46 protein-coding genes (1 of these 46 only partly in view) are annotated in these 51,871 nt (G+C 69.1%); 25 read left to right on the top strand and 21 right to left on the bottom strand.

Annotated features, from left to right (window positions below):
- The first annotated feature begins 604 nt into the window (after positions 1 to 604).
- From rpmH to MAA44156_RS23150, 9 genes are all read left to right on the top strand, one after another.
- Positions 605 to 748, top strand: a complete 144-nt coding sequence (rpmH, locus tag MAA44156_RS23190) for a 50S ribosomal protein L34 (RefSeq protein WP_003874369.1) — start codon at positions 605 to 607, stop codon at positions 746 to 748.
- 21 nt (positions 749 to 769) lie between these two features.
- Complete coding sequence (gene rnpA / locus MAA44156_RS23185; RefSeq protein ID WP_009979989.1) at positions 770 to 1,129, top strand: ribonuclease P protein component; 360 nt, start codon at positions 770 to 772, stop codon at positions 1,127 to 1,129.
- Complete coding sequence (gene yidD, locus MAA44156_RS23180; protein ID WP_009979988.1) at positions 1,126 to 1,473, top strand: membrane protein insertion efficiency factor YidD; 348 nt, start codon at positions 1,126 to 1,128, stop codon at positions 1,471 to 1,473. The genes rnpA and yidD overlap by 4 nt, the downstream gene beginning before the upstream one ends.
- Positions 1,457 to 2,518, top strand: coding sequence for a membrane protein insertase YidC (yidC, locus tag MAA44156_RS23175; protein ID WP_009979987.1), 1,062 nt, complete (start codon positions 1,457 to 1,459; stop codon positions 2,516 to 2,518). Before yidD ends, yidC begins: the two co-directional genes overlap by 17 nt.
- Before the next feature lie 81 nt (positions 2,519 to 2,599).
- Positions 2,600 to 3,151, top strand: coding sequence for a Jag family protein (locus MAA44156_RS23170; RefSeq protein ID WP_003876775.1), 552 nt, complete (start codon positions 2,600 to 2,602; stop codon positions 3,149 to 3,151).
- Between the two features lie 79 nt (positions 3,152 to 3,230).
- Complete coding sequence (gene rsmG / locus MAA44156_RS23165; protein ID WP_009979985.1) at positions 3,231 to 3,977, top strand: 16S rRNA (guanine(527)-N(7))-methyltransferase RsmG; 747 nt, start codon at positions 3,231 to 3,233, stop codon at positions 3,975 to 3,977.
- The gene (locus MAA44156_RS23160) at positions 3,974 to 5,131 is read left to right on the top strand and encodes a ParA family protein (RefSeq protein WP_085988281.1); all 1,158 of its coding nucleotides are present in this window, start codon (positions 3,974 to 3,976) and stop codon (positions 5,129 to 5,131) included. Before rsmG ends, MAA44156_RS23160 begins: the two co-directional genes overlap by 4 nt.
- A gap of 35 nt (positions 5,132 to 5,166) precedes the next feature.
- Positions 5,167 to 6,153, top strand: a complete 987-nt coding sequence (locus tag MAA44156_RS23155; RefSeq protein WP_003874362.1) for a ParB/RepB/Spo0J family partition protein — start codon at positions 5,167 to 5,169, stop codon at positions 6,151 to 6,153.
- Between the two features lie 265 nt (positions 6,154 to 6,418).
- Positions 6,419 to 7,171, top strand: coding sequence for a hypothetical protein (locus MAA44156_RS23150; protein WP_003874361.1), 753 nt, complete (start codon positions 6,419 to 6,421; stop codon positions 7,169 to 7,171).
- A gap of 13 nt (positions 7,172 to 7,184) precedes the next feature.
- Here MAA44156_RS23150 and MAA44156_RS23145 read toward each other — a convergent pair whose 3' ends face one another.
- From MAA44156_RS23145 to MAA44156_RS23095, 11 genes are all read right to left on the bottom strand, one after another.
- Positions 7,185 to 8,405 (bottom strand): N-acetylmuramoyl-L-alanine amidase, encoded by a 1,221-nt coding sequence (locus MAA44156_RS23145; RefSeq protein WP_009979980.1) that lies wholly within the window; start codon positions 8,403 to 8,405, stop codon positions 7,185 to 7,187.
- A gap of 133 nt (positions 8,406 to 8,538) precedes the next feature.
- Positions 8,539 to 8,892: a thioredoxin gene (gene trxA / locus MAA44156_RS23140; RefSeq protein WP_003874359.1), complete on the bottom strand. Its 354-nt coding sequence runs from the start codon at positions 8,890 to 8,892 to the stop codon at positions 8,539 to 8,541.
- Positions 8,889 to 9,899, bottom strand: coding sequence for a thioredoxin-disulfide reductase (trxB, locus tag MAA44156_RS23135; RefSeq protein WP_003874358.1), 1,011 nt, complete (start codon positions 9,897 to 9,899; stop codon positions 8,889 to 8,891). Before trxB ends, trxA begins: the two co-directional genes overlap by 4 nt.
- Positions 9,900 to 10,002: 103 nt before the next feature.
- Positions 10,003 to 10,767 (bottom strand): RsmA family anti-sigma factor, encoded by a 765-nt coding sequence (locus MAA44156_RS23130; protein WP_009979976.1) that lies wholly within the window; start codon positions 10,765 to 10,767, stop codon positions 10,003 to 10,005.
- A gap of 60 nt (positions 10,768 to 10,827) precedes the next feature.
- Positions 10,828 to 11,415 carry an RNA polymerase sigma factor SigM gene (sigM, locus tag MAA44156_RS23125; RefSeq protein ID WP_009979975.1) on the bottom strand — a complete coding sequence of 196 codons (588 nt, stop codon included), beginning with the start codon at positions 11,413 to 11,415 and terminating at the stop codon, positions 10,828 to 10,830.
- 79 nt (positions 11,416 to 11,494) lie between these two features.
- Complete coding sequence (locus MAA44156_RS23120; RefSeq protein WP_033716647.1) at positions 11,495 to 15,103, bottom strand: lipid II flippase MurJ; 3,609 nt, start codon at positions 15,101 to 15,103, stop codon at positions 11,495 to 11,497.
- 65 nt (positions 15,104 to 15,168) lie between these two features.
- Positions 15,169 to 17,571, bottom strand: a complete 2,403-nt coding sequence (locus MAA44156_RS23115) for a hypothetical protein (RefSeq protein ID WP_009979973.1) — start codon at positions 17,569 to 17,571, stop codon at positions 15,169 to 15,171.
- Positions 17,568 to 18,317 carry an NUDIX hydrolase gene (locus MAA44156_RS23110; RefSeq protein ID WP_003878297.1) on the bottom strand — a complete coding sequence of 250 codons (750 nt, stop codon included), beginning with the start codon at positions 18,315 to 18,317 and terminating at the stop codon, positions 17,568 to 17,570. The genes MAA44156_RS23115 and MAA44156_RS23110 overlap by 4 nt, the downstream gene beginning before the upstream one ends.
- A gap of 86 nt (positions 18,318 to 18,403) precedes the next feature.
- The gene (locus tag MAA44156_RS23105) at positions 18,404 to 18,712 is read right to left on the bottom strand and encodes a hypothetical protein (protein WP_050427695.1); all 309 of its coding nucleotides are present in this window, start codon (positions 18,710 to 18,712) and stop codon (positions 18,404 to 18,406) included.
- 7 nt (positions 18,713 to 18,719) lie between these two features.
- On the bottom strand, positions 18,720 to 18,968 hold the full coding sequence (locus MAA44156_RS23100; RefSeq protein ID WP_224111707.1) for a hypothetical protein: 249 nt from the start codon (positions 18,966 to 18,968) through the stop codon (positions 18,720 to 18,722).
- Between the two features lie 110 nt (positions 18,969 to 19,078).
- Positions 19,079 to 20,596, bottom strand: coding sequence for a putative alpha/beta hydrolase (locus MAA44156_RS23095; RefSeq protein ID WP_169312324.1), 1,518 nt, complete (start codon positions 20,594 to 20,596; stop codon positions 19,079 to 19,081).
- Between the two features lie 134 nt (positions 20,597 to 20,730).
- Here MAA44156_RS23095 and MAA44156_RS23085 point away from each other — a divergent pair, with 134 nt between their 5' ends.
- From MAA44156_RS23085 to MAA44156_RS23760, 6 genes are all read left to right on the top strand, one after another.
- Complete coding sequence (locus MAA44156_RS23085) at positions 20,731 to 22,173, top strand: CCA tRNA nucleotidyltransferase (protein ID WP_009979968.1); 1,443 nt, start codon at positions 20,731 to 20,733, stop codon at positions 22,171 to 22,173.
- 24 nt (positions 22,174 to 22,197) lie between these two features.
- Positions 22,198 to 22,707, top strand: coding sequence for a hypothetical protein (locus tag MAA44156_RS23080; RefSeq protein ID WP_009979967.1), 510 nt, complete (start codon positions 22,198 to 22,200; stop codon positions 22,705 to 22,707).
- Between the two features lie 46 nt (positions 22,708 to 22,753).
- Complete coding sequence (locus MAA44156_RS23075; RefSeq protein ID WP_009979966.1) at positions 22,754 to 24,721, top strand: putative alpha/beta hydrolase; 1,968 nt, start codon at positions 22,754 to 22,756, stop codon at positions 24,719 to 24,721.
- Between the two features lie 128 nt (positions 24,722 to 24,849).
- Positions 24,850 to 25,179: a DUF2563 family protein gene (locus MAA44156_RS23070; protein WP_033716208.1), complete on the top strand. Its 330-nt coding sequence runs from the start codon at positions 24,850 to 24,852 to the stop codon at positions 25,177 to 25,179.
- Between the two features lie 213 nt (positions 25,180 to 25,392).
- Positions 25,393 to 26,049: a hypothetical protein gene (locus MAA44156_RS23065; RefSeq protein WP_029248669.1), complete on the top strand. Its 657-nt coding sequence runs from the start codon at positions 25,393 to 25,395 to the stop codon at positions 26,047 to 26,049.
- Between the two features lie 249 nt (positions 26,050 to 26,298).
- Positions 26,299 to 26,844, top strand: a complete 546-nt coding sequence (locus MAA44156_RS23760) for a hypothetical protein (protein WP_023880700.1) — start codon at positions 26,299 to 26,301, stop codon at positions 26,842 to 26,844.
- Positions 26,845 to 27,220: 376 nt separating this feature from the next.
- Here MAA44156_RS23760 and MAA44156_RS23755 read toward each other — a convergent pair whose 3' ends face one another.
- The gene (locus tag MAA44156_RS23755) at positions 27,221 to 27,427 is read right to left on the bottom strand and encodes a hypothetical protein (protein ID WP_023880699.1); all 207 of its coding nucleotides are present in this window, start codon (positions 27,425 to 27,427) and stop codon (positions 27,221 to 27,223) included.
- 48 nt (positions 27,428 to 27,475) lie between these two features.
- Between MAA44156_RS23755 and MAA44156_RS23385 the strand changes: the two genes are divergently transcribed.
- From MAA44156_RS23385 to MAA44156_RS23030, 5 genes are all read left to right on the top strand, one after another.
- The gene (locus tag MAA44156_RS23385; protein WP_332909157.1) at positions 27,476 to 28,996 is read left to right on the top strand and encodes a DUF5631 domain-containing protein; all 1,521 of its coding nucleotides are present in this window, start codon (positions 27,476 to 27,478) and stop codon (positions 28,994 to 28,996) included.
- A 244-nt stretch (positions 28,997 to 29,240) separates the two neighbouring features.
- Positions 29,241 to 30,026, top strand: coding sequence for a hypothetical protein (locus MAA44156_RS23045; protein WP_033721319.1), 786 nt, complete (start codon positions 29,241 to 29,243; stop codon positions 30,024 to 30,026).
- Positions 30,027 to 30,306: 280 nt separating this feature from the next.
- Positions 30,307 to 31,143: a transglycosylase SLT domain-containing protein gene (locus MAA44156_RS23040; RefSeq protein WP_009979958.1), complete on the top strand. Its 837-nt coding sequence runs from the start codon at positions 30,307 to 30,309 to the stop codon at positions 31,141 to 31,143.
- 2 nt (positions 31,144 to 31,145) lie between these two features.
- Positions 31,146 to 32,633 carry a type VII secretion protein EccB gene (gene eccB, locus MAA44156_RS23035; RefSeq protein ID WP_009979957.1) on the top strand — a complete coding sequence of 496 codons (1,488 nt, stop codon included), beginning with the start codon at positions 31,146 to 31,148 and terminating at the stop codon, positions 32,631 to 32,633.
- Between the two features lie 3 nt (positions 32,634 to 32,636).
- Entirely contained in the window at positions 32,637 to 36,848 is a 4,212-nt protein-coding gene (locus MAA44156_RS23030; RefSeq protein ID WP_009979956.1) for a type VII secretion protein EccC, read from the top strand.
- On the opposite strand, the gene MAA44156_RS23025 is transcribed toward MAA44156_RS23030, so the two are convergent.
- Both MAA44156_RS23025 and MAA44156_RS23020 read right to left on the bottom strand, forming a co-directional pair.
- A complete protein-coding gene (locus MAA44156_RS23025; RefSeq protein WP_009979955.1) occupies positions 36,835 to 39,693 on the bottom strand; it encodes an MMPL/RND family transporter in 2,859 nt (952 codons plus the stop codon). The two genes, MAA44156_RS23030 and MAA44156_RS23025, sit on opposite strands and share 14 nt — an antisense overlap.
- The gene (locus MAA44156_RS23020) at positions 39,686 to 40,066 is read right to left on the bottom strand and encodes a hypothetical protein (RefSeq protein ID WP_009979954.1); all 381 of its coding nucleotides are present in this window, start codon (positions 40,064 to 40,066) and stop codon (positions 39,686 to 39,688) included. Before MAA44156_RS23020 ends, MAA44156_RS23025 begins: the two co-directional genes overlap by 8 nt.
- A gap of 132 nt (positions 40,067 to 40,198) precedes the next feature.
- Between MAA44156_RS23020 and MAA44156_RS23015 the strand changes: the two genes are divergently transcribed.
- Together MAA44156_RS23015 and MAA44156_RS23010 are read left to right on the top strand one after the other, a co-directional pair.
- Positions 40,199 to 41,419: a sensor histidine kinase gene (locus MAA44156_RS23015; RefSeq protein ID WP_009979953.1), complete on the top strand. Its 1,221-nt coding sequence runs from the start codon at positions 40,199 to 40,201 to the stop codon at positions 41,417 to 41,419.
- A complete protein-coding gene (locus tag MAA44156_RS23010; protein WP_009979951.1) occupies positions 41,416 to 42,072 on the top strand; it encodes a response regulator transcription factor in 657 nt (218 codons plus the stop codon). Before MAA44156_RS23015 ends, MAA44156_RS23010 begins: the two co-directional genes overlap by 4 nt.
- A 15-nt stretch (positions 42,073 to 42,087) precedes the next feature.
- Here the strand turns inward: MAA44156_RS23010 and MAA44156_RS23005 are convergent, their stop codons facing one another.
- From MAA44156_RS23005 to MAA44156_RS22985, 5 genes are all read right to left on the bottom strand, one after another.
- A complete protein-coding gene (locus MAA44156_RS23005) occupies positions 42,088 to 42,348 on the bottom strand; it encodes a hypothetical protein (protein WP_003878281.1) in 261 nt (86 codons plus the stop codon).
- Between the two features lie 184 nt (positions 42,349 to 42,532).
- Positions 42,533 to 43,879 carry an aromatic ring-hydroxylating oxygenase subunit alpha gene (locus tag MAA44156_RS23000; RefSeq protein ID WP_009979950.1) on the bottom strand — a complete coding sequence of 449 codons (1,347 nt, stop codon included), beginning with the start codon at positions 43,877 to 43,879 and terminating at the stop codon, positions 42,533 to 42,535.
- Positions 43,880 to 43,893: 14 nt separating this feature from the next.
- Entirely contained in the window at positions 43,894 to 45,660 is a 1,767-nt protein-coding gene (locus tag MAA44156_RS22995) for an N-acyl-D-amino-acid deacylase family protein (protein ID WP_009979949.1), read from the bottom strand.
- A gap of 146 nt (positions 45,661 to 45,806) precedes the next feature.
- On the bottom strand, positions 45,807 to 46,943 hold the full coding sequence (locus MAA44156_RS22990) for a phosphotransferase (protein ID WP_023880690.1): 1,137 nt from the start codon (positions 46,941 to 46,943) through the stop codon (positions 45,807 to 45,809).
- A gap of 102 nt (positions 46,944 to 47,045) precedes the next feature.
- Positions 47,046 to 47,666: a TetR/AcrR family transcriptional regulator gene (locus tag MAA44156_RS22985; RefSeq protein ID WP_009979947.1), complete on the bottom strand. Its 621-nt coding sequence runs from the start codon at positions 47,664 to 47,666 to the stop codon at positions 47,046 to 47,048.
- Between the two features lie 125 nt (positions 47,667 to 47,791).
- On the opposite strand from MAA44156_RS22985, the gene MAA44156_RS22980 reads away from it, so the two are divergent.
- On the top strand, positions 47,792 to 48,928 hold the full coding sequence (locus MAA44156_RS22980) for an Rv3169 family protein (protein ID WP_009979946.1): 1,137 nt from the start codon (positions 47,792 to 47,794) through the stop codon (positions 48,926 to 48,928).
- On the top strand, positions 48,925 to 50,010 hold the full coding sequence (locus MAA44156_RS22975; RefSeq protein WP_009979944.1) for a phosphotransferase family protein: 1,086 nt from the start codon (positions 48,925 to 48,927) through the stop codon (positions 50,008 to 50,010). The genes MAA44156_RS22980 and MAA44156_RS22975 overlap by 4 nt, the downstream gene beginning before the upstream one ends.
- Positions 50,011 to 50,066: 56 nt before the next feature.
- Here MAA44156_RS22975 and MAA44156_RS22970 read toward each other — a convergent pair whose 3' ends face one another.
- Positions 50,067 to 50,444: an STAS domain-containing protein gene (locus MAA44156_RS22970; protein ID WP_003874328.1), complete on the bottom strand. Its 378-nt coding sequence runs from the start codon at positions 50,442 to 50,444 to the stop codon at positions 50,067 to 50,069.
- A gap of 447 nt (positions 50,445 to 50,891) precedes the next feature.
- On the opposite strand from MAA44156_RS22970, the gene MAA44156_RS22965 reads away from it, so the two are divergent.
- A complete protein-coding gene (locus tag MAA44156_RS22965) occupies positions 50,892 to 51,785 on the top strand; it encodes a fructose bisphosphate aldolase (RefSeq protein ID WP_009979942.1) in 894 nt (297 codons plus the stop codon).
- A 1-nt stretch (position 51,786) separates the two neighbouring features.
- Here the strand turns inward: MAA44156_RS22965 and MAA44156_RS22960 are convergent, their stop codons facing one another.
- Positions 51,787 to 51,871, bottom strand: partial view of a DUF190 domain-containing protein gene (locus MAA44156_RS22960; protein WP_009979941.1) — the 3' portion only. It continues 983 nt past the right edge of the window; only the last 85 of its 1,068 coding nucleotides appear in the window; its start codon lies beyond the right edge, outside the window; the stop codon is at positions 51,787 to 51,789.

Genomic DNA, 51,871 nt, shown 5'->3' with positions numbered 1-51,871 from the left:
CGACGCATCTCCCTGGTTCTCGAACGTCCCGGGTCGAAGTACAACTCACGCTTGGCGACAAAACAACTGTCCACATAGTTATACACAGGTGTGGACAGGATGATCGTATGCGAGCCACAACCTACCGGCGACGGCCCGCGATCTCCGCGCTGGAAGAAAACCCGAAAAAGGTTGTCTAGGCAGCTAGTTGATCTACCATCCTCGCTTCGTTGTCGAGCGCTGTTCGTAGTCTAAACGACTTGGCAGAAGCTAACAGTTTTCCGTGCGGCTGCCAACCGTTCCGCTGTACTCCAATCCGGTCGTTTAGGGTGACTGGGGCTTGCTTCGGCTCGGTAGGTTAGTTGACCCGAGTGGCCGGCGGGAGCGGAATGCAAAATCTCGGTACCGGCCGGGCGCGGCTGCGTTGCGGCAGGCCAGGTTTGACCAGGCGAAGGCTCGTCAGTACCCTCAAACAGTCGCCCGAAAGTCGGCGATACGGCTGCGACCCAGCACCACTTGGGGACCGCGCCGGCCAGGAGCAGCAAGACCACCCTCCGGTCGAACCGCAGACGAGCCCGAAGCGAACCGTCTGAGCGGCCGGACGGCAAACAACGAGGAGAACGTCGTGGCCAAGGGCAAGCGGACCTTCCAGCCGAATAACCGGCGCCGAGCCCGCGTGCATGGCTTCCGGTTGCGGATGCGCACGCGCGCCGGGCGCGCGATCGTGTCCGGTCGGCGCCGCAAGGGTCGCCGCGCGCTCTCTGCCTGATCGCACGTCAGGTCTTTCGCGGTGCTTCCCGCACGCAACCGCATGACGCGGTCAACCGAGTTTGACGCGACGGTGAAGCACGGAACCCGCATGGCGCAGCCCGACATCGTCGTCCACCTCCGGCGCGACTCCGAACCCGACGACGAATCCGCGGGCCCACGGGTCGGGCTGGTCGTCGGGAAGGCCGTCGGGACGGCGGTGCAACGACACCGCGTGGCCCGCCGGCTGCGTCACGTGGCCCGGGCCCTGCTCGGCGAACTCGAACCATCCGACCGGCTGGTGATTCGCGCGCTGCCCGGAAGCCGGACCGCGTCGTCGGCGCGCCTGGCGCAGGAACTGCAGCGGTGCCTGCGGCGCATGCCGGCGGGAACCGGGCCGTGACCGGACCGGCGCGGTCGGGCGCGGCCATTCGCGGCGCCGGCCGAACCGTCGCCCGCGGACTGATTTTCCTGATTCAGCTCTACCGGCATATGGTGTCGCCGCTACGTCCGGCGACCTGTCGCTTCGTTCCGACCTGCAGCCAGTATGCGGTGGACGCGCTGGACGAGTACGGCCTGATCCGGGGGAGCTGGCTGGCCGCGGCCAGACTTACCAAGTGCGGACCATGGCACCAGGGCGGCTGGGACCCGATCCCCGAGCGCCCCGGATGCCGGGTGAATTGCCAAGATGCCAGCGACGCTTGGGCGGTCCGAGCGACGCGAGGGGAGAGTGGATCTCTTGTTTGATTTCTTCAGCCTCGACTTCGTCTACTACCCGGTGTCGTGGATCATGTGGGTCTGGTACAAGTTGTTCGCCGCCATGCTCGGGCCGTCGAACTTCTTCGCCTGGGCGCTGTCGGTGATGTTCTTGGTGTTCACCCTGCGGGCGCTGCTGTACAAGCCGTTCGTGCGGCAGATCCGCACCACCCGGCAGATGCAGGAGCTGCAACCGCAGATCAAGGCGCTGCAGAAGAAGTACGGCAAGGACCGGCAGCGCATGGCGTTGGAGATGCAGAAGCTGCAGCGCGAGCACGGGTTCAATCCGATCCTGGGCTGCCTGCCGATGCTGGCCCAGATCCCGGTGTTCCTCGGTCTGTATCACGTGCTGCGGTCGTTCAACCGAACCACCGGCGGGTTCGGGCAACCGCACCTGTCGGTGGTGCAGAACCGGCTGACCGGAAACTACGTCTTCACCCCGACCGATGTGGGGCACTTCCTGGACGCCAATTTGTTCGGCGCACCGATCGGCGCGTTCATGACCCAGCGCACCGGGCTGGACGCGTTCACGTATTTCAGCCGCCCGGCGGTGATCGCGGTCGGCCTGCCGGTGATGATCCTGGCTGGCGTCGCAACGTACTTCAACAGCCGGGCGTCGGTGGCACGCCAAAGCCCGGAGGCCGCCGCCAACCCGCAGACGGCGATGATGAACAAGCTTGCGCTGTACGTGTTTCCGCTCGGCGTGGTGGTCGGTGGGCCGTTCCTGCCGCTGGCCATCATCCTGTACTGGTTCGCCAACAACATCTGGACGTTCGGCCAGCAGCACTACGTGTTCGGCATGATCGAAAAGGAAGACGAAGCCAAGAAGCAGGAAGCGATTCAGCGCCGCGCGGCCAATGCCCCGGCGCCGGGCGCCAAGCCGAAGCGGAACCTGAAGGCGGGCGCGGGCAACGGTGTGGATGCAGACGCGGCACAGTCGGACGCCGGCGCCACCGAGGGCCAAGCCGGCGGGGGCAGCGACGCGCCGAGCCGCACCCCGCGTCCCGGGGCGCGACCGAAGAAGCGCAAACGCTGATCGGGGCGGACAAGCTATCGGGGCCGCCCCGGCAGGGCGACCCTAACTGGGCTGCGGCCCATGGATGAGGGAGATAAAGACATGGCAGACGCCGACACCACCGAACGCGAGCTCGACACCGCAGCGCCCGCCGAGCCGGAACCGGCCGACGGCGACGAGGCCGACGACCTGGAGGAGCGGTTGGTCGCCGAGGGCGAGATCGCCGGCGACTACCTCGAGGAGCTGCTGGACCTGTTGGACTTCGACGGCGACATCGACTTGGACGTCGAGGGCAGCCGGGCTGTGGTGAGCATCGACGGCAGCGACGACCTGAACAAGTTGGTGGGCCGCGGCGGCGAGGTTCTCGATGCGCTGCAGGAGCTCACCCGGCTCGCCGTGCACCAGAAGACCGGAGTGCGGAGCCGGCTGATGCTCGACATCGCGAGCTGGCGTCGGCGGCGCCGGGAGGAACTGGCGGCGCTGGGCGACAAGGTGGCGCGGCGGGTGCTCGAATCGGGGCAACGCGAAGAGCTCGCGCCGATGACCCCGTTCGAGCGCAAGATCGTGCACGACGCGGTCGCGGCGGTGCCCGGGGTGCACAGCGAAAGCGAGGGCGTCGAGCCGTCGCGACGCGTGGTCGTCCTGCACGACTGACGGCCCGAAGTTACAACAGTGTAGTTCGCTGCCGTGGGGCGGCCGTCCGAACGTTGAAGGTGCACGCGCCAACTAGGGGATGTTTCACGTGAAACATGTCGGTCCGGTCGAGCCGGCTGCGGGCGGTCCGGAGGTGCCACCCGTCGCGGCGCTCGGTGCCGCACCCGAGTCCGCCGCGGCGCTGTTCGGCCCCCGCCTCGCGAGCGCGCAGCGGTACGCGGAAGTCCTCGGCACCGCGGGTGTCGAGCGGGGCCTGCTCGGCCCGCGGGAAGTCGACCGCATCTGGGACCGCCACATCCTCAACAGCGCGGCGGTCGCCGAACTCCTGGGCCGCGGTGATCGGATCATCGACATCGGCAGCGGGGCGGGGCTGCCCGGCATCCCGTTGGCCATCGCGCGACCCGATCTCGAGGTGGTATTGCTGGAGCCGCTCTTGCGGCGCAGCGAGTTTCTCACCGAGGTGGTGGACGAACTAGGGTTAGCCGTCGAGGTGGTCCGCGGGCGCGCGGAGGAGCGGCCCGTGCGGGACCGGTTCGGGGAGAGGGACGCGGCGGTGTCGCGAGCGGTTGCAGCGTTGGACAAGCTGACGAAGTGGAGTATGCCGTTGCTACGCCACGACGGCCGGATGCTCGCCATCAAGGGGGAGCGGGCGGCGGAGGAAGTTGACCGATACCGGCGTGTGATGACAGCATCGGGCGCCGCTGATGTCAGGGTGGTGACATGTGGCGCGAACTATTTGCGTCCCCCCGCAACCGTAGTTTCAGCGCGACGCGCAAAGCCGCCGCACTCCAAGTCGGCACGGACCGGGAAGGCCGGAACCCGATGACTTCTTCAGGAGATTGGCCGGTGGCTTCTTCGGAGGCGCGGGAGGGCGCGGCGACGCCCGCGCCGGACGAATCGGGCGCGACGCACACCCCGGCGGCACCCATTGGGCCGGGGGTCCTGTCGGGCACGCCGGGGGCGTCGGCGGTTGGATCCCCGGCCTCGCCGCCGACCGCGGCCACGGCGTCGCCGTCATCCGCCGCCGCGTCGACCTCGCCTCCGTCATCCGCCGCGGCGCCGAACCCGTCATCGGCCGCCGCGCCCGCCCCTCCGCCGGCCAATGTTTCACGTGAAACAGCGGACGAATTCGATACCCCGATCGGCGCGGCGGCCGAGCGCGCGATGCGGATCCTCCACACCACCTATCCGCCGCTGCGCCGGCCCAAGCATCGCCGCGTCTTCACCGTGGCGAACCAGAAGGGCGGCGTGGGGAAGACGACGACCGCCGTCAACCTCGCCGCCGCGCTCGCCCTGCAGGGACTCAAAACCCTCGTCATCGACCTCGACCCGCAGGCCAACGCCAGCACCGCGCTCGGGATCACGGATCGGCAGTCGGGTACGCCGTCGTCCTACGAGGTCCTGCTCGGCGAGGTGTCGGTGCACGACGCGTTGCGGCAGAGCCCGCACAACGAGCGACTGTTCTGCATCCCGGCGACCATCGACCTGGCCGGCGCCGAGATCGAGTTGGTGAGCATGGTGGCGCGGGAGAACCGGCTGCGGACCGCGCTGGCCGATCTGGACAAGCTCGACTTCGACTGCGTCTTCATCGACTGCCCACCGTCGCTCGGGTTGCTGACCATCAACGCGCTCGTCGCCGCCCCGGAGGTGATGATCCCGATCCAGTGCGAGTACTACGCCCTCGAGGGCGTGTCGCAGCTGATGCGCAACATCGAGATGGTGAAGGCGCACCTCAACCCGCAGCTCGAAGTGAGCACCGTGGTGCTGACCATGTACGACGGCCGCACCAAGCTCGCGGACCAGGTGGCCGAAGAGGTGCGCCGCTACTTCGGCAGCAAGGTACTGCGGACGGTGATCCCGCGCAGCGTCAAGGTGTCCGAGGCGCCCGGCTACAGCATGACCATCATCGACTACGACCCCGGGTCGCGCGGGGCGATGAGCTATCTCGATGCGAGCCGCGAACTCGCCGAGCGTGATTGACCACCACCCGTGAAGGCATCCGTGAAGGGACGACCATGACGCAGCCGTTACGTAAGAAGGGCGGCCTCGGCCGGGGCCTGGCTTCGCTGATTCCCACCGGCCCCGCCGAGGGCGACGCCGGCCCGGCGACGCTGGGTCCGCGGATGGGCGACGCCGCCGCGGACGTCTTGATCGGGGGACCGGCGCCGCAGGAGGCGTCGCCCGTGGGTGCGGTCTACCGCGAGATCTCGCCGGCCGACATCGAACGCAACCCCCGACAGCCGCGGCAGGTCTTCGACGAGGAGGCACTCGCCGAACTGGTGCACTCCATCCGCGAGTTCGGCCTTTTGCAGCCGATCGTGGTGCGGGCGATCAAGGAGTCGGCGAGCGGCGCCCGCTACCAGATCGTGATGGGGGAGCGGCGCTGGCGTGCGGCCCAGGAGGCCGGGCTGGCCACCATTCCCGCCATCGTGCGCGAGACGGGTGACGACAACCTGCTGCGCGACGCGTTGTTGGAGAACATCCACCGGGTGCAGTTGAACCCCTTGGAAGAGGCGGCCGCCTACCAACAGCTGCTCGACGAATTCGGCGTCACCCACGACGAACTCGCCGCCCGCATCGGCCGGTCCCGGCCGCTGATCACCAACATGATCCGGTTGCTCAAGCTGCCGATCGCGGTGCAGCGGCGGGTGGCCGCCGGGGTGCTGTCCGCCGGTCACGCCCGGGCGCTGCTGTCGCTGGAAGCCGGCCCCGAGGCGCAGGAGGAGCTCGCCACCCGGATCGTCGCCGAGGGTCTGTCGGTGCGCGCCACCGAGGAGGCGGTCACCCTGGCCAACCGGGCCGGCACGACGACGCCGACGCCGCCGCGGCGCAAGCCGATCCAGATGCCCGGCCTGCAAGACGTTGCTGACCGGCTCTCCACGGCCTTCGACACGCGGGTCACGGTCAGTCTGGGCAAACGCAAGGGCAAGATCGTGGTCGAGTTCGGGTCGGTGGACGATCTACAGCGAATCATCGACGTGATGGCCCCGCCGAAGCCGTGACCTAGGACCCGATGTAATTACGTCACTGTGACGCCGCGACCGGTGCGGGCCCGAATCCGCCCGGACGGAACCCGGTGGCTCGGCGAAATTGCATGTGCACCAACAAATTTCGAAATCCGATAGGGGCTGATCCGTCCCGGCCGGCGGTCCGCCGGCGCCGGGCCGGGCGGCCGGGCCAAAGCTAGCCCGATCATCGCCACCTCTCCTATCCTGGAGGGGTTGCCGGTGCAGATCGCTGCAGTACCGCACAGGAGCCAGGAGGCTAGTGTCCGCCCGAATCACGCCGCTGCGGCTCGAGGCCTTCGAGCAGCTTCCCAAACACGCCCGCCGGTGCGTCTTCTGGGAGGTCGATCCCGCCGTCCTCGGTAACCACGACCACCTCGCCGACGCCGAGTTCGAAAAGGAAGCGTGGCTGTCGATGGTGATGCTGGAGTGGGGGTGCTGCGGTCAGGTGGCGACGGCGATCCCCGACGAGCGAAGCCAGGCCGAGCCGCCGTGTCTGGGCTATGTGTTCTATGCCCCGCCGCGAGCGGTGCCGCGGGCCCAACGTTTTCCGACCGGACCGGTGTCCGCGGACGCGGTGCTGTTGACGTCCATGGGAATCGAACCCGGGCCGGCCGCCGACGACCTGCCGCACGCCTTGCTCGCCCGGGTGATCGACGAACTGGTCCGTCGCGGGGTGCGCGCCCTCGAGGCGTTCGGCCGCACCCCGGCCGCGTCGGAGCTACAGGATCCGCGCCTGGTGGGTCCCGATCTGCGTCCGGTGTTGGAGGCCGTCGGTGATTGCTCGGTGGACCACTGCGTGATGGACGCGGAGTTCCTCAAAGACGCGGGATTCGTTGTGGTAGCGCCACATACGTACTTCCCGCGGTTACGGCTCGAGCTCGACAAGGGTCTCGGGTGGAAGGCCGAAGTCGAGGCGGCGCTGGAGCGTCTGCTGGAGAGCGCCCGCCTCGAGCAGCCGGTCGGGGCCGCGTCCACGCCGGCGAACGCATTGAAAACCGCCCCGCCCGACTAGCGGCCGGTGCGGTTCAGGAACCGCCCATCTGGCTGGTGCGCTCCACCGACAATTCGTGGGCCAGTAACTCGGCGAAAGTGAATGTGCCTGTGGGACGGTCGTTTTTGCCCAACAGGTAGAGCCGCTTGACCGCGGCGAGGATTCCCCCGGCGATCGCATCGCGGGTCTGGGTGGACACCAGCATCGCGCGGTCGTGCGGGTTGGTGACGTAGCCGACGTCGACCTGAACCGTGGGCATGCGGGTCAGCCGCAGCAGATCCCACGTCCGGCCGTGCGTTCGGCAGTCCCGTAAACCGGTGCGGGCCACCACTTCTCGTTGGATGAAGTCGGCGAGGTTGCGCCCGATGGTGGATACCGAGCCGTGCGAGTTGCCGAAGTGAAAGGATGCCACCCCGTTGGCGGCGGGGCTTTTTTGAGCTTCGCAGCGCAGGCTGATCATCAGGTCGGCGCCGACATTGTTGGCGGTGGCCGCGCGTTCGGCATCCAGCGGGCTGCGGTTGACCGGCCGCGACAGGAAGGTCTCCATGCCGATCGCGGTCATCCGGCCCTCGAGCCGGCTTGCCAAGTCCCACAACACATCTGCTTCGCTGATCGGGCCGGACGGACCCTGCATGATCATGCCGTGGTCGGCGCCGCCGCGGCCCGGGTCGATGATGATTCGCTTGCCGGACAGTTTGGGGCCCGATCGGCGGACCAGCTCCTCCTCGCGCAGCGCGTGCGGCGATCCGCCGGTGACCCGCGAACTCAGAAAATACAACGAGCGCAACGTTTCCGGGCCGCAGATGCCGTCGGCGGACAACCCGTACTCGCGCTGATACGACATCAAAGCGTTGTGGGTCTGCAACCCGAAGTAGCCGTCGACCAGGCCGGTGTAGAAACCGAGATCCTGCAGCCGGGCCTGCAGCGTCGCGACGTCGTCGCCGTAAAGTGGCGCGCCGAATTGGTGATACAGCGTGCGGGCGCCGAGCCGGTAGGACGCCTCCTTGAGCGCCCGGTAGGTCGCTTCCCCGACGATGCCGTCCACCAGCAGGCCGCGATGCTGTTGAAAGGCGCGGACGGCCTGGTCGAGCTCGGCGTCGAAGAGTTCCAGGGCCACGTGCCGGCCGGTGCTGAGATCCTCATCGGCGCTGGCCAGCAGCCCTAACGAGGCGAGCGTGGCCCGGATCTCGGTCACAGCAGCGCTGCGGTCACCACAGCGCAGCGCGTCGCCGTATTCGCGGCGCGGACTCGACATACCAAGGGCCCTCCGGGACAAACTGACTGGCTCGCATAGCGGCAACAGCTAACCGTATTGTCGCAGACGCTTCGTGAATTCGGGAAAACCCCAGGCCATCCGCGGGGCGTGGTGCGACGAAATGAAAAGAAGATCAGCCGAGGTTGGGAACCGCGTCGGAAAGCTCACGCAGCAGCGCCGCCTTGCCCTTGGCGCCGACGATCCGCTTCACGGGCTGGCCGTCCTTGAACAGGATCAGGGTGGGAATGGAGACCACCTGGAAGTTTTGGGCGGTTTCCGGGTTGGCGTCGACGTCGAGCTTGGCGACGGTGAGGTGATCGCCGCGCTCGCTGGCGATTTCCTCGAGCACCGGCGCAACCATCTTGCAAGGACCACACCATGTCGCCCAAAAGTCAACCAGCACAGGCTTATTGCTGGCCAACACATCGGTGGAAAACGATGCGTCGGAGACTTCTATTGTGGCGCTGGCCTTTTCGGCGTCGGTCATTGCGGTGCTCCAATCAATGTGTCGGTACTGCCCGGGAATTCGGTGGCATCGCCTTGCGCGGCCGCACTGGACTCGGCATGTTCGGCGAGCCAGCGTTCGGCGTCGATGGCCGCCGCGCAACCGCTGCCGGCGGCGGTGACGGCCTGACGGTAGGTGCGGTCCACCAGGTCCCCGGCGGCGAACACCCCCGGAATCGAGGTGGCCGTGGTGCGGCCCTGCACCAACACATAGCCGTCGGGGTCGGTGTCCAGCACGTCGCGCACCAGCTCCGAACGCGGGTCGTGACCGATCGCCACGAACACCCCGGTGACCGCCAAAGTCGACGTCTCGCCGGTGACCGTGTCGCGCAACCGCAAACCCGTCACCGTCTCCGAGCCCTCTACCGCCTCGACCGCCTTGTTGGTCACGATGGTGATCTTGTCGTTGGCGCGGGCCCGCTCCAGCATGATCCGCGACGCCCGGAACTCCTCGCGGCGGTGCACCAGCGTGACGCTACGGGCGAACCGCGTCAAGAACGTGGCCTCCTCCATCGCCGAATCCCCGCCCCCGATGACCGCGATGTCCTGGTCCTTGAAGAAGAACCCGTCGCACGTCGCACACGAACTGACACCGCGCCCCAGCAGATCCTGCTCGCCGGGCACACCGAGATACCGCGCGGCGGCGCCCATGGCCAGGATCACCGCCCGCGCCCGCACCGTCTCACCCTCGGCCGTCGTCACCGACTTGACCGGACCGGCCAGCGACACCGACTCGACGTCTTCCATCCGCAGATCGGCGCCGAACCGCAGCGCCTGCTCACGCATCTGATCCATCAACTCCGGGCCCGTGATCCCGTCGCGGAAACCGGGGTAGTTCTCCACTTCGGTGGTGGTCATCAACGCCCCACCGAACGAGGTCCCCTCGAACACCACCGGCGCCAGCTGCGCCCGCGCGGTGTACAACGCGGCGGTGTAGCCCGCGGGACCCGAACCAATGATGATCACGTCGTGGACAGTGTCGGCGGTCATGAAAACCTTTCGAGCGATGGTCTCTGGATCGGTATAAACGCCAGGGTAGGGATTGCTGTTCCCCGCTGTCGCGAACAACACGGCCGGCACCCCTTGCACCACATTAGGGGCGGGGCACTTCGGTGTTGGCCAACAGCCCGGTGTCGGCGGCGCTGCAGTTCGCCGAGACCGCGTAGACGGTCAGGACGTGCGGGCTGTCGCCGGGGATCACCAGGACCACGCCGGGGCGGGCGTTGATGGCGACCGGACGCGCCCCCAGCACCGGCGTGGACGCCGGGTAGCCCAGGCCGGTCAGGCACGACGCGCGCCGGGCCGGGTCGCTGAGCGGCCCGAAGTCGGGACCGCGGTCGAGCAGGCCGAGGATCTCGGCGCGCGAGAGCGGGATCTGCATCGGCGGCGTCGACACCGTGATGTGCTCGATGTCGGTAGGGGTGCTGGGGGCGGGTGCCGGCGTGCGCAGCAACGCCACGGTGCCGACGCCGATCGCGGCCAGCGCCGCGCCCAACCCGGCGACCGCGGCGATGGCGCGGGCCGGGCGCAGCGGCGGGCGGGCCGAATGAGCGGCCCGCGGGGTGGCCCCGACGGGTTCGGCGGAGCGCAGCGCCTCGGCGACGCGGGCGGTGACCTGCGGGGGAGGGTCGGGTGGCGAGGCCGGATCGGCGCCGAGGGCGGCGACCTCGCGGCGAACCCGGTTCAACGCGTCGAGCACGTCGGCGGCGTGCGGGTCGGCGCGGACTCGTCGGCGGACCCGGGCGGCGGCCGCGTCGTCGAGCACGCCGGCCTGCAGGTCGGCCAGAAGCTCGGCGGTCAGCGGAGGGTCGGATTCCGCGTTGCGGTGATCCGCCGCGTCGTTGCCCGCTGTAGCCATCGGACCCAGTGTCCGTCATGGCCGCAGCGATCGCCACGGACGGTCAGTGCGGGGCCGCCGTCAGGCCTGGCCGGCGGCGCCCTCGGCAGCGGCGTGGGCCCCGGCATCGAGATAGCCCAGCAGTTCGGCGAGCCGCACCCGGGCGCGGGCGCACCGGCTCTTGACGGTGCCCTCGGCAACACCGAGCAGCCGCGCGGTGTCGGCCACCGAATAGCCCTGCATGTCGACGGCGACGATCGCCGCGCGTTGTTCGACCGGCAGCCGCATCAGGGCGCGCTGTACCGCCAGCGTCGTCTCCACCTGGGCCGTGCGATCCGCGACCGGATAGATGTCTTCCAGCGGGACCGTCGGGTGGGCCTTGGTGCGGCGCAGCCGGTCCAGGCAGGCGTTCACCACGATGCGGTGCAGCCAGCTGCCGACGGCCGCGTCATGCCGGAACGCGCCCGCGCCGCGGTGTGCCGAGAGCATGGCGTCCTGCAGCGCGTCCTCGGCGTCCTCGGGGCTGCGCGTCGTGAGCCGGGCCAGCCGGTGCAGGTGGCGCTGATGCCGGACGAACAGCTCGCCGAAGGCGTACCGGTCGCCGGCCACGTGGGCTGCCAGCAGCTCGGCGTCGCTGCGGTCACCGTTGCCGTCTCTTCCGAAGCCCACGGCCGGACAGTAACCAATCGGGTATCCCGCGGCACTTCACTCGCCGGCGCTCATGTGAGTGCTTGCGACGCGCCGGGATTCAGGACGCGGCCTGGACCGTGATCTCGGAAAATCCGGCCTGGCTCTTGCCGTTGGTGGTGCCCAGCGTCGAGATCCACACCAGCAGATTCGACGTCGGCGAACCGGCCCGCACCGGGATGACGTTGTGGCCCGGCTTGAGGGTGAAGGCCGGGGCCAGCACGGTCGTGTCGTTGAGGCCGGCCGGTGTCGGGGACGACGCGGCCCGGATCTCCACCTTGGTCCCGGTGCTGGGGGTGTCGATGCTGACCTGGCCGATCACGGTCGGGCTGGGCAGCTGCAGGATCAGGCCCTCGCCCTGTTTGAAACTGGGGAACGGCACGGCGTCGGTGTAGACCTCGGTCGCCCAGGCGGTGGAGGGATCGCCGTCGATCGCCTGGCCGGCGGTGCCGGGGTTGTCGGCGTCGCCGTCGGGGGAGAAGACGCTGGCCCGGGTGGGTTTGACGACGCTGCCGGCGGCCGTGGACGTGGTGGTCTGCGGCGCCGACGTGGACGACGAGGGCCCATTGAGGCCCAGCTCGTTCTTGTTGAGGCCGCCGCCGACGTTGCCGAAGATCTTGCTCACGATCGACGCCAGCACCAGCAGCGCCGCGACCAGGACGGCCAGGCCGGCGCCCACCCCGATGAGCACGTTGCGCCGCCGCCGCGCGAAGGTCGCCGGATCGTTCCCGGGCGAGATGAGCGCCGTCGACGGCGAGGGCGAATCGTCGATCGGCCCGAGCACCTCGGTGCGGTCGGCGACCGCGGTGGCCTGCTGAAGCAGGTTCAAAAGCGTTGAGGCACTGCGGATTCCGCCGTCATCCTGGACCGCCCGGACGGCGACCGCGGAGATCTGGAAGGGAATGTCGCGGTCGATGGCCATCGGTTCGACGGGGTTGCCCGAGGAGTCGCGTTCGGCCGGTGCGAGCCCGCTGCGCACCCCGCTCTCGGCCAGCGGCCACCGATTGACGAGCAGCGCATACAGCGCGGCCCCGATGCCGCGGATGTCGTCCTGCGGGTTGGCGTCGGGCATGGTCGCCGGGTAGGCCAGCACCACGTCGCCTTCGATGCTGACCCGCACCCGGCTCGGGTGATCGATCGACAGGGCGACGCCGGCGCGGTGCGCCGCGTCGGCGGCGGCGGCCAGCGACTGCATGGCCCGCACCGCGCCCACCGGTGACGGCGCGGTGTCGGCGACCTCCTGCAGCGATCCGCCGCGGATCCACTCGGAGACCACCAGGCCGCCGGAGCCGGTGTGCACCACGTCGAGCACCCGGGCGATGCCGGGCTTGTCGATGCGGCTGAGCCGCAGCGTGCGGGACAGGATCTCCTGCAGCACCTCGTCGGGCAGGGCGCGGTCGGGATCGACGAAGGTCAGCGCCACCTGCCGGTCCAGGGCGGTGTCGAGGGCCTGCCAGAACTGCAGCGGCGGGGCGCCGCCGTGGAACACCAGCAACCGGTACCGGCCGCCGGCGATGCGGGCGCCGGGGACCAGGTGGACGTCGTCGGTCGACGAGTCGGCGGTGCGCTCGCGGGGCACGTCGAACGGGCCGCGGCGGGTCCCGGCGTCGCCGTTTTTCTGGTCGGCGGGCCGCGGGTCGGCCTTGCGGGGGCGGTCGGGCTGGTCGGCGGGAATGTCGGGCTGGTCGGCGGGAATGTCGGGCTGGTCGGCGGGAATGTCGGGCTGGAAGTCGTCGGCGACCGGCCGCGGAGCACCCGACCCTGTGCCGGGCCCGGCGCTGGATGCGGCGCTCTCCATCGGGCGGTCGGTCACCTCCGGTCCTTTCACTAGCCGGGCTCGGTTTGCCCGCTCCGGAGGCCTGCGCCGGATCGGCTCCTGGACCGCATTTACCCCAGGCGGGGACGAATTCCTCTGCTCAGGGTACGTGACCGGGCGCCGGTGAGACGATTGATCCGGCGCAGCGGGTTTGCGGGGCCGCGGTCCCCGGCCCGTGATGCGGAAGCGGACGGCGTCCAGGGCGGCCCGGGCTTCGGGAACCTGCGCGCGCAGCATCACCGCGGCCGTGATCGGCACCATGATGAGCGCCAGCACCAGCAGGCGCAGCAGCGAGCTGGCGCCGCCGCCGTGCGCCGTCAGCGCGCCCAGCCCCAGCAGCCGGTCGGCCACGTGCGCGACCAGTCCGGCCAGCATGGCGGCGGTCAGCGTGACCAGGATGGTGCGCACCTCGCCGACCCCGATCAGGTGGCCGCCGCCCGGCAGCAGCGTGCGGCGCAGCAGGACGTAGCCGATGACCGCGCCGGCCAGGAAGCCGACGCCGTTGGCCAGACTGAGCAAGCCGGCCACCAGCTTGGGGTCGCCGGTGAGGTGCGGCGCCAGCACCGAACCGAGGATCTTGACCGCCGTGATGACCAGGATGATCATGATCGGGGTCCAGGGCTGTTCGCGGGCGTAGAACACCCGCAGCTGCAGCAGCACCAGGCCGTAGGGGATCAGGGTGAACGCGGATAGGGCGATCGCGGCGCCCAGGTAGCCGGCGTCGACGTCGCCGAAGTGGCCGTAGGCGAACAGCGCGCTGCCCATCGCGGGGCCGCCGACGGTCATGAACGCCACGATCGGGATCAGCGTGATCAGGGTCAGCCGGGTGGCCAGCGACAGGTCGGCCAGCACGGCCCGGGTGTCGTCGGCGGCGGCGTTGCGGCTCAGCCGCGGCATCACCACGGTCAGCACCGTCACGCCGATCATGCCGAACGGCAGCATCAGCACCAGCCAGGTGTAGTTGTAGATCGCCGGGCCGGAAGCGGCTGCGGTGCTGGCGATCTGGTTTCCGACCACCAGGCCAAGCTGGCTGATCAGCACGTAGAGCACCATGGCGGCGGCCATGGTGCCGAATCGCTTGAGCCGCTGGTCGATTCCCCACAGCGGACGCAGGTCCACGTGCTGGCGGCGCAGCGCCACCAGCAGCACCCCGGTCTGGGCGAACACGCCCAGCGTGGTGCCGACGGCCAGCACCAGCAGCTTGGCGTTGCCCATCCGCACCGGATCCACCGACAGCTCGCCGGGCACCAGCGCGTACACCGCCAGGGTGGCGAGGGCGACGACGTTGTTGACCACCGGCGCCCACGCTGTCGGCCCAAACACGTTGCGGGTGTTCAGGATTGCCATGAACACCGAAGTGAGCCCGTAGGCCAGCACCTGGGGCAGCAGCAGGTAGGCGAAGGCGACGGTGAGCGGCTCGTTGACCTGCGGGGTGCGGCCCAGCATCAGCCGTACCAGCAGCGGGGCGGCCGCCACCGACAGCGCCGTCGCGCCGATCAGCAGCGCGGTCGTCAGCGTGACCAGGCGCCGCACGAACGCCGCGCCGCCGTCGGGGTCGCTCTGCTCGGCGCGGGCCAGCACCGGCACGAAGATCGCGGTGAACGTCGCCTCCAACACCAGGGCCGCCACCAGGTTGGGCAGCTGATTGGCCACCGAGAACGCGCTGGACAGCGCCGCGCCCAGGATCGCGGCCAGCAGCACCACCCGGGCGAAGCCGGTAAGACGGCTGACCAACGTCGCGAACGCCATCGCCCACGACCGCGACACCAGCGCCGAGTCCGACAGCTCCGGGCGGCGCCGGTCGATTCCGGCGGGGACGGGCGGCAGCGGCCCGGTCGGCGGGGAGCCCGGCATGCGGGGACGCCGCGGCGGCTCGGGCAGGCGGCGGTGGTGCGGTGCGGCCTGCCGGTAGGCGGGGTTCATACGCGGTGCTCTTGTTCGACGCGCGGGTCGGCGAGGTCGGGCTGGGCGGCGTGCCGGGCATCGGGGGGATCGGGGCGGTCCAGGTCGGCGCGATCGGGCTGGCCGCGGAAGCGGTGCCACAGCCGCCGGCCCGCCAGCAGCACCAGCACCGCCGCGGCGGACAGGGTGATGGCGAACAGCACCTTGCCGTAGGCGTTGGAGTGCACCGACAACCGCACCGGCTCGCCCAGCCGCATCCCGTCGGCGGTCCGCAAGGTCACGTCGACCGCGACCCGCTGGGTGAAGTTCACCTCGATAGGGATCCGCAGCGGCAGGTACCCCGGCGGCAGCTCGATCACCCCGACGTCGGTGACGTTCATGCCGGGCGGGGCGTCCACGTGCACCCGCACCCGGATCGGCACGGCCAGGCCGTTGTGCAGCGCCAGCGGCAGCGGACTGTGCTCGGTGGCCAGGGTGTAGGAGCCGCCCGGGTTGACGATCGTCACGGCGTCGAACAGGTCGTTGATCGTCTTGCCGACCACCGCCAGCCGCTGCTGGGCCAGCCCGTTGCGGCTGTCCGGCGGTTCGGATTGGCTCAGCGCACGCAGCATGTCCTCGCGCAGCGGCGCGGTGTACTGCACGCCGGTCAGCCCGGTGCGGTCGTCGGTCATCAACGCCGACGTCAGCCCCCACAGCCGGCCGACCTGACCTGTGATCGCGCCGGTGACGTCGTCGTTGAACTGCCCGCGGGCCGAGCCGTCCGCGCTGACCTGGTCCGCCGGTGGGGCGCCGGTTTGTGCGGCCTGGGTGGCTTCGCCGATCACCGCCGGCAGCGGGCGCGGCACCGCCAGACCGGAGCGGATGCTGGTGGTCAGCGCGGTCAAGATCACCTGCGCATCGTCGGCCTGCAGATTCCAGGTCGCCGGGGGGACCAGGAGCTGGGTGCGGGGGGTGTCGTCGTGGCGCAGCGCGTGCCAGAACATGGAGCCCAGCGCGTCCTGGCGGCGGGCGGTCACCGAATCGTGAGCCAGCCGAACGGTCAGCGACGAGTCGAGGTAGGTCGGCACTTCGGGGTTGACGCCGGCGCCGGCCAGCGCGGCCCCGACGGCCGGGTCGAACGGCGCCGCCACGACCTGCGGGAACACCCGCCGCGGCGCGGTGTCGACGCTGGTCTCCGAGGAGCCCTGGGCGTCGCCGGCCGACAGGTCGGCGGCGGTGACCGCGACGGTGGTCTGGTTGGCGCCGAGCAGTTTGACCGCCCGGCCGGTCAGCCGCCCGTCGGGCATCAGCGTGGCGCCGCGGGTGGAGGGGACGTCCAGGATCTTGTCGACGATGCTGTTGACGCTGGTGAGGGCGGTGTTGCTGAGGCCCGGGTCATTGACGCGCTGCAGGGCATCGAGGTCGGCCTGCGCGTAGGGCAGCGGGGCCACGCAGGTGCGGTGCGCCAGCGCCCGCAGCCGGTTGAGCCATTCGGTCGCGGTGGCCTGCCCGGTGCCCGGGTGGGTGGGGGTGCCGGGCAGTTGGGCCGGCCCGTCGGGGGAGTCGGAGACGACGTAGCCCGCGGTCATGGCGTTGACGGTGACCAGCAGATCCGGGTCGACCGCCAGGCACAGCGCGCGGCCGACGGCGCCGTCGGGGTCGACGTCGTGGCTGGTGGCGACCTCGGCCGCGGCCAGCAGGATGTCGAGCCGGCCACCGCTGGCCAGCGAGGTGGCCAGGTCGTCGTCGACCAGGCGGACGGGGATGGTGCCGCCCGGCACGCCGGGCGCCAGCCGGGGCCGGTCGGCCAGTGGCCACAGCATGGTGATCCCCACCGGTTTGGAGGTGTCGGGTGCGACGGCCGAGCCGAGGTCGTCGGCGCGGTCCGGCGGCACCCCCACCACGGGCAGCAGGAAGCGCGCGTTGTCCAGCCGCGCGGGCGCGCCGTAGTCGGGCGTGCCGTTGACGTTGACCAGGACGGGATAGATGCCGGGCTTCTCGACGCCCAGCGACTGCTTGGTCAGCGCGCGCAGCGGCGCGGACAGGGTGAAGCCGACCTCCTGCCCGCGCTGCAGTTCGGGTGCGACGGTGAGAAAGTCGGCGGCGGCCTGGTACTGGTCGGTGTCGCCGTCCAGACTGGTGCGCAAACCCGCCGACGCGGTGACCGGGCTGGCGTGCTCGAGGCGGACCATGACGTCGCGGACGGGCCGGTCGCCGATGTTGGTCACCATGCCGCTGACCGTGACGACGGGCGGGCTGGTGGTGGTGACGACGTCGGGGGTGACCTGGTCGATGCGCACTCGGACGAACGGCGTCACACCCGGCTCGCCGGCGACCGCGCGCGGTGTCACCGGCCCGGTGAGCACCGCTAGCCCGGCCAGGACGCCGAGCACGGCGGCAATGCGCAACCCGCCGGCCCAACACAAACGCGGCGCCGTCACGGCCCCGGTCCGTGGCCGTTCTTCCGGCCGGTGGCCGGTTTGTCCGAATGCCGCGTCTCCGAATGCCGCGTCCGGGAATGCGTCTGTGGGCGGCGGCGCGGGGAGCTGGGCGGCAGCGGCGGAAGCGCGGCCGGGCCGTCGCTTTGCAGCTTGTCGATCAGCTCGTCGGCGACCCGGGCCAGCCGGCGTTCGTCGGCGTAGGCCAGCCGGGATGGCAGCTCGCGCATCGGCACCCAGGCGACCTCGGCGACCTCGAGGTCCTCGTCGGAGAGTTCCCCGCCGGAGAAGCGCATTAGATAGTGGTGCACGGTCTTGTGCACGCGCCGGCCGTCGGTGACGAACCAGTAGTCGATGCGGCCCAGCGCGGCCAGCACGCTGCCCCGGATGCCGGTCTCTTCGGCTACTTCTCTGATCGCGGTCTGTTCGGCGGTCTCACCGAGCTCGATGTGCCCTTTGGGCAGCGACCACAGCATGCGGCCGCGCCGGTCGATGCGCCCGATCAGGGCGGCGACCTGCGATTCTCGGGGTCCGTCCAGGCCGTCGATGACCAGGCCGCCGGCGGAGGTTTCGTGCACGGTGCGCAGCCGATCCGGGGCGCGGCGCGCGGCACGGGATCGGCGGGGCTTGGTGGCGGTCGAGTCGCCGGTCAGTTGACCGTTGGTCTGTTTCTCCGACGACGTTGCAGCACCACGACCGCGGCGCCGCCCCCGGCGCCGACGTGGTTTGCCTTGTTCGCCGTCCGACACCCAAGCGATAGTAGCTGGCACGGCATGTTCTCCTGGACATACTCGCCGCTGGGTGGGCGTGGGAGGACCCGGCGGAAGGCGTCTCGTCAGATCGGGCCGATCGCTTGGGCAATGAGCCAGACGGGAACGAAGATTAATACCGACAACGGCGCCGAGACGCTACCCCAAAGCATCCCGCGGCCGATCTGGCCGGTCTTGCCGCGGCCCCGCGCAACGAAGGCACCAATTACCGCATACGCAAGCAATACAGGTACCGCAAGAAGAACCAAGATCAGCCAGGGCATGAAAAGCCAAGTTGCAAAGTCAATCACAAGGATATGCGCAAGGGCGACGAGAAAACTGAGCGGCCCGTAACGGCCATTCAATTGGGCAGAAGGCGCTCCATCCACCGGCATACCCCTTTCATCGCATGGTCAGGTAGGCGTAAAGGACGCCGCCGACGAGTACAAGAGCGGAACAGCCGGCGAGGCTGAGCGAGATACCGCGACGTCGTGAGGACGGCGTCCACGCCAGTGGGACGCTGATCGACAAAGACACCGCCGAGGCGATCAACGACGCAGTCACCATCCAGGCGCGTTCGCCCGCGTACGCACTATGCGTCTTGAACGGCCCCTCACCCAACAGCCATAAGGTGAGCATCAGCAACGCCAAGACACCTTGCACGACAAATGGTGCAGATACGGTCGCTATACGCCACGCCTCAGCATCGAAGAATGGCTCGCGAGCCGAAGACCGCATAACTAGTCGTCCTCACTTCGTGATCAAGCGGGAACTGCACTGCCTGTGGGCAGAGGGGGCACAGCAGGGATATCGGTGACTGGTCCAAAGTCGGTGGCAGGTAGGGGAGTCGGCACATCGTACTTTGGATTCCATCGGCCGGTGTCGAACGGCGCGAATGCCTTACCGCCGAGCGGACCTACGTCGTGGTGCCGGGGCAAATTCAACAGGGGTCCGTCTGAGCTGCCGGATCGCGCCGGGTCGGTAAGCACCGTGTGCGTCGTGCCGCCTAGCCGATCTTGATACACCTCCAAGGAGGGGTAATTGCTGCGCGTGCCATCCACCTGCACACCTTCCGGCCCCGGGGTGAAGACCAGGTCACCGTTGACCGTCACCGTGTGGTCCATAAGGGGTCCCTTGGGATCGGCGGAGATGCCTGGCGCGAAAGGATTGCCGGCGTCGTACTTAATCCGGACCGATCCATCGGGGAGCTGCGTCACGCTGCCTTTCGGAATGCCGACCTTCACGGGGCCTGGCCCGCCTGTCGAATTCTCTTCGACGGAAGGATTCTGCCTCAAGACAACGATGCCATTTTCGTAGTCGATGTATGTGGTTACCTTGGTGTCCTCTGGGTCGAAATTGGGATTGGCCCCGCGGTTGTTCCCAAGATCTCGCTTCCAAGGCGGAAAGCTTCTTACATCGCGTTGTTCGATCCACTGCGAGACACGGACCACCCCCTGCCCGGGTACCGGGCGGATCCTGACCACCCGGATCTCCGATTTGGCGCCGTTGAACTTGGAGTCATAGGTCTGCGAATCCAGCGCGGCAGCGGTCTCCCAGTCTGCGGCCGAAGATGGTTCACGGCCAAAGACCTGTTTGAAGGCCTCGATCTGGTTGTGACGACGTTGGTCCTGCGAGGGCGATTCCGGAACGCCGCCGTCAAATGCCTGGATTGGCGGGTCGTAGCCGTCCTGCTCACGCAGGTTGGCCATAGAAGTGTGCAGCTGCTGAGAATATTGATCGCGGATTCGCGTCAGATTGGCTACTGATGCCTTGGTGTCATCGATCGCATGCTTCTCGAGTCCGTCGATGTAGTGATCCAGCAACTGCCTCTCCGAAGCCGTCAACTGACGGTTCTTCTCCAGCTCGACCGCCTCACCGACTTGATCGTCGAGATCTTGCAGCGCGCCTTCGAGCGAGGAAATCTCGCCCCTTCCCGACCGTTGGGCCTCGGCCAGTGCGGCCGCGACCTTCTCCAGATCGGCTCCGATTTTCGGTAATTGAGCTGCTTGTACCCCGAGTGAGGTCGTGGTCCGTTGAACCTCGGCCGAGCCGTTGATCGGATTCTCGCCGTTCTCGTGTGTCCAAGCCTGCTCGAAGCGACCCCGCGCCAGGTTGAACGCGGCTTCGGCTTCTCCCGTGGATCGTCCGGCGTCATGAAACGCTTTTGCAAGGTTTGAGATCTGGGCCGGCCGGCCGCTCTGCAGTGTGGCGTTGATCTTCCACGGGTCTCCGCCCGCGAACATAATCAGTGCGGCCTTGCTTATGTATCGGAGATGCACCGCACCGTCCCGCCGTTCACCCTTCTCGCTGCGCGTAAGGCTACTGACGCTCCGCGCCGGGTCAATTCACCTTTGATCCCGTGCGAGGCTCCTCACACCGGCTTTTGGTGCAGGTCCGACTAGGCTGATCGAACGTGCCTGACGCCGCCCAGGATGCCGAGCTGCTGACCGCCGCCGCGGTCGCGCTCAACAAGCATGCGCCGATGCTGCGCGAGCTGGGTTCTGCGTTCGACGCCGCGGGCCACCAGCTCTACCTCGTCGGCGGTTCGGTGCGCGATGCCCTGCTGGGCCGGTTGAGCCCCGACCTGGACTTCACCACCGACGCGCGCCCCGAGCAGGTGCAGCAAATCCTGCGGCGGTGGGCCGACAACCTGTGGGACACCGGAATCGAGTTCGGCACCGTCGGCGTCGGCAAGGGCGACCGCCGCCTGGAGATCACCACGTTTCGCGCCGACACCTACGACCAGGTGTCCCGAAATCCCCAGGTGCGCTTCGGCAATCGCCTCGAGGACGACCTGGTGCGCCGCGATTTCACGGCCAACGCCATGGCGGTGCGGATCACGCCCGACGGACCGGGCGAATTCCTGGACCCCCTGGGCGGATTGGCGGCGCTGCGCCAGCGGGTGCTGGACACCCCGGCCACACCGGAGGAGTCGTTCGGCGACGATCCGTTGCGGATGCTGCGCGCGGCCCGGTTCGTGTCGCAACTCGGCTTCACCGTCGCGCCGCGGGTGCGTGAAGCGATCGAGCGGATGGCCCCGCAGCTGGCCCGGATCAGCGCGGAGCGGGTGGCCGCCGAGCTGGACAAGCTGGTGCTCGGCGACGATCCGGTGGCCGGGATCGATCTGCTGGTGCACAGCGGAATGGGTGAGGTGGTGCTGCCCGAGATCGGCGGCATGCAGATGGCCATCGACGAACACCACCAGCACAAGGACGTCTACCAGCACTCGCTGACCGTGTTGCGTCAGGCGATCGCCCTCGAAGACGACGGCCCGGATCTGGTGCTGCGCTGGGCCGCGCTGCTGCACGACATCGGCAAGCCCGCCACCCGACGCCACGAGCCCAACGGCGGCGTGAGTTTTCACCACCACGAGGTGGTCGGCGCCAAGATGGTCCGAAAACGGTTGCGCGCCTTGAGGTATTCGAAGCAGATGGTCGACGACGTCTCGCAGCTGGTGTACCTGCATCTGCGGTTCCACGGCTACGGCGACGGCAAGTGGACCGATTCGGCGGTGCGCCGCTACGTCACCGATGCCGGGCCGCTGCTGCCGCGGCTGCACAAACTCGTGCGCGCCGACTGCACCACCCGCAACAAGCGCCGGGCCGCCCGGCTGCAGGCAGCCTATGACCGGCTCGAGGCGCGCATCGCCGAGCTGGCCGCCCAAGAAGACTTGGCGCGGGTGCGCCCCGATTTGGACGGCAACCAGATCATGGAGATCTTGGGCATCCCGGCCGGCCCGCAGGTCGGGGAGGCGTGGCGGTTCCTGAAGGAGCTGCGGCTGGAGCGGGGACCGTTGGATCCCGACGAGGCGACCGCAGAACTGCTGTCCTGGTGGCGATCTCGCGGGAACGGGTAGCCGCGGCCGCGCGTCCGACAATTTGTGGACTATTGCTTGGCAGGCGACGGCGGCGCGGCCGCGATCTGGCACGGTCAACCCGACCTCGATCTTGACGGCGATGGCCGTTTCGAATCGATCGGGCTGGACTTCGACCACGACGGGCTGCGCGACGATGCACTGGCGGATCTGGACGGGGACGGCCTCGTCGATCACGCCGTGCTGGATCTCGACAACGACGGCACGCCCGAGGCCTATTTCACCGACGACGGTTCGGGAACGTGGGCGGTGGCCGTGGACCGCACCGGGCAGCTGCGTTGGTTCGGCCTCGACGGCGTCGAGCACACCGGCGGGCCCATGGTCGACTTCGACGGCCACGGCCGCCCCGACGCCCGCCTCATCGATACCGACGGCAACGGGCTGGCCGACCGGGTGCTGCGCACCGACGAGACCGGTGTGACCGGATACGTCGACACCGACGGTGACGGCAAGTGGAACGTCCGGCTGACCGATACCGACGGTGACGGTCTCGCCGACGGCGCCAGCGCGCTGTGAGTACGGGGTGGTGATCTGACGCGGCGTCGCGCCGGGGGTACGGCCGATGCAGCTGCGCCACTTGAGCATTCCGTTTCTGGTCGCCGAGGCCGGCGGTGATCCGTGGTCGATCGACTCGGGCCTGCAGGCTGGCCGTCCGGCGCAGATCGCCTCCCTGGCCCGGGCGTTTCATGACGCGGGGATGAGCACCGCGGAGGCCGACGTCGCGTTTGCGGCGGCCCGAGGTCGGTTCGAGGCGTCGTGGAATCACCGAAACGGCGCGCTGCCGATCAACGACTCCGCCGAGGTGCAGCGCGTCACCCGGGCGTTAGCAGTGGAGGGCCGGCAATTGCCGCGGATTGCAACCGATTTGGAGACCATCGCCGCGGTGCTGGCCGAATCGCAACGCACGTCCACGTGGTACATCGAAGCGCTGGAGTATGACCTCACGGCCATCGACGACGAGATCGGCCAGGCCCTCGAGGAGGCCGATCACTGCGCGGCCGAGGAGCTGCGCTACAGCGCCGTCACCGAAGCCAAGGCAATCACGTTGGTGCTCAAGCAGGTTCGGGAGAGTTATTCGCGGCTACTGCACAGCGCGTTGGCACGCCTGCAGGGCGATGGTGTCGACCCGGCGGACGTCAGGGGCGTCGACGAGTTGTCGATCCCGCCCGCCGACACCAGCCCTGAGCAGGTCAAGTGGTGGTGGGATTCGCTGAGTGACGCTCAGCAGCGTTTGTTGATCGATCAGCATCCGCAGGAGTTGGGCAATCTCAACGGTATTCCCGCCGAGGCGCGTGACTCGGTCAATCGGGCGACGATGACTGACGACCTGAGCAAGGTCGAAGCCGTCGCCCGGGTGCGGGGCGTATCGGTTGAGGCGCTGCGCGACAACGCGCTCCACAACCGGGATATCGACATGTTCAGCGACCCGGCGTCCTACGGGCTGTGCGCCACCGACATCGTCCGGTACCAGAACGCGGTGAAGACCAACGACTGCCTCAACAAAGCGTGCGACCCAGGGCTTCCGCTGATGCTGTGGGCCTACGACCCGCTGGCGTTCGCCGGCAAGGGCAGGGCGGGCATCGCCATCGGCAACCCGGACAAGTCCCGCAACACCGCGGTCGTCGTGCCGGGCACCAATAGCAGCGTGCGCGGCGGCTGGATGTCCGACGGAGCCGACGACGCCATCAACCTCTACACGCAAGCGCAGCGGGCCGACCCCCACCACGCCACCGCGGTGCTGGCCTGGATGGGTTATGACGCACCGGAATTCGACGATTCCCACTGGGAGCAGGCCGTGACCGACCCAGCGAAACTGGAACAGGTCGGCACGCCCTGGAGGGCGCGGCAGGCAGGTGTGCTGTTGGCCGGCGACGTCAATGGGCTGGCCGCCACACACGACGCGGGAAGCCGGGCTCATGTGACGGTCATCGGCCATTCCTACGGGTCGACGACGGTGGCCGACGCGTTCGCCAACAGCGGTATGCGCGCCAACGACGCGGTGCTAACCGGGTGCCCGGGCACGGATTTGGCGCACCGCGCCGCAGACTTTCACCTCGACGGCGGCAGGCTGTATGTGGGTGCGGCGTCAACCGATGCGATTAGCTGGATCGGCGAGTCGGGTAGCGGGCTGCCCAATGGGCTCAACGAGACGCTGGGCGGTCCGCTGGGTCCGCTGGCAGGGCTGGGCACCGACCCGGCGCATGCAGGTTTCGGGGCGGTGCGGTTCCGCGCCGAAGTTGCCGGTTCGCACAGCGTCATGCCGTGGTTCACGGACCACTCGCACTACTACGACGTGGGCAGCGAGGCGCTGCACAACATGACCGAGATCGTCACCGGCCGCGGCAACGAGTTGGCGGCCGAAGGCATGCTGGCGCCCGACCGAGACGCGGCGCGGGTGTCCATTCTCGGCTGGGTGCACACTCCGTTGGGGACGCTGTCGCTGCCGCGGGTGGAGATCCGGATGCCGGTGGTGGTCGATCCGGAATGGGAGCGGCCGGCACGCTCGGTCACCAATGGGCACGGGTTCTAGCGGCCGTTGGCCGTTGGGCGGGGTGTCTGGGCAGCGGCCGGCATTGGGGTGAATTGACCGCCCGCTGCGCCGCGTTTAGCCTGATCACAAGGCTTAATGCAAAGGTTCGACGCAGGGAAGGAGTGCTGATGTTCGTCGACACCGACCTTTTGCACTCCGGAGGAAACCAGTCCCATCGCGCGGGCGGTCACGCCCGGGATGGGGCCGATCAACTGGCGGGCGGGACCGTAGCGTCCGGGATGTTCGGTGACTTTGCCGCCGCCGACCCATTCCATAGCGCCGTCGCGGTCGCGCACGAACAACACGTCAACAACCTGCAGGCACACAGCGAGACGCTGACCGGTGTTGGCACCAAGGCGCACCACGCGGCCAACAGTTTCACCAACATGGATGAGCAGAACGCGACCGAAATGCGCGCGCTGCGACCCAGTTCCAGCCCGTCGCCATCGAACGCTTGAAAGTTGGTATGGAGGCCGATCCTTTATCGGATCGGCTCGACCATTGTGTCCCTGAGGCACTAAAAGCCTTATAACGCTTGCCTGTTCGTCGCACGTGCCATCCGGATCGGTGGGGCCCCATGCACCGTCAACCACTGACTGCGTTCTCGCCGCGAATCGGCGGCAGCGACGCTTTCGCGGCTGGTAGTTCGCCACCACCGGGAGTCGCGGTGATTGCTCGTTACGCCGTTAGCTGTTCAACTATTGGAGCCGAGTATTCGGGATACGGTCTCGAAGGGCGATTGCAGACACTTAGGAGGAAGCATGGTGGGGGATTTGCCGCCGGCCCCTGGGCAGGGGCCAATGACGGGGCCGCCGAATCCAACGCAGTGGGCGCCAGCTTTTCCTCCGCAGCCGCCGCGTTCGAGGACATGGCCGGCGGTCGCCTTGGCCGCGGTAGCTGTTCTGCTGGGCGGTGCGGCTCTGGTGGTCGCGTTGACACGGCCTACCGGTGGTTCGTCAACGGTTTCCTCGACCACCTCAACGACGCCCTCGTACACGGCAGAGCAGACGGCGGCTGCGCATCAGAAGTTGTGCGACACGTACAGATTGGCCGCTCGCGCCGTGCAAATTGAAACGAATGGCAAAAATTCGGACCGCGCGAACCTGGCGACGGTAAACGGAGCCGTGATGCTGGAAGAAGCAGTAAACGCAAATCCGGCAATTGCCCCCGGTGATCGCGCTGCTGCGCTTGCCCTGGCTGAGTCGTATAGCAATGTGGCAGCAACATCCAGCGTGGCGACGGGTAGCGATGATCCCGCCTGGCAATCTGCGCTGGACAATGCCAATAACAAGAACGCTGCAATGAAGACGGTCTGCGGAGGCAGCTGAGCAACCTTATAGGTAAACCCGCACGGCAGGTGTCCCAGCCCTTCGGAGATACGCCTTGGGCGCATATGAGCCACCCGCTGCTGCGAGGAACGCTTGACTGGCAGAGTGCGCAGGGTGGGGATATGGGTGGGAGTTGGGCTAGCACGGCACAGTACCGCACGGTGAATTGCTGTCGTCCCGCCGCCTGCCTCACTATTGAGAGGTAGCGGTGATGGCACGTCAGGCGCGTTCTGACTAGTAGGAGGGCACATGGTAGGCGACCTACCTGCTGGCGTTGGTGAGGGGCCAAGCGTCCATCCGCCCGTGGGTAGTCGGCCACCGTCCTATCCTTGGCAGCCGGCGCGACGCGCGCGGCCATGGCTGGCGATTGCCCTAGCCGTGACGGCCGCAGTCGCCGCTGGCGCACCGGCAATCGCTCTTATTCGCCCCGCCACAAGATTGGCCGTGGCGACCACATTGCCGAAATACACCCTCAGCGAAACTGCAGCTGCGCAAAAGCACCTATGCGACACCTATAGGTTAGTGGCGCAGGCAGTAGCGACCGACACTAATGCCAACGATCGTGCGCTAGCGCGGATCGCCGATACTAACGGGGCACTCCTGCTCAACATGCCTGCTGACAACTTGGCACTTGATGCCGATCGTCGCGATGCCGCGAAAGCATGGGCGGCAGCGTATGGAGCGGTCACTGCAAACAACAACAGTGCAGCCGCCAGCGATGCTGATTATCAGGCTGCGCTCGATGATGTGATCGCTAAGGATATTGCGATGAAAAAGGTATGCGGTGGGGCTTGACCTTCCGCCTGGGACCTGGACAGTGGCGCTTATTGGCCCTTGGTGGCCAGCACCGTCGACGGCTCTACGCGCTGGTGCTCAGCATTGGAGCGAATCATGCGTGGAGCAGCAGATTTATTCGCAGACCTTGCGTACTCAGTGGACGCTGTTTGCGGCCCACAATCAGGGGCACACAGCAGATGATCTGATCGATCGATTCCAGCAGGGTGAGAAGTTTCACCTAGATCTCGCTGAGAAATACCAGGCAAAGGCATCGGCATTCAATTCGGCTGCTGATGCCACCGATTATTTGCGGAGCCGGTTGTCGGAGATAGCCAGTACGGGCAACCGCGAGATCAACGAAATCCTGGCATCGAAGAAGCTGCCTCCTGAGAAGTTAGCGGAAATTCAAGCAGTCCAGATGCGCTGCAATGCCGACGCTGCAAACGCCAGTCGCGACGCGGTGGACAAGATGATGGCAGCGACCCAAAAAATCCTTGATGCTGACGGTGTCGGTGGCGACGCGCGGAGTTGGGCGCGCGCAAATGGTTTCAATACTCAGGACGCTCCTGCTCCGCAACAAATCACCGCCGAAGATCTCCATTTAGGCCAGGGCAAATCCTCTACCGGACCGGGAGTCGGTGGTGGTGGTATGCCGAGCGAGCCGCACTCCAGCGGAAGCGATCAAGCGCTCTCGAACGGAAGTCCAGGGGTCGGGGCTGCCGGCTTCCCCGGACGACCACACACGGACGCAGGCGTCGTGCCGCCGTCGGCGGGTGGGCCAGGAGTGGGTGGTGCGGGCCTGCCCGGCCCGACGGCACCAGCATCACCGGCGCCCGCTGGGGCCCCGTCGTTCTCCGCCGCCTCGGGAACTGTCCCGTCGGGCGTCCCTGGCGTACACGGCGCGCCTGCGGCGATGGCGCCGTCGGGGCTAGGCCTCGGCCAGGGCGGGCAGCCCAACCTGGCGCAATCGTTCGCCTCTGGGTTGGCGACCGGCCAGGCGACGGGGCCTGGCGGACAAGCCTTTTCGGCGAACGCGCTGCAAGCGATGGAGACGGGGGCGCCGCAAACCCCGGCGGGCACACCGCCGGTAGCGCCGACCGTCCCCAGCGCCGGCGCCTTCATCGCGGCAACGCCTCCCGTCGACGCGCCGCCGGCCGCCGCGTCGGCCCCGTCGGCCGCAGGCGGCGCCGCTCCGGTCGCACCGGCGGTCATGACGGGCGGCTCGTGGTCGTCCGCGGCGACCGGCGGGCCGTCGGTCCCCTCCGGATCTTTGCCCGCCTACGGTTCCGATCTACGCCCACCGGTCGTGGCGGCGCCATCGGTGCCGTCCGCCCCCACCGGCCCGGTCTCCGGCGCGCCGGTGGCCCCCTCGCCGGCATCGTCGCCATCGGCGGGCGGCACGCTGGTCTCCCCGGTGGAGCGCAGCGCCGCGTCGGCCGCGGCCGGCCAGGCCGGCGCGGGCTCCTCGACGCTGGCGAACGCATCGGCGGTATCGGCGACCGCGGGCGCGACCGCCGGCGCCGCATCCAGTCGGGCGGCCGAACAGCAGCGGCTGCAGCGACTCGTCGACGCGGTAGCCCGGCAGGAACCCCGCCTGTCCTGGGCGGCGGGGCTGCGCGACGACGGCACCACCACGCTTGTCACCGACCTAGCGAGTGGGTGGATTCCACCGCACCTCCGGCTGCCCGCCCACGTAACCTTGCTCGAGCCGGCCGCCCGCCGCCACGACGCCAACGTGGTGGACCTGCTCGGCGCGGTCACGGTCGCGGCCGCCCATCACGCCAATACCTATGTGGCCGAACCGGGTTCGGACGAGCCGACACTCAGCGGCGATCGGCCGGCCCGGTCGGCCGCACCGCAGATAGACGAGCTGGGCCCCACCCTGGTGGACGCCGTCCGCCGTCGCGACGGCCTGCCGCGCATCGCCCAGGCGGTCGCGGCACCGGCGGTGCGGAAGACGGGTGTGCTGGAAAGCGAAATCCGGATGCTGCGCGAATGCACCGCCGAAATTCAACACGCGGTATTAACGGCATATCCCCATCACGACCCTGCGGCCGTCGGAGACTGGATGCTTTTGGCGGCCATCCAGGCGTTGATCGACGGCCACGAGTACCTCGCGCACTATCACCTGGCCTGGTTCCAGGCAATCAACCACCGCGCCGGCTCGTAGCCCGCATTCCTCGGGTGAATACCGTTATCGGCGCGCTGTGACAAAATGGCGATACGAATGATCGCCAGCGCTTGGATAAGCGTCGAACGAGCGGGGTGGAGGTGAGGTCGTGGGTGGTCCCGGGGGAATTATCAAAAATGATCTGCCGACTACTACGGCGATAGTCGGGGGACCACCGGCGTCGATTCCGCGGCCGTTTCCGGTGCCGCCGGGCGGTACGTCACCCGCCGACGCCGGGCAGGGCATGGTCGGCGGGGCCGGCAACGCCAACGTCCCCAAGGACGCCGCCGACGCCGCCGCCGCCGACGCGGACCGCAAGGCCCGTGCCGCCGACGCCGCTGCGAAGTTCCCGGCCAACGAGGCCAACGGCTCGCAAGAGATGCAGATGCTGCAGCAGATGCTGTCCAGCGTCACCGGCGCCCTCGGCGGGGCGATGGGCGGCGTCATGGGACCGCTCACCCAGCTTCCCCAGCAGGCGATGCAGGCCGGCCAAAGCGCCCTGCAGCCGCTGATGAGCGCGGTTCAGGGCGCCCACGGCGCGGCGTCGCTGGCCGACAACGCGCATCTGGTCGACAGCGTCGGCGGCGCCGGATCCGGCCTGGGCGGCGGTGCGGGCGCGGGTGGCGGCGGCGCCGGCTTGGGCGGGGGCGGCACGGTTCCGACCAGCTCGCTGGGCCCGCCGCCGGTGCCGACGTCATCCCCGCCGACCACCCCGGCCGGCGCCAAAGCCGCGATGATGCCGCCGACCGGCGGGATGCCCGCCATGCCCGGACAAACCGGCATGACGGGCATGCCGATGATGCCCCCGGGCGCGATGGGCGCCGGCGGCGAAGGCGGCAACAAGGACAAGCCGGCCGAAAAGCGGGTCACCGCCCCGGGCGTGCCCAACGGCCAGCCGGTCAAGGGCCGCTTGACGATCCCGCCCAGCGCTCCGGGCAGCAAGCCCGGCGAGGCCAAGCCGACCGTGGTCACCAACCGGCCCAACCGCCGGATCGTGATCATGCCGTCCGACGACGAGCCCAAGGAATAGTCCACCCCGAAACCAGAGGTGAGTGGTCGGGTGGGTCCCACCGCAGTAGGGTCGCTACGTAATCGCGGCCGGCCGATCCCAACGATTCCCATGCGCGGGTCAGCCCGGATTGCCCGTTATTGACAGCAGAACTGTCGATACGTGCATGCTATTGGTAGGTCTGCGGCGTTCGCGGCCAGGAGGGTGTGGGAGTACTAGCTCGAGTGTCCGGTAAGGATGCGGCGCCGCCACGGCGCGCAGGTGGATCGGGGTGGGGAAGCCGGTGACCGATCCCCTGAGAATGCAAGCGGTCGCGGCGTTGTCGCGCGGCCACGAACTGTTCGCCGGCGCCCCTACCCGCGACCCCCTCGGTGCCCCGACGGTCCGGCCCCGCACCACGTCACCGTCCACGCTGCCGGCCGCCGTTGTCGCCCGGTCGGCTGCCTTGACGCAACGGCTGGCGCAGTCGGACGACGCCGACCGGGTGCTGCGGACCGTCCTGGCGGCGGCGCGGGCCGATCACGCGCACGGCCGGGCGGCGACGGGAACGGTGCTGGACGCCGCGCTGGCCGACGCGGCACCGGCCGCCGATACCCCGCTGGGCCGGCGCGAGGCCATGGCCCGCATGGCGGGGCGGCTGCGCACCCAGCACCGGCACATCAGCCGCTCGCGGCGGCGCGCGCGGCTGCTCGCGCTGCGGCTGCGACGCCTGTACTACCGCCACCGCCGTCCGGCCGCCGGGTCCGCCAACCAGCCGGGCGGACGCCCCGCGGTGCTGGCCGCCATCCGTAAAGCCTTGGATATCAAGGGCATTCACGACCCGGCGGCGCGGGCCCGCTGGGAGCGCGGCATGGACCTGGTCGCCCGTCGCGAATCGAACTACAACGCCGGCGCGGTCAACGACTGGGATGCCAACGCCGCGCGGGGCACCCCCAGCAAGGGCGCCTGGCAATTCATCGAACCCACCTTCGCCGCCTATCACCAGCGCGGCACCTCGCGCGACATCCACAACCTGGTCGCGCAGGCGTGCGCGTTCATCAACTATGCGATGGGCCGTTACGGGGTTGCCGCCGACGCGTCGAATCTCGCCGATCGGATTCAGCAGGCCGATCCTCGCCGATCACCCAAGGGGTACTGACGATGCCGCTGAGTTTGTCTAACCGCGACCAGAACTCCGGGCACCTGTTCTACAACCGGCGGCTGCGGGCGGCGACCACCCGCTTCTCGGTGCGCATGAAGCACGACGACCGCAAGCAGACCGCCGCGCTGGTGCTGTCCATGGTGCTGGTGGCCATCGCCTCCGGGTGGATGATGTTGCTGAACGTGCTGAAACCCACTGGCATCGTGGGTGATTCGACGATCATCGGGGACCGTGACTCCGGGGCGCTCTACGCGAAGATCGACGGGCGGCTCTACCCGGCGCTGAACCTGACCTCCGCGCGGCTGGCCACCGGGACGGCGAACCAGCCGACATGGGTGAAACCCGCTGAGATCGCGAAATATCCGACGGGCCCGCTAGTCGGCATCCCCGGGGCGCCGGCGGCGATGCCGGTGCACCGCGGCGCCATTTCGGCCTGGGCGGTGTGCGACACGGCGGGCCGCCCGCGCAGCCCGGAAAAGCCGGTGGTGACCTCGATCGCGGGTCCGCTCGAGGGATTCGACCGCGCGGCACCGCTGCGCGACGACGCCGGATTGCTGGTGACGTTCGAGGGCAACACCTACGTGATCTGGGGAGGCAAGCGCTCGCAGATCGACCCGGTCAACCGCGCGGTCACGCTGAGCCTGGGCCTGGACCCGGGAGTGACGCTGCCGGTGGAGATTTCGCGGGCGCTCTTTGACGCGCTGCCCGCGACCGAGCCGCTGGGTGTGCCCCCGGTGCCGCTGGCGGGCACCCCGTCGACGTGGGTGTCGGGTTCGCAGGTCGGTGCGGTGCTGCAAGCCCAGACCGCCAGCGGCGGCACCCAGTTCTACGTGTTGCTGCCCGACGGAGTGCAAAAGGTGACCAGCTTCGTCGCCGACCTGCTGCGCAGCGCCAACTCCTACGGGTCGACGGCGCCGCGGGTGGTCACCCCCGACGTGCTGGTCAACATTCCCGAGGTGACCTCGCTGGCGGTGGACTACTACCCGACCAAGCGGCTGAATTTCATTGACACCGCGGCTAATCCGACCACCTGCGTCGGGTGGGAGAAGGGCTCGACGGATCCGCAGGCGCGGGTCGTCGTGTACAACGGCCGCGGGCTGCCGACGCCGTCGTACCTGGACAACCGGATCGTGCATCTGGTGCGCGACGACCGCGACCCGGCCTCGGTGGTCGCCAACCAGGTGCTGGTGCTGCCGGGCGCGGCGAACTTCGTGACGTCGACCAGCGGCGTGGTCACCTCCGATTCCCGGGAATCGCTGTTCTGGGTGTCCGACAACGGCGTCCGGTTCGGGATCGCCAACGACGAATCGACATTGCGCGCCCTCGGGCTCGATCCGGGCTCGGCGGTGCAAGCGCCCTGGCCGCTGCTGCGAACCTTCGCCGCCGGCCCCGCGCTGTCAAGGGAGGCAGCGCTTTTGGCGCGCGACACGGTGCCCGCGCTGGGCAAGGTGGCTGTGGTGACCACATCGGCGAAGCCGGGAGGCTAGAGAATGTCCAAGAAAGCGTTCCCCATCAACCGCGTCAAGATCGAGCCACCGAAACCGGTTCGGGTGGCACCCGCCGCCCCCATCGCCCTGCCGGAACGCGAACCGCGCAACATCTGGGTGATGATCGGGGTGCCGGCCCTGATCGTCGCGCTGATCGGCACCATCGTCATGCTGTACGTCTCCGGCGTGCGCAGCCTGTCCACCGGTTTCTTCCCGTTGATGGGCATCGGCGCCTTCAGCATGCTCGCGTTCTCCGGTCGCTTCGGGCGGGCCCGCAAGATCACCTGGGGCGAAATGGAAAAGGGCCGCCGCCGCTATCTCCGGGACCTGGACAGCAACCGCGACGAAATCCAGAGCGCGGTGTGCGCGCAACGCGAATGGCAGAACTCGGTTCACTCCGACCCGCGCGGCCTGGGCGCCATCATCGGCGGCCCGCGCATGTGGGAACGCGGCCGGGGCGACGAGGACTTCCTGGAGGTGCGCCTGGGCACCGGCGTCCAGCATGCGCCGGACTCGGTGCTGTCGGTGACCTGGCCCGACATCGCCTCCGACGAGGAGCTCGAGCCGGTCACCGGGCAGGCCCTGCGCGATTTCATCTTGGAGCAGCGCAAGATTCGCGACATCGCCAAGGTGGTGAACCTGCGCTCGGCGCCCGGATTCAGCTTCGTCGGCGAGGACCTGGACCGGCTGCGGTCGCTGATGCGTTCGGTGCTGTGCTCGCTGGCGGTGTTCCACAACCCGCGCGACGTCAAGCTGCTGGTGGTGACCCGCAATCCCGAGGTGTGGTCGTGGATCGTGTGGCTGCCGCACAACCTGCACGACGAGCTGTTCGACGCCTGCGGGTGGCGGCGGCTGGTCTTCGCCACCCCGGAGGAACTCGAGGCCACCCTGGGCGCCGAGCTGCACATGAAAGGCAAACGCGGTCCCTGGACACCGCTGGCGGCGGCCAGCCCCACCGCCATGGGCTCGGCGCTGGAAACCGCCACCGACACCGTCGATCTCGGCCCGCACCTGGTGATCGTCGACGACAACACCGGCAGCCCCGATGCCTGGGAGAGCGTGGTCGGCCAGGTAGGCAAGGCGGGAATCACGCTGCTGCGCATCGCATCTCGGGTGGGTACCGGAGTCGGCTTCGCCAAGGACCAGGTGTTCGAGCTCAGCGAGCGGCACAGCTCACCCAACGGCTCGACCAACGGCGAAATCGCGTTGCGCCGCAACGGCTCGGACGCCGACGGCGAGGACGGCCGGCCGGCCCCGCTGCTGCGGGTGCGCAACAAGTTCTTCGCCCACGCCGACCAGCTGTCCATCCACCGCGCCTACCGGTACGCGCGGGCGATGGCGCGGTGGTCGCCGACCAGCCGCAGCGAGATCGACGACTCGGTCAGCGGCGCCACCGAACTGCTGCGGGCGCTGGGCATCAGCGACCCCCGGGAGTTGGACGTCGACCGGTTGTGGGCCGAGCGGCGGGGCCGCGGCGACGAACGCTGGTGCGAGGTCCCGGTGGGGGCGAAACCCAACGGCGAGCTGCAGAACATCATCATCCGGGCAAAAGACTTCGGCGGCTTCGGTTTCCACTCGGTGGTGATCGGCACCAGCGGCTCGGGCAAGTCGGAGTTCTTCCTGTCCCTGGTCTACGGCATCGCGCTGACGCACTCGCCGGAGACGTTCAACGTCATCTTCGTCGACATGAAGTTCGAGTCGGCGGCCCAGGACATCCTGGGCATCCCGCACGTCGTGGCCGCGCTGTCCAACCTGGGCAAGGACGAACGGCACCTGGCCGAGCGGATGCGCCGGGTCATCGACGGCGAGATCAAACAGCGGTACGAGCTGTTCACCTCGGTGGGTGCACGTGACGCCAACGACTACGAGGAGATCCGGCTCGCCGGGCGCGATCTGCCCCCGGTGCCGGTCCTGCTGGTGATCGTCGACGAGTACCTGGAACTGTTCGCCAACCACGAGAAGTGGATCAACCTCATCATCCACATCGGTCAGGAGGGCCGCGGCGCCAACGTCTTCTTCATGCTCGGAGGCCAGCGCCTGGACCTGTCCTCGCTGCAAAAGGTCAAGTCCAACATCGCATTCCGCATCGCGCTGCGCGCCGAATCCGGGGACGACAGCCGCGAGGTGATCGGCTCGGACGCCGCCTACCACCTGCCGTCGAAGGAGAACGGCTTCGGTCTGCTGAAGGTGGGGCCGCGCGACCTGGAGCCGTTCCGGTGCTTCTACCTGTCCGCGCCGTTCGTGGTTCCCAAGACCAAGGAGGTCGCCGCCACCGTCGACATGACGTTGACCAAGCCGTGGCTGTACAACTGGCAGTACCAGCCGCTGGACGCCGCCGATGCGACCGCGCTGGAGCAGGCCGCCGCCGTCGACGCCGAGCCGGACGAATTCCTTTACTACGAAGACGGTTTCAAGCGCAAGAAGATCGTGGACGTGCTGCGCGAGTCGCTGCAGAACGTGCCGCACCGCTCGCCGCGGCGGCCCTGGCTGGAGCCGCTGGAGGATTCCGAACCCATCGATGTCCTGGTCGCCGGGTACCGGGGCAAGCCCTGGCACGTCGACTATGGGCAGAACCCGGGCCTGATGTTCCCGGTCGGTGTCATGGACATCCCCGAGGAGTCCAAGCAGGTGGTCCACGCCGTCGACGCGCTGCGCAGCAACGTGATCGTGGTCGGCGCCAAGCAGCGCGGCAAGACCACCACGCTGATGACGCTGATGTGCTCGGCCGCAACGATGTACAGCCCGGCGCGGGTGACGTTCTTCTGCATCGGCGGGGCGACGCTGGCCCAGGCCGCCTCGCTGCCGCACGTCACCGACATCGTGTCCCCGAAGGACGCCGAGGGCATCGAGCGGATCTTGAGCAGCATGGACGCGCTGATCGACGCCCGCGAGAATTCGTTCCGGCAACTCAAGATCGACCTCGACGGGTTCCGGGAGCGCCGCTTCGGTCCGGGCAGTGACGGGCTGGGCGGCACCGACGCCAACGACCCGTTCGGGGATGTGTTCGTGGTGGTCGACGACTACGACGACCTGTACTCCAAGGACACCGTGCTGGGTGACCGCATCATCTCGTTGAGTAGCCGCGGCCCCGAGTACGGGGTCCACGTGATGTGCAGCGCGGGCGGTTGGATCCACGGGCAGCGGCAGAGCCTGCTGCAAAACGCCACGGCGCGAATCCAATTGCGGCTGGCCGATCCGAGCGAAAGCCAGATGGGGCACTCGTCGCTGGAGTCACGCGACGCGGCCCGGCGCACGCTGAACCGGCCCGGATTCGGGCTGACCGACAGCCTGCACGAGCTGCGGGTGGGGGTGCCGGCGCTGACCGACCCCGCGACCGGCCAGATGGTCAGCATCGTCGACGTGGGTGCCCGCATCGCCGACGTCGCGGGCGTCACCAAGCACGCCACCCTGCAGCGGCTGCCGCAGCGGGTGGAACTCAAGACGATCCTGGAGTACCAGGCCGCCCACCCGAGCGGGGACGATCTGTCGATCGCGTTCGCCATCGGCGAGCGGCACGAGCTGGGCCCGGTGCCCATCAACCTCCGGGAAAGCCCCGGGCTGATGATCCTGGGGCGCCAAGGCTGCGGAAAGACCTTGTCGCTGGTGGCAATCGGGGAAGCGATCATGAGCCGGTTCAGCCCCGAGGAAGCGCAGCTGACGCTGATCGACCCCAAGACCGCTCCGCACGGGCTGCGCGATCTGCACGGCCCGGGTTATGTGCGCGCCTACGCCTACGACCAGGACGAGATCGACGAGGTGATCACCGCACTGGCCCAACAGATCCTGCTGCCCCGGCTGCCGCCCAAGGGCCTGAGCCAGGAGGAGCTGCGCGCCCTCAAACCGTGGGAAGGCCCACGGCATTTCGTGCTCATCGACGACATCGGCGACCTGCGGCCCGATCAGAGCTACCCCCCCAAGCCGCCGGTGGGCGCGGCGTTGTGGAAGCTGATGGAGCGGGCCCGCCAGATCGGCCTGCACGTGTTCACCACCCGCAACAGCGCGAACTGGGCCACCCTGCAGATGGATCCGTGGATCAGGTTCCAGAACTCCGCGAAAGTCGCCCAGCTGTATATGGATAACGACCCGCAGAACCGGATCAACCGCAACGTCCGCGCCCAGGCGCTGCCGCCGGGACGTGGCCTGCTGCTCAGCGCCGACGGCGACGTCGAGGGCGTGCTGGTCGGGCTGCCGTCCACGGTCATCACACCGCAGTAGCGACGCTGAGCGGTTGCGGCTCAACCGTTTTCACGACGCGGGCGACGCCGCGGCGGGGCAGGGGACTGGGCCACCAGAACCAGCGGCCCAACAGCGCCACGATGGACGGCACGATGAACGCCCGCACCACCAGAGTGTCCAGCAGCAGACCGACGGCGATGGTGGTGCCGATCTGGGCGATGCTGAGCACGCTGCTGGTCAGCAGCGCCAGCATGGTCAGCCCGAAGATGATGCCGGCGACGGTGACCACCCCACCGGTGCCGCCGAAGGCGCGGATGATCCCGGTCCGAAGTCCCGCCGCCGCTTCCTGTTTGATGCGCAACGCCAGCAGCAGGTTGTAGTCCGCGCCGACGGCGATCAACGCGATGAACGCGATCGGGGCGACCGCCCAGTGCAGCTCCTGATGCAGCAGGTGCTGCCAGATCAGCACGCTGGCACCGATCGCCGAGGCGTATGACGTGACGACGGTCCCGACCACCACCAGGCCCGCCACGGGGCTGCGCAGCATCGCGGTGACGATCAGGAAGTTCAGCACCAGCGCGGCGCCCACCAGCAGCCGGGTGTCGTCGGCCACGAAGCGCTGCAGGTCGGCGGTGACCGGGCCGACCCCGGCGAGGTCGACCTCCACGGGGGTCAGGGTGCCTTCCTTGGTGGCCTCCTTGATGGCCGCGCGCACCTGCTCGGCCCGCCCGGCACCGTCGGCGCCCCACTCCGCGCCGTCGCCGTACACCAACAGGTAAGCGGCGCGGCCGTTTTGCGAGATCAGGTGGTTCAGCACGGCGGTGTAGCGCGGATCGGTGAGCGCGCGCTGCGGCAGGTAGAAATCCGCGGCGGCACTGCCCTGGAACTGGGTGCTGATCTCGTTGAGGTAGTCGGTCAGCTGGTGCATCTGCGGCCCCAGCGTGTCGGACAGTCCCAGCAGATCGCGCGTCGCCGAACGCGCCTGCACCAGGGCGCTTTTCATCGCGTCGACGTTCTGCGGCAGCCCGGCCATCGCGGTGGCGGCGGTGTTGGAGCCGGTGGTCAGTTTGGCGGCTCCGGAGCCGAGTTGCGCCGACGTCTGCACCAGGCTGTCGACCGGCGCCAGCACCCGGTCCACCGTCGAGCAGATCGGGTTGGCGGCGCAGTCGGGGGTCCGCCCGACGAAGTCGCGCAGCGGGTCGAGGTAGCCCGACACCGTGGTGACGTTGCGCTGCAGGCCGTCCATCCCGGCCCGCATGTCGTCGGCCGCGCCCGACATGTCGGCCAAACCCGCGCTGCCGCCGCGCAATCCGTTGCCGAGGCCATCCACCGCGTGCTGGGTCTGCGCCAGCGCGCCGTCCAGCTCGGAGACCCGCGCCAGGCGCTGGGTCAGCGAATCCACGGTGTCGCCGAACTGGCGGCCCAGCACCCCGGCCTGATAGCTCAACGTCGCCTGTTCGGGCACCTTGCCGTCCGGGCGGCTGGCGGATTGCACGGCACGCACGCCGGGAACGGCCATGATGTGCCGCGTGATCCGTTCGATGGCGATCAAGCCCGCCGGGTTGCGCAGGTCGTGGTCGGCCCGAATGGCGATGACGTCGGGCAGCAACGCGTTCTCCGGGAAATGCCGGCCGGCGCTTGCGTATCCGCGGTTGGAGTCGGTGGACGACGGCGTGGCGGCGGGCTCGTTGAAGCCGATCCGCATGCCGGCCAGCGGCAGGGCGACCAGCAGGGTCAACCCCAACGCGGCGACCAGGATCGGACCGGGCCAGCGCGCCACGGTGGTGCCCACCCGGCGCCAGCGCCGCGCGGTGCGCGACGGCCGCGGTTCCAGGTATCCGCGCCGCACCGCCAGGCTCATCAGCGCGGGAGTCAACGTCAGCGCCGCCACCATGGTGGCCAGAATGCCGATGGCACAAGGTAATCCGGCGCTGCGGAACGATCCCACGTGGGCGAAAACCAGGCAGGCCAATGCCACCGACACGGTCAGCGCCGACCCGATCACCACGGGCGCGATGGAACGGTAGGCCACGGTCAGCGCCTGGGCCGGCGCGACGCCGCCGCGACGCGCTTCGTGGTAGCGGCCCACCAGGAAGATCGCGTAATCGGTGCCGGCGCCCAGTGTCATGGCGGCCATCAGCGCAACCGAAAACAGCGACACCTCAACCACATTGGCCTGCCCGAGGGCGGCGACGACGGCGCGGGCCAGCGCGAGGGCGAGCCCCACCGAGATCAGCGGGATCGCCGCGGCGACCGGCGACCGGTACACCACCAGCAGCAACAGCAGGATCAGGCCGATGGTGGCGGCGGTGATCCCCAGCATCTGCCGGTCGATCGCGGAGAATTCGTCGACGATGGTGGCGCCGGGGCCCGTGACATGGACCTGCAGGCCGGCCGGCGGGCTGAGCTTCTGGGCGGTGGCGCGGACCGCGTTCACCGAATCGCGGGCCTGGGCGGTGCCGAGCATGCCGGCCAGCCGGACCATCACGCTGACGGCCTGGCCGTCGGTGCTCTGGGCGCCGGCCGCGGTGGCGGGCTGTGACCACAGGTCGGTCACCGCGTACACGTGCCGGTGGTCGGAGCCCAGCGCCGCCGTCAACGCGTCGTAGAACTGTCGATCGCCGGCGCCCAGCCGCTGATTGCGTTCCAGCACAACGTAAACGAAGTTGTTGCTCGGCGTCTGGTCGAACAACTGGGCGGCCCGGGCGGCGGCCACCGCGCTCGGGGCGCTGGGCGGCATGAAGGACCGGGCGTGGCTGTCGACCACCCGTTCCAGTTGCGGCACAGCCACATTGGCGACGGCCGCGGCCAGCACCCACAGCCCCACCACCAGCAGCGCGTACCGGCCGGTCAGCCGCCCGAGGATGCCCGGCCGGTCAGGCAACGGTCTGCCGATCGCCCGAGGGCCCGCCGAACAGGCTGACGGCGGCGTGCTCACCGCGCGCCATCGACCGCATCCGCAGTGAGCGACGCGCGCCGATGGTCACCAGCGCGTGCAGCCCGGGCGAGGCGGCCTCGAGATCGGCCCGCACCTGTTCGGCCGACGTGCCCTCGTGGGCCGCCTGGTCGAGCTTGGCCACCAGCGTGGTGATCCAGCGCTGGCCGAGCGACAACATCAATCCCTCTGCGTCGCCGAACAGCTCGGGCACCCTGGGGGAGTTGTCGATCAACGCGAGCGCCGCGGACGGGTCGGTCTCGGCGGTCTTGATCACTTCGGCCATGAAGGCCATCCGGTCGTGCAGCAGTGCCCATGTCATGACTCGACGCTAGGAAAGTGCAAGCCCTCGCGCGTCGTGCCGAAGTTCAGTCTTTGCCTCCTACCACGGGCGGAGCCGGGTGCCGACCGCGGGATGATGTGGCGGCCGGCGGGGCTCTTCTAGGATTGGACGATGTTGCGCGCCGCAATATGTCACCTGCGCGAACAGCTTCGCCGCCGCGGCGAGCTGATTCCCGTCGGTCTTACGTGGGCGTCGCTGATCGCCGTCGATGCGGCCCTGCTGCTCGGCGGCACCATCGGGACGCTGCAGCGGCCCGCCGCCGACCTGCCCGTGTCGCTGACCGCGTTCGCCATCGCGCTGTCGCCCACGGTGGCGTTTTTCGTCTTCAACATGAAAATGACCCCGGGGCCGTTGTGGGCGACCTGGACGGCGTCGACCGCGCTGACGCTGTTCGGCACGTCCACGCCCATTCGCGCCGATTTCGCGCCGGCCCTGTTGGTCCTGATGGTCCTCGTCGTCGCGACGCTGGCCTCGGTGGTGGGCGGCCTGCTGGCCGCCGCGTCGGCGGCCGCGCTGTTGCTCACCGCGGCCGCGCTGCACCGCCTCGACGCGATCGTGTTGTACCTGGGGTTCATCGTGGTGGCCTGGCTGCTGGGCTACTTGATGCGCACCCAACGGTTGCTGGTGCCCGAACAGATCGAGGCGCAGCAGATGCTGGCCGAGCACGCCGCCGCCGACGAGCGGCGGCGCATCGCCCGCGAGGTGCACGACGTCATCGCGCATTCGCTGAGCATCACGCTGTTGCACGTGACGGGGGCGCGGCGGGCGTTGCAGCAGGATCGCGACGTCGACGACGCGGTGGAGGCGCTCGAGCAGGCCGAACGGCTGGGCCGCCAGGCGATGGCCGACATCCGCCGCACCGTCGGGCTGCTGGACAACTGGCCCACCAAAGCCGCGCCGACCACCCCCGAACCCGGCCTCGACGACGTCGCGTCCCTGGTCGACGGCTTCCGCCGCGCCGGCCTGGCCGTCACGCTGTGCGTCGAGGGACCCACCGATCACGTCTCGCCGGCGGTGGGGCTGGCGCTGTACCGCATCACGCAGGAGTCGCTGGCCAACATCGCCAAGCATGCGCCCGAGTCGAAAGCCGGTGTGGTGCTTGATATTTCCCCGGCGTCGGCGCGGCTGGCGGTCACCAACATACTGCCGGCGGCGGTGGTGGCCGCGCGGTCGCCGGAGGGGCGCGGCGTGCGCGGCATGCGCCAGCGCGTCGAGCTGCTAGGCGGTGCCATCGACGTCGGCCCGACCCGGGACGGGTGGTCGGTGTGCGCCGAGATCCCGCTGCAGGAAAGCGACGGCTCCTGGCGACCGTGGTGGTGTGGTAAGGCGTGACCGACCCGGCCCCCGAGATCGCCGTGCTGCTCGTCGACGACCAGGACCTGGTGCGTTCCGGGCTGCGCCGGATCCTGCGCCGCAAGGACGGATTCGTCATCGTCGCCGAGTGCGCCGACGGCGACGAGGTGCCCGCCGCGGTCGCCGCGCACCGGCCCGACGTCGTCGTGATGGACCTGCGGATGCGCCGCGTCGACGGCATCGAGGCGACCCGCCGGCTGGGCGGCACACCACCGGTGCTCGCGCTGACCACCTTCAACGAGGACGAGCTGTTGTCCGCGGCGCTGCGCGCCGGCGCGGCGGGCTTCGTGCTCAAAGACTCCTCCGCCGAGGAACTGATCCGCGCGGTGCGGGCGGTCGCCCGGGGCGAGGGCTACCTCGACCCCGCGGTGACCTCGCGGGTGCTCACCACCTACCGCAAGGCCGCGCCCGGCCCGCGCGGCGCCGCGATCGCCGAACTGACCACCCGCGAGCTGGACGTGTTGACGTTGATCGGAAAAGGCTTGTCCAACAGCGAGATCGCCGACGAGCTGTGCATCTCCGGGGTCACCGTGAAAAGCCACATCGGCCGGATCTTCGGCAAACTCGATCTGCGCGACCGGGCCGCCGCGATCGTCTACGCCTACGACAACGGCATCGTCGCCCCGCGCTGACGAGCCACCGGGGGCCTACAGGGGCGCCGCCGGCTCCGCGAGATTGAGCAGCAGGTAGGCCATGCACATCAGGAAGTTGATCACCACCATGATCAGCCCGGCGAACATCAGCGAGCGGGCTCCGCGCTGCCTGAGCCGCCGGTACCGGGCGACCCGGGCCTCCCGGTTCAGCTGGATCGCGATCAACGCGAAATTCACGTTGATCACTTCATGAGCGGCAAGCGGCGCGCCCGCCAGCATTTCCCGCAGCCGCTCCGGCGCCGTCCGAACACCCACCCGTTCGAAACTGTGGCACAGTCGCCGCGCGCGCCGCCGGCGGAGCGTGTGATACCGCAGCCGTAGTTGCTGCGCAAGTTGCCCTCGATCGTCCCCCCAGGGGTAAGACGGGGTCATCACAAGCGGGATTCTAAATCGCCGGGGCCCGCTTTGGCGTTGTGTACACGGATTCTGCGGCCGGCGGTCACGTCCCGGCACCGCCGCTCATCCGCTGTGCGGCGGGTAGGTCCAGGTAGCGTTCCAGGTTGCGGTGCATGTTGATCACCCGCCGCTCCTCGCTGGACAGCACCAGATGCGTGAAGCCGGGCTGGTGCATGCCGCGCTGCAGGCCGGCGAGCACCGCGATGTCCTGGGTGAGCACCAGCCCGGGCTCGGCTTCCCCGGCGCTCATCCGGACATCGGTCGGCTTGGTGCGCGGCGCGCCCGGCGGCATCCGGGTGGTCAGGAACATCACCAGCTCGCCCTTGTCGGGCGCGGCGGCCGGGTCGGGCGCGGGCCGCGAGCACATGACGGTCAGGTGGTCGGCGTTGGTCAGAAACGTCATGTTGGGAAAGGCGTTGTACTGGTGCAGCCGGGTGATCCGATCAGTGTCGGCCCAGCCCAAATCGACGCCGCGGGTCGCGGCGAAGGCCCGGGTGCGGTCCGCGATCAGGTCGGCCACCGTCTGCCCAGGTCGGCGGTCGGCGGCGGGAAACGGCGTGCCCTCGGCTGCACCCATCAGCGCGCCCTGGGTGGAAACGTAAGCGTCCCAGACCTCTTCGTCGCTGAGCGCGCCCTCGAAACGTGGGCTCGGCACGCCGTAGGGCTGATCGGACTTTCCGGTATGCCGCCAAATCTGTTGCGGCGCATGGATATCGTCCACGCAGCGCAACAGCTCGGGATGCAACGTCTGGATGTGGTAGGTCTCGCTGTAGCCGTCGGCGATGGTCTTCCAGTTGGCGTCGACCTCGACGGTGAGCGTGGCGTAGCAACGGAATTCGTCGAGCCGGCACCAGGCGATGTCCTCGGGTATCGCCTCGAGGTATTCGGGCAGCGGCATCGCGTCGGGGTCCAGGTTGACGAAGACCAGGCCCGCCCAGGTGTCGACCCGGGCCGGGATCAGCGGATAGTCGGACAGCCGCAGCGAGCCGAAGCCCTTGCGGTCGGGCACCCGTTTGAGCGCGCCGGCCAGGTCCCAGGTCCAGCCGTGATAGCGGCATTTGAGCTCCCGCAGGCCCGAACCCGAGCCGCTGCACAACGAGTTGCCGCGGTGCCGGCACACGTTCTGGAACGCCCGCAGCGCGCCGTCGTCGCCGCGGACGATCAGCACACCGTATGGCCCGCAACGGTATTCGAAGTAGTCGCTGGGGGCCGCGACGTGATCGACCATGCAGGCCAGTTGCCACACCCGCGGCCACATCCGCTCCACCTCGAGCGCGGCGAAGGCGGGGGAGTAGTAGCGTTCGGCGGGCACCAGGGTCGGGCCCGGCGGCGGGGTGCCGATGGCATCCTCGTCGCGGGTGCGCGCCGGATTGCCGGCCGCCGCCGCCATCGCCGCGGCGCCCCTCAGCGCGCCCCGCGGACCAGGCGGCCGGGCCGGGCCCCGGTGTCGACGTCGTTGCGGCGGGTCACGGTCCCGCTGACGATGGTCGCCGCATAACCGCTGGCGCCCTGCAGGATCCGGTTGCCGCCGGCCGGCAGGTCGAAGGCCATCGCCGCGGGGTGCAGGCGCAGCGCGTCCATGTCGATCACGTTGATGTCGGCCTTCTTGCCGGGCTCGATCGTGCCGCGGTCGGTGAGCCCGAACAGGTGGGCGGTGTCGCGGGACTGCTTGCGGATCACGTACTCCAACGCCAGCTTGTCGCCGCGGCTGCGGTCGCGCGCCCAGTGGGTGAGCAGGAAGGTGGGATAGGAGGCGTCGCAGATCATGCCGCAGTGCGCGCCGCCGTCGGAGAGCCCCAGCACCCCGGCGGGATGCAGGAGCATCTCGCGGATGGCGTCGCAGTTGCCGTCGGCGTAGTTGAACAGCGGCAGCATCAGCATGTTGGTCGCGTCGGCCTCGAGCATCAGGTCGTACAGGGTCGCCAGCGGGTCCTCGCCGCGCGCCTCGGCGATGGCCGCGACGGTGCGGTCCGGGGTGGGCTCGTAGTCGGGCGGGTCGCCCAGCGCATAGAGGCGGTGCAGCGAGTGCTGCACCAGCGCGAACATCCCGTCGAACAGCAGGGTCGGGTCGACGGGCAGGTCGTCCTCGCCGAGGATCGCGGCCTTGACCGCGGGGTCGGCCAGGCGTTGCGCGAGCTCCTCGCGGCTGCACTCGGCGGCCAGCCGGCGGTAGGTGGGCCGGTGGCTGAAGCCGTGATGGCCCTGGAAGCCGATCATCATGCCGAACGGGCGCGCCGCGATCTGCGGGTACAGGCGGGCGCCGGCCGCGTGCGCATCGGCGGACAGGTCCAGCATCTCGCGCCACAGGTTCGGGTCGGCGTCCACCTGGATCAGCGCGAACGACACCGGCCGGTCGATCTCGCCGCTGAGCCGGCGCATCCAGTCCAGCTCCTTCTTGGGCCCGATGATGTCCTCGCCCGCGGCCCCCTGCGGGGCCAGCTCGAACACCGCCTGACCGCCGGCCGCCATGGCGCGGCCCAGACCGAACAGCTCCTCCTCGGCGGCGAACGTGCCGGGCACGGGCTCGCCGTCCATCGCGCGGTGGCCCATCGTGCGCGACGTGGAGAAGCCGAGCGCGCCGGCCTCGATCGCCTCGCGGACCAGCCGGCCCATCGCCTCGATGTCGTCGGGGGTGGCCGGCTCGTTGCGGGCGCCGCGCTCGCCCATCGCGTAGGCCCGGATGGCGCCGTGCGCGACCTGGCTGCCGACGTCGATGGCGAACTTCTGCTTGCCGATCGCGTCGAGGTATTCGGGGTAGGTCTCCCACCCCCAGGTGATGCCCTCGGTCAACGCGGTGCCGGGAATGTCCTCGACACCCTCCATCAGCTCGATCAGCCACTGCTCGGTGCCCGGCCGCACCGGGGCGAAGCCGACCCCGCAGTTGCCGGTGACCACGGTGGTGACGCCGTGACCGCTGGACGGCTCGAGCAGGCTGTCCCAGCTCACCTGGCCGTCGTAGTGGGTGTGGATGTCGACGAAGCCGGGAGCCACGATTTTCCCTGTGGCATCGATGGTTTCGGCGGCCTCGGCCGTCGCCAGGCCGCCGGCCTCGGAGCCGTCGGCGCGGACGACGTCGACGATCTTGCCGTCCCTGATGCCGACGTCGGCGCGATAGCGTTGCGCGCCCGTCCCGTCGACGACGGTTCCGCCGGTGATTTTCAGGTCGAACATGAGACTCCTCTTCGCCGCCGCGGGCTGTCTCGGAGGGCTGGGCGCCGCACGCGCCATATTTCGCTACGGTAGGTAGCGTAACTCGTGGCGCGGCGAAGGCAAGAGCTTCGGCGGAATTTCGGTGCCGCCGGGCGGGGCCGCCAGAGCTAGAGCGAACTCTTCAGGGCGGCGACGGTTTCCAGGTCCTCGAGCGCGGCGACGCCTCGCCGCAGCCCTTCCATGGCGATGTCCTCGACCTGCATGCCGCCCATGCCGGCGGTGATCAGCGGGGCGGCGTAGGCGTACAGCGCCGCCTGGCGAAACCGCAGCCACAGCTCGTCGCGGTCCAGCTGCGGGCCGCCGGCCGCGGCCAACGCGCGGCGGTAGTCGTCGAGCAGGTCGCGCTGGGTGGCCCGGCGATCCTCCGGCGTCAGGCTGGTGATCAGCGTGTAGGCCAGCTCCCGGGACGGATGCCCGCGCCGCACCGCCTGCCAGTCCAGCAGCCCGGCCTTGCCGCCGTGGAAGTACATGTTGCCCGGATGGGCGTCGCCGTGCATCACGGTGTGCGGGTCGGTGTCGATGAGGGCGGCGACGGCGCGGTAGTTGTCGGCGATGAAGACGCCGTCGCGCACCGGGATGCTGGTGCGCTCGGCCAGCCGCTTGATCGAGCTGTGCATCAGCGACCCGGTCAGCAGCGAGGTGACGTCGCCCGACGGCGTGTAGAGCCAGCCCAACGGGCCGCGGCCGTCGCGGGGCAGCCGGTTCCAGAAGGTGGCGTGCAGGTCGGCCAGCAGCTCGACGACGAGGCCGGCCTGGTCGGCGGACAGCGGGTGCAAGGTGTCCGGGAACTCGCACGCCTCGGCCGGCAGATCCTCCAGCACCAGCAGGTAGCGGCCCGTCCAGGCGTCGAACGCGGCGCCGTAGCAGTAGGGGACGCCGACCACCTGCGGCGCCAGCTGGCGGTAGAACCGCACCTCGGTGCAGCCGAGCCGGCCGAGCTCACCCATCAGGCGGGTGGCGGCGGTCTGGGCCGCGACCTTGACGAACACCGAGTCGGGGACGTCCTTGCCGGTCAGCACCAGCCGGGCCCGCGAGGACGTCCCGGCGTCGCGGCTGAGCACCCGCACCGTCCGCACCGTGGTGCCCATCACCCGGGACAGCACCGCCGGGTCGATCTCGTCGACCGTGCGCGGCAGGCCGAACCGGCCGCCCAGCACCGCGTCGACGGACACCCGGCCCGCGCCGCGACCCAGGTGAGCCGCCAGGCCCAGGAATGAGAAAGCTTGTCCCACAGGGTTTTTCATGTCCAACCATCCTGGTTCGCCGACCGGTTGCGGTGCTGCGTGCTGAACACCGGCGTCCGGGAGGAAAACCACTCGAACGTCTGGACATCAGACAATATACGATTATTGTCTGATCTGTGGCACCAAGGCCCGCACCACGAACTGCTCGACGAACCGGCGCTTGTCGGCGTGCGGCCGATATCGCCAGGAGGGCGCCAGCAGGAACAACGTCGCGGTGTGCAACCACTGCACGACGGACCGGAAATCGACGTCCGGGTAGAGCAGCCCCGCCGCCTTCCAGCGCTCCAGCAGCGGGCCGTAATGCCGCAACAGCAGCTCGACCAGTGGTTCGGAGCCCTTCTGCAGCGCGCTGGCCATCGCCGTGCTCTCGGCGGCGAACAACGCTTCGTTCAGCGGGTTGCCGTCCACCGATTCCACCCGCGCCAGCACCATCTGCGGCACCGAGCGAACGGGGTCCTCGGGGGCGGGCAGCGAGCGCACCGACTCCGCGAGGGCGTGGTCCACTCGGCGCAGCATCAGGCCCAGCAGCACGTCGTCGCGTCCGGGGAAGTAGCGGTAGACCGTCGACCGTGACACGCCCGCCTCGTCGGCGACCTCGCCCATCCGGAACTGGGTGTTGCCGCGCCGCACGATGCAGCGGCCGGCGGCCTCCAGGATCCGTCTGCGGGCCTCCTCGTCGTCGAGGATCGCGCGGTCGTCGCCCCACCGCCGGCTCGGTTCCATGGCGGCGATGTTACGGGATGCGTTGTGCGGCTTGACTATCGGATCCGCAGCAGCGTGGACAGGGCCGGACCTGTTGACGAAATACCTTGCCGCGCAACCGTATTGCTAGCCAGAAAGGCCGATTGATGGGGTATTCCGCCGCCGACGAGTCGTTCACCCACCAGCTTCCGACCACCTTCGACCAGGTGCACGACGCCGACCCGACCTGGTCGGATCGCTGTTATTTCTTTGCCGCGGCACCGGACGGCACCATGCTGTTGGCCAGCGGCTACGGCAACAACCCCAACACCGCCAGCGGGCTGGGCTACGTCAAGGTCAGCCTCGCCGACGGCCGGCACTGGGACCTGCTGTCCGGGCGGCCGGTCACCGGCGACGACAGGGGTGAGCTGCGCGCCGGGCCGATGCGCTGGACCTGCGTCGAGCCGCTGAAGAAGTGGCGACTCGACGTCGGGCCCAACAACTCCGGCATCGAATGGGAGCTCTACTACGAACCCACCGCCCCGATGTGGGAGCTGTTGCCGATGAAGGTGTCCGGCCCGGACGGCCGGCTGCTGGCCGACATGTACCACATGAAAGAACCGGGGCGCTGGAGCGGCTGGGTGCGCATCGACGGCCAGCGCGTCAGCGTCGACGGCTTCCACGGCGGCCGGGACCGCACCTTCGGGGTGCGGGTCTCCGACCGGATCGACTTCTGGTTGTGGCTGGACGCCGGATTCGGCGACCACGCCATCGAAGCGTGGGTCATCGAATCCTGCGACGGCACAGTCCTTTACGCCGACGGCGGCATCACCTATGCCGACGGGACGCCGTCCAAACGGTTCGTCAAGATCGAGCACGAGGTGGAATTCGACGGCGAGCGCAAGCGGCCCGCGCGCGCGGTGCTCGTGTTCACCGACGAAGACGGCCGGGCGCACCGGGTGGTCGCCGAGGCGCCCCATCCGCAGGTCAACGCCTACTACGGGCTGCCGATGGCGCACTGCCACTACGAAGACCTGGGCGGCGGCTCCTACTTCATCCATTTCGCTTGGGACAGCAGCGATCCCGAGCAGCTGAGCGAGACCGAGGACAAATCGATGGCGCTCGACCAGCTGATGCGGTTCGAACGCGACGGCCACACCGGTTGGGGCATCTTCGAATTGCTGCTCGGCGGGCAGGGCTATCGTCGCTACCCCAATTGGAGGGCCATGGACATGTCCGCGTTCACCCAGGACAAGACGCCGGTGGACCGTCTGCCGGCCGACGGCGACGGGGCCGACCGGTGACGCTGGGCGCCGAGCGGGAACGACGGCTGACCGGCTGGCTGCGCGGCCGGCTGCCGGACGCCGACGACGTGCGGGTCGAGGGCATCGACCGGGTCAGCTTCGGGCACTCGGCCGAGATGATGACGATGAGCGTCATCGCGACCCGGCGCGGCCGCGACGAGCGGCGCGACGTGGTGTTGCGGCTGCGGCCCAGCCCGCCGGCGCTGCTGGAGCCCTACGACCTGGCGCGGCAGTTCGGCATCCTGCGCGCCCTGGCCGACACCGACGTCCGGGCGCCGCGGGCGTTGTGGCTGGAACCCACCGGAGACGTGCTCGGCCGGCCGTTCTTCGTGATGGAACGGGTCGCCGGCGAGGTCTACGAGATGCAGCCGCCCGCCGATGCGTCCGATGACACCGTGGCCCGGATGTGCGAGAGCCTGGCCGAACAGCTGGCCGCGATCCACGCCGTCGACCTCACCCGGACCGGACTGGCCACCCTCGACGACGGCGCCGGCCACCTGGATCGCGAACTCGGCCACTGGGCCGCCGAGATGAACCGGGTCAAACGCGGGCCGCTGCCCGCCCTGGAGCGGTTGCACCGGGCGCTGCTTTCCGGTAAGCCTGCGCCGTGCCCGCGCATCACGCTGGTGCACGGCGACGCCAAACCGGGCAACTTCGCCTTCACCGGCGGCGAGGTCAGCGCGGTCTTCGATTGGGAGATGACCACCGTCGGCGACCCGCTCACCGACATCGGCTGGCTGGAGATGCTGTGGATGCAGCCGGTCGGGATCAACAGCCATCCCGCGGCGCTGCCCATCGACGCCCTGCTGGCGCACTACCAGTCGGCCAGCGGCATCGAGCCGGTCAACCGGCCCTGGTATCGGGCCTTCAACGCCTACAAGATGGCGGTCATCTGCCTCATCGGGGCGATGCTCGTCGAGGACGGCCACAGCGACGACCAGAAGCTGGTGCTGGCCGCCTACGGCACCGGGCTGCTGACCAAGGCCGGACTCGCCGAGCTGGGCATCGACGAACCCCTCGACGACGGCCCGGTGCTGCCGCGGCAGGAACGCATCCAGCAGGTGCTGGCCCGCGCCCAGTGATCAGGCATTCGCGTCCGCGCGAACCGGGACCGGTCATCGATCAGCCCCGGCGCGGCTCACGCACCGGACAGGGCGCTCAGCGCGTCGTTCAGGCTCGGGTAGAGCGAGAGCACGCTGTCGATTCCCATCAGTTTGATCGGCCGGCTGGTGGCCGAGCCGTCGGCCACCACCGCGAACTTCGTCGGTGGCTGCAGCTCGGCCTGCGTGGTCACCAGCACGGTCATCCCGGCCGACGCCAGAAACCCGACCTTGGACAGGTCGACGATCAGCGCGGCCGGTTTGGCGGCCAGGGCGGTCTGAATGGCCTCGGCCAGCATCGGCGAGCTGAGCATGTCCACCTCGCCGGAGACGGTGAGCACGACCGCCTGATCTACCTGGTGTTTGCCCACCTCGAAGGGGGTGGGGTCGGCGAGATCGCCGGGTTGTTCGCCCATGGTCCATCACTCACATTCGGTCCCTGCGGGGGACACCGCTAGCTATCGAAAACAGCCACTGCCATATCCGGGGGCTGTTGATTCAACCCCACGGGAACTCGCTCGCCTGCGGGGGAGACGCACCCCGTCGATCTGCGCTGCGAGTGCAGATCCAGCTAACACGCGTTTAGTCAATGGTAGGACACGCGGCGTAGCACGCCCAAAATGCCGGACGGTTTGCGGGCGCCGTCGCCCGATGCCGGGTCCGCCGGCCGCCGGCGCCGACGTTTACCGGACCCGCGGCGGCGGTACCCTCCCGCACGCTCGTCCGGGATGCGGCGAATATGATCGGCACGATCCAAGCTCGAGCGCGCGCGGGCATCTCAAAAGTCGGAGGCCGGGTGCGCCGCGCCGGCGCGGACCATGTGCGGTGTGCCCGTGAGGGCCATGAGGAAGTGGGAGAGTTCAATGTCGAACCAACAGCAAGCGGAGCGGATGACATCGGGCAAAGGGTTCATCGCCGCGCTCGACCAGAGCGGCGGCTCGACGCCCAAGGCGCTGCGCCTGTACGGCATCGAAGACAGCGCGTACTCCTCCGAGAAGGAGATGTTCGACCTCATCCACCAGATGCGGTCGCGGATCATCACCTCGCCGGCGTTCACCGGCGACCGGGTGCTGGCGGCGATCCTGTTCGAGCAGACCATGGACCGCGACATCGAGGGCAAGCCGTCGACCACCTACCTGTGGGAGACCAAGGGCGTGGTGCCCATCCTCAAGATCGACAAGGGTCTGGCCGAAGCGTCCGACGACGTGCAGCTGATGAAGCCGATCCCCGGGCTCGACGAGCTGCTGCAGCGGGCCGTGAGCAAGGGCGTGTTCGGCACCAAGGAACGGTCGGTGATCGGCGGCGCCAACCCGGCGGGCATCGCCGCGGTGGTCGCCCAGCAGTTCGAGCTCGCCCACCAGGTGCTCTCCCACGGGCTGGTGCCGATCATCGAACCCGAGGTCACCATCTCGATCGCCGACAAGCCCAAGGCCGAGGGCATCCTGCGCGACGAGATCACCAAGCAACTCGACTCGGTGCCCGACGGGCAGCGGGTGATGCTCAAGCTGAGCCTGCCCACCGAGGCCAACTTCTACCGCCCGCTGATCGAACACCCCAAGGTGATGCGGGTGGTGGCGCTCTCGGGTGGCTACTCCCGCGAGGAGGCCAATGAGCTGCTGGCCAAGAACGCCGGCCTGATCGCCAGCTTCAGCCGGGCGCTCACCGAGGGCCTCACGGTCGACCAGTCCGACGAGCAGTTCAACGCGACGCTGGACAAGGCGATCCAGTCGATTTACGACGCCTCGGTCGCCGGCTGAGTTAGTAGCGGTGCCGGGCCATCCGCCCGGCGCCGGGCCCGCCGTCGTCGGACACCAGCGCGGGCACCATCTCGCTGGTGACCAGG

The sequence above is a fragment of the Mycobacterium avium subsp. avium genome (genome assembly GCF_009741445.1).
GTDB classification, from domain to species: domain Bacteria; phylum Actinomycetota; class Actinomycetes; order Mycobacteriales; family Mycobacteriaceae; genus Mycobacterium; species Mycobacterium avium.
This window is presented reverse-complemented; position numbering and strand designations above follow the sequence as displayed.

Coding starts and splice junctions, on each gene's coding strand:
- trxB (WP_003874358.1), bottom strand. CDS start 9,899: ATGACCGCCGACACTGTCCACGACGTGATCATCATTGGTTCGGGTCCC.
- MAA44156_RS23000 (WP_009979950.1), bottom strand. CDS start 43,879: ATGGCGGCGGCGGCCGGCAATCCGGCGCGCACCCGCGACGAGGATGCC.
- MAA44156_RS23070 (WP_033716208.1), top strand. CDS start 24,850: ATGTTCGTCGACACCGACCTTTTGCACTCCGGAGGAAACCAGTCCCAT.
- MAA44156_RS23155 (WP_003874362.1), top strand. CDS start 5,167: ATGACGCAGCCGTTACGTAAGAAGGGCGGCCTCGGCCGGGGCCTGGCT.
- MAA44156_RS23760 (WP_023880700.1), top strand. CDS start 26,299: ATGGTAGGCGACCTACCTGCTGGCGTTGGTGAGGGGCCAAGCGTCCAT.
- MAA44156_RS22990 (WP_023880690.1), bottom strand. CDS start 46,943: ATGAAAAACCCTGTGGGACAAGCTTTCTCATTCCTGGGCCTGGCGGCT.
- trxA (WP_003874359.1), bottom strand. CDS start 8,892: ATGACCGACGCCGAAAAGGCCAGCGCCACAATAGAAGTCTCCGACGCA.
- MAA44156_RS22995 (WP_009979949.1), bottom strand. CDS start 45,660: ATGTTCGACCTGAAAATCACCGGCGGAACCGTCGTCGACGGGACGGGC.
- MAA44156_RS23075 (WP_009979966.1), top strand. CDS start 22,754: ATGCAGCTGCGCCACTTGAGCATTCCGTTTCTGGTCGCCGAGGCCGGC.
- MAA44156_RS23045 (WP_033721319.1), top strand. CDS start 29,241: ATGGTCGGCGGGGCCGGCAACGCCAACGTCCCCAAGGACGCCGCCGAC.
- MAA44156_RS23020 (WP_009979954.1), bottom strand. CDS start 40,066: ATGACATGGGCACTGCTGCACGACCGGATGGCCTTCATGGCCGAAGTG.
- MAA44156_RS23030 (WP_009979956.1), top strand. CDS start 32,637: ATGTCCAAGAAAGCGTTCCCCATCAACCGCGTCAAGATCGAGCCACCG.
- MAA44156_RS23015 (WP_009979953.1), top strand. CDS start 40,199: ATGTTGCGCGCCGCAATATGTCACCTGCGCGAACAGCTTCGCCGCCGC.
- MAA44156_RS22970 (WP_003874328.1), bottom strand. CDS start 50,444: ATGGGCGAACAACCCGGCGATCTCGCCGACCCCACCCCCTTCGAGGTG.
- MAA44156_RS23385 (WP_332909157.1), top strand. CDS start 27,476: ATGCCGAGCGAGCCGCACTCCAGCGGAAGCGATCAAGCGCTCTCGAAC.
- MAA44156_RS23120 (WP_033716647.1), bottom strand. CDS start 15,103: ATGCCGGGCTCCCCGCCGACCGGGCCGCTGCCGCCCGTCCCCGCCGGA.
- MAA44156_RS23170 (WP_003876775.1), top strand. CDS start 2,600: ATGGCAGACGCCGACACCACCGAACGCGAGCTCGACACCGCAGCGCCC.
- MAA44156_RS22985 (WP_009979947.1), bottom strand. CDS start 47,666: ATGGAACCGAGCCGGCGGTGGGGCGACGACCGCGCGATCCTCGACGAC.
- MAA44156_RS23105 (WP_050427695.1), bottom strand. CDS start 18,712: ATGCCGGTGGATGGAGCGCCTTCTGCCCAATTGAATGGCCGTTACGGG.
- MAA44156_RS23145 (WP_009979980.1), bottom strand. CDS start 8,405: ATGTCGAGTCCGCGCCGCGAATACGGCGACGCGCTGCGCTGTGGTGAC.
- MAA44156_RS23130 (WP_009979976.1), bottom strand. CDS start 10,767: ATGGCTACAGCGGGCAACGACGCGGCGGATCACCGCAACGCGGAATCC.
- MAA44156_RS22965 (WP_009979942.1), top strand. CDS start 50,892: ATGTCGAACCAACAGCAAGCGGAGCGGATGACATCGGGCAAAGGGTTC.
- rsmG (WP_009979985.1), top strand. CDS start 3,231: ATGTTTCACGTGAAACATGTCGGTCCGGTCGAGCCGGCTGCGGGCGGT.
- MAA44156_RS23160 (WP_085988281.1), top strand. CDS start 3,974: ATGACTTCTTCAGGAGATTGGCCGGTGGCTTCTTCGGAGGCGCGGGAG.
- MAA44156_RS22980 (WP_009979946.1), top strand. CDS start 47,792: ATGGGGTATTCCGCCGCCGACGAGTCGTTCACCCACCAGCTTCCGACC.
- eccB (WP_009979957.1), top strand. CDS start 31,146: ATGCCGCTGAGTTTGTCTAACCGCGACCAGAACTCCGGGCACCTGTTC.
- MAA44156_RS23040 (WP_009979958.1), top strand. CDS start 30,307: ATGCAAGCGGTCGCGGCGTTGTCGCGCGGCCACGAACTGTTCGCCGGC.
- MAA44156_RS23755 (WP_023880699.1), bottom strand. CDS start 27,427: ATGGAGATCTTCGGCGGTGATTTGTTGCGGAGCAGGAGCGTCCTGAGT.